The following is a 50,638-nucleotide window of genomic DNA, read 5'->3' on the forward strand; positions in this document are numbered from 1 at the left end:
GTGAACGATATTCCTGTGCGCATGCGCCAGACTCGCATGCGAACGCAACAAAGGGAATCCCGAACCGGACTCTTATGTCAGGCGGAAACCACTAGTGCTTGCGGAGCATCTCCGGGAAGCTCGCGAGACCGTCGAACAGCACCCGGGCGATCAGATTGCACCGCTGGATGTTGCCGTATGAGCGAAACACGGTCTTACAATGCTGATGGGCCGTATTCCTGGAAATTCCGAGGATATCTCCCATTTCCGCGTAGCTCTTGCCTTGGCCCAACAGCAACACGATTTCCCGTTGTCGTGGAGTGATCTCCGGAGGGCAGGCAACGCTCAATCCCGCGGCCATGCGTGCCTGCCGCCGCATTGCCTCGAACGCATGAGAGGCGGCGTAGAAGGCGGCAGGCAGAACCTCGCGGGAGATATCCCCCGACAAGGGCGTGGCGAAGGTGCAGCTCCCTGAATATTCACCGGGAAGATGGACGGGGATCGTATAGCCGGCCCGAAAATTGCGCAGTGCGCCTCGTTCGAGGATATGGCGGTGCCGCTCATTCAAGCGGTTCAACAAATGAGGATCGGGCCAGATAAACCCCGTATTTCGACCGTTGCACAGGAAATGGATGGGGTCATCCATATAGTAACCCTCATGGAAGACTTCGCTGAGCCAGCCAGGGGTATAGTTCGAGATGCCGAAGGACGTGGATGGTGGACTAAGAAGGTCGACATGATGGCCAATCGCGAAATGCCGGAAACCCAGGAAATAGGTAAGATGTTCAAGAACACCCTGTATTTCCTGGTTATCCTTTGCTTCGTAAAATGCCTCAATGATCGACTGATATTCCTGGGAATGTAGCATGACTGGCTCCTTCTGGAGCGGGCTGCGAAAAAGCCTTGTCCGCCGGCCGCCGCTCCAGAGCCGTCGGCCCCGAAACCTATCAAAAATGCTGCAAAGCAAAAATTTAGTTGTTACTTCAACAAGGTAACAACCCTCATTTCACGCGCACATATTGGTCGTCCGTGGGAAGGGGAGAGTGAGGCGAGAGGCGGGCTTACGCCCGGATTTCAACAACATCGCGAGCTTCGCCATGCCTCCCCGGATTCCCGCCAAAATGGTTCAAGCTGTTTCCGCGATGCTTTCGCGCATGCGAAACAGGCACCGATCCGCAAAAGAGTTGCGCGAAGATACACGATGCCTGCGACGCATCATCCGCTCCGAACCGGAACCTGGCCGACGGATACTCGAACTCTATTTCATCGAGAAATGCCCGGTCGACGATATCGCGATTCGGCTTGATCTATCCCCGGAAACGGTGCGCCGACACCTGCTGCGCGCAATACACCGCTTTGGAGAGGAGCGCATGTCTTGAACGGTTTGCGCTCGCAAGCTGGCCGGCATCTCCAGCGCTATCGTCAAATCATAGCCAGGTCTGATCCCCACTCCACTGCACCTCGATTCCCCCGCGAACTTCATCGCCGGCCATTCAGGGATATGATGGCATGAGCAATGTCAAGCCTGACCAACATCGCCGCGACGCCCTATGTGCCGACTCGCTCCGGTTGCAGGTAGTCGAGGCTGCGGGTGCAAATCTAGTCAAACGTCTGGGCGGCAGATGGCGCGGTGGACAGGGGCTTTGTCTCTGCCCCGCCCATGACGATCATGACCCAAGCCTCTCCGTCCGCGTCGGCGACTCTGCCCTGCTGTTCAAATGCTTCGCAGGCTGCGACACGATCGCCGTCTTACGGGCTATCCGCCGCCTTCACCTGGACTTGCCCGAGCGAGGCACCCCGATCTCATCGATCGGGCACCGCCCCTTTCAAATCGGATCGGGGCCGGCGCTGCGGGTCTGGGATGTCTCCAATCCGATAGCCGGCACCCCTGCCGAGGCCTATCTCGCTGGCCGTTTCCTCACGCCGCCCTGGCGCGACCTTCGCTACAACCCGCGCACGCCATTGGGGCGAGGGAGGGCGGCCGTCTTTCGACCTGCGCTCATCGCCGCAGTCCGCGAGGACCATCGGATCGTTGCCATCCATCGAACCTTTCTCGATCCCGTAGCGGCCTTGAAAGCCAATGATCTGACCGACCCGCGGATGATGCTCGGACGCCCCGGCCGCGGCGCCGTGCAACTGGCCCCTGCGACCACTATTCTTGGCCTTGCCGAAGGGATCGAAACGGCGCTCGCGGCGATGCGCCTTCATCGAATCCCGGTCTGGGCAACGCTCGGCGCCGAACGCGCTGCGCATGTCCTGCTGCCAAGCCGACTGGAACGCCTGGTGCTGCTCTTCGACAGGGATGCGGCGGGATGGAAAGCGAACCGCCAGATCCGTCTAGCCCATCAGCATACGGGTCTGGAGGTGTTCAGCCCATGGCCCCCCGTTCCTCATAATGACTGGGCAGATGTGCTCGAGAACATGCCGCGCGCGGCGTGACGATCACTCCAATGCGGAAATCTGTGCGCTGCCACGAGCGCAAGGGCGCTTCCATCGCTGACAATCCATGTCGCCTGCAATCCTGTCTCGTGCCGCCCCGGCCCGGCGCAGCAAGAGGGAAGGGAGAGGGGATGGGCGGTTCGATGAGCGAGCCGCACAATGGAGAAACCCATGTCCCAGACTCCCATTCCCGTACCCGCTGCCAATCTCACCAAGTCACCCGTCAATGTCCGGACCCGCAGCGACGCGGACGCCGACGCGGAACTGGAAGCCAGCATCCTTGCCCACGGTCTCATCCAGAATCTGGTCGGCGTGCCGGTTTCGCGCAAGAAGGGCCACTACCGGATTACCGCCGGCGGTCGCCGCCTCGATGCCGTGCATCGCCTGATCGAAAAGGGCAGCCTGCCGGTCGATCATGCAATCCCTGTCCTGGTCCTCGACAACGCCAAGAATGGCCGCGAGGTCAGTCTCGTTGAAAATTTCGAGCGGCTTCCGATGGGGCCGGGCGACGAATGCCGCGCCTTCAGGGATATCATCGAGGTGGAAGGCAAGACGGCGGCCGACGTCGCCAAGCGGTTCGGGCTCACCGAACGCTTCGTGATGGGCCGCCTGCGTCTCGCCAACCTAGCTGAGCCGATCTTCGAGGCACTCGAGAATGGCGAGATCACGCTCGATGTCGCCAAGGCCTATTGCACGACGGCTGACAGCGCGCGCCAGAAAGCGATCTGGGACATGCTCTCGGATAGCTACTGCGGCCATTCCGTCAGTGAAATCCGCCGCCGCATTAAGGACTATAGCTATCGGGGCAACGATCCCCGCGTGCTGCTGGTCGGTCGCGATGCCTATGCGGCTGCGGGCGGGCGGATCGAGGACGCTGACCTCTATTCGGACGCGGACGACGAACGCTGGATCGACACCCATATCGTCGACGAGCTTGCAATGATGAAACTCGCAGCCGAAGCGGACATGCTGCGCGAACGGGAAGGCTTTGCCGAAGTCCGTCCCGTCGCCAACACCCGCGTCCCCTATATGGACACCTACGCCCTGACGCCGCTGCCTGTCGAGGCGCCTGCGCTCAGCGAGGAGCAGGAACAGCGCAAGCTCGAAATCGAGGAGGAACTGGCCGAACTGGAAGCCGAACTCGAGGATGAAGGCTGCGAGCCGGACGAGGAGGACCAGAACCGCTACACTGCCCTCCAGACCGAGTTGTCGGCTATCGTCGAACGCGAACCCGTCGTCGATGCCGAGCAGAAGGCGAACGCGCTGGCTTATCTCGTGATCGGGCCGGACGGCCAGCCCCATATTCACCAGGAACTATTCATCGCGCCCGTCGCCACCGACGAAGAGGAGGAAGGTGACGAGGATGAAAGCCTCGATGATGGCGAAACCGTCGGCGAAATCCTCGCCGAAGAAGCCGGCGAGGACGAAGCGCGAAACAGCGCCCCGGTGATGAGCCAGCGCCTGCGTGAAATGCTCGCGATGATGAAGACCGAATTGCTCGCGGTCCATGTCGCCAGCAATCCCGCATTCGCGCTGGATCTGGGCACCTTCATCATGGTCGATCGCGAATGTCGTTTCTCGTCCTCCGACATTCCGAGCGATCTGCGCGCCTCGGCTCCCGCCCGCCTCCTCGCAGACTTCAAGCCGGAAACGGCCGCTGTGGCGGAATGGAAGAAGCTCGATGAGGCGCTCGATCGAAGCTGGGTCAATCACCAGGCCATCGCGGATCGCTATGACGCCTTCTCCGCTCTCCCCGATGAGGCGCGCGCAGCCTGGCTCGGCTGGGCCATCGCGCGCACGCTGCAGGCCGTCCCGATCGGCCGCCGCGAGGCAAGCTTCCTCGATCACGTCGGAACGAAACTCGAGATCGATGTCGCGGCCTGGTGGCGGCCGACCGCACTCACCTACTTCGACAAGCTGACCAAACCTGCCATTCTGAGCCTGTTCCAGGAGGTCGGTGGACTGGAGCTGCAATCGCGCTATGCCGGTTCCAAGAAGCACGATCTTTCGGCTTCGGCCGAGCGGCTTTTCGGAGGCGACGTCATCATCGAGCCCGAGATCAAGGAACGGGCGCTTGCATGGCTTCCGGAAGCCATGCGCTTTGGCCCTGCCGAAATCGCTGGTGAACAGGGCGCATCGAGCGATGATCGTGATGCATCACCGAATGAGATCGTCGACGCCGACAACGACGATCAGATCTCCCAGGCTGCCTGATCGGGACCGGGGGATGGGCTACGGCCCGTCCCCCTGGCTTCGAAGTTGAACGTTACGCGGCAAGAAGCCGAAATCGCGCCATTTGGGACCCACCTCCAACGAGAGCAACATGAAACTTGTCCCCTTTTCGCGCGAATTTATGATTATGCCGACGACTATTGCTCCTCGACGATGGAGCCTATACGCCCAACCCTTCGCCGAGCAAATCGACCCGACTGGGCTGCAAATATCGCGTCCCGCAACAGCTTGTTCTTCATTTCCCTTGGCATTTGCGTTATCGAATCAGGAACGAAGGGGGAAAATTGCGTGCGAAAGAAATCGAGTAGATTCAATGTCTAACGCCAAGCAGATATTGGCAATGCTGCGCAGTCGAGCCGAAGGCGACGACGAGCAGTTCTACTCGATCGCTTTGCAGGTGGCCGCCGCCGAGGCGCGGCAGGGTCGCCGGGACACCGCTAACGACTTGCGCGCGGCGGTCGATACCGCACGCGCCGCGCGTGGCGTCAGCCCATCCATTCCGATCGCTTTCGCCCGCCCGCGCGGTGATCTCGAAGGTCTCCTCGACCTTCGTGAATCGACGGTGACGCTAGCCGACGTGATCCTGCCGGCCGCCGTGTCGGAGCGGCTTGGCAATGCTATCCTCCAGCAGCGGCGACGGGATTGGCTGCGCGAACATGGCAAGGCGCCCAACCGGCGTCTCCTTTTCGTCGGCCCGCCGGGATCAGGCAAAACCATGACCGCCGAAGCGCTGGCCGGCGAGTTGAAGCTGCCACTCTTCATCATAAGGCTGGAGGCGCTCATCACCCGCTTCATGGGTGAGACCGCCGCCAAGCTGCGGCTCGTGTTCGACGAAACCCTCCGCCGCCGCGCCGTCTATCTGTTCGACGAGTTCGATGCCGTAGGCGGGCATCGCACCGCCTCCAACGACGTTGCCGAGATGCGCCGCGTCCTCAACAGCTTCCTCCAATTCATGGAGGAAAAGAGCGCCACCGATAGCCCGCTCGTGGCGGCGACCAATCATCCCGAGTTGCTCGATCGCGCTTTGCTGCGCCGCTTCGACGACGTGATAGAGTTCGAGCTGCCCTCCGCCGAACAGGTGCGGGCGGTGGTCAAGGCCAACCTCAAGCCGCTCAAATATCCCCGATTGGCGTGGTCCACCATCGAGAAGGCGGCGCGCGGCCTCAGCCAGGCCGAGATCGCGCGCGCGGCCGACGAAGCCGTCAAGGCCGCGATCCTCGACCAGTGCGACCAGATAACCACGCCCGACATCACCGCTCGCCTCGCCGAGCGCCAGGCGATGCGCACCGCGTTCTCCGCGAAACACTGACCTGTGGCGCAACACGACCGACCGCATCTCGACATTTCGGGACTGGCTCACAGCGTTGCTTTCAAGTCGCCGGGCAGCAATGCCCGGCAGCGCCCGCTCATCCGCATCCGCGAGGACCACGGCCAGCGCTTGATCGCCGAACTCGCTTCGGCTTTTCAGCACGCCGAGCAGGCCCGGCAGATGCGGGATGGGGCGCCGCCCCTTCCACCGCCGGACGGCACTTTCCTTGAAGTGGAGCTGTCGCCGCAAGCCGGCCCGACCACGCTCGAACGCACGCGGGAGAAAACGCGGCAAGGCGCCGTGACGTTCACCGAACAAGGCGCGCGCCGGATCGCCTTGTTCGTGCCCGACGACATGCGCGACGCGCTCGAAGCGGTGTTCCAGGATTACACGTTCGGGCCGCTCAACGAACGCACCGGCTCGCCCAAAGGGAAAACCCGCGTCGAGGCGATCGAGCATATCCGCGAGGCGCGCATCCGCACCTTCTGGCGGGACGATCCCGCCGCATTGCCCGAGGACCCCCAGGCGGAAATGTGGTGGTCGCTGTGGTGCTTCCGCGACCGGGTTGACCGCGTTCTCGAAGCCGCCGCCCAGCTTGGGCTCCATGTCGGCGAGGCCGACACCTTCCTGCGCTTTCCCGAAACCATCGTCGTTCCGGTCTATGGTCGCCGCGCCGCGATCGAGTTGTTACTGTTCGCCACGGGCGGCATCGCCGAGCTGCGGCGTGCCAGCGACAATCCCCATGTTTTCACCCATGACCTGCGCGACGAGGCGCGCGCGTTCATCGAAGACCTTGCCGAACGGACGATCTGGCCCGGCCGCGAGGCGCCGGCCATCTGCCTCCTCGATACCGGCGTCAATCGTGCCCATCCGCTGATCGAACCCGCCCTGGCGGTTGAAGACCTGTTGAGTGTCGATCCCGCCTGGGGCGGCGACGATCATGCGCCCGGCTCCGGCCACGGCACCGGCATGGCGGGATTGGCTCTGCACGGCGACCTCGTGGCGCCCTTGGCCGATCAGGAACAGCGACGCCTGACCCACCGACTGGAATCGGTCAAAATCCTGCCGCCCGCAGGGTTTCCCGCGAACGACCCGCACGCTTACGGTCCGATCACCCAAGGCGCCATCGCACGCGCCGAAATCCAGAACCCCGACCGCGCGCGCCTGTTCTGCATGGCCGTTACCAATGGCGGACGCAGCGGCGCCGAGGCGACCGCATGGAGCGCCGCCATCGACCAGGCTGCGGCCGGCGCCGAATCCGAGGATCAGGAAAACCCGTCGCCCAAGCGGCTCATCGTCCTCGCGGCGGGCAACGTCCCCGACCACGCCGATCCGGCGGAGATCACCGACGCCGACGCCTTTCCGGCGGAAGATCCTTGTCAGGCGTGGAACGCGCTGGCGATCGGCGGCTACACCGAAAAGAGCCAGATCGCGGAGGCCGGCTATGAGGACTGGTCGCCGATGGCGGCGGTCGGCGCCGGAAGCCCCTACAGCCGCACCTCCTATCTCTGGCGCGCCGGTCAATCGCCGTTCAAGCCCGACCTCGTATTCGAGGCGGGCAACCGGGCGATCAGCCCCGCCAAAACCGAAGCGATTGCCGGCCTCGACTCCCTTTCGCTTCTCACCACCGCGCGCGATGTCGGTCAGCGTCCGCTCGACAGCTTTTGGGCTACCAGCGCCGCCACGGCGCAGGCGGCGCGCCTAGCCGCGCAGATCGCGGCGGATCACCCCGACTATTGGCCCGAGACCATCCGCGCGCTGATGGTCCATAGCGCGCGCTGGACGCCGCTGATGACCGATGCCATCACGGCCTGCGCCGCCAAGCGCGACAAGGCGGATTGTCTTCGCCGCTATGGATATGGCCTTCCCGATCTCGCCCGCGCGCGCGCCTCCGCGATCGACGATCTCGCCCTTGTCGCGCAAAGGGAGATTCAGCCCTTCCGCAAGGAGTCGTCAGGCATCCGCTTCAACGAGGCCCATGTCTATCCGCTGCCCTGGCCACGCCAGATTCTCGAAGACCTCGACAATCTGCGCGTGCGGCTGAAGGTGACGCTCTCCTATTTCATCGAGCCCAATCCCAGCTTCGCCACGGCGATCGACCCGGCGCGCTATCAATCCTTCGGCCTGCGGTTCGACTTGAAGCGGTCACGCGAGACCACCGCGAACTTCCTGCGCAGGAACAACGCCGAAGGGCGTGAGGAAAATGACCCGCGGCCGGTCAGCGAGAATAATGATGGTTGGCTGTTCGGCGAGCGCACCATCTCGGCCGGATCGCTGCACGTCGATATTTGGGAAGGCCCGGCCGTCGAACTGGCCGCCCGAAACATGCTCTATATCCACCCGATCACCGGCTGGTGGCGGGAGCGAACCGGCCTCAAGCGCTTCAACGACAGAGCGCGCTACGCCCTCGTCGTCAGTCTTGAGACGCCGGAGGCGGAAGTCGATCTCTACACTCCGATCGAAGCGGCCATTCCGACGCTGATCGACGTCAAGATCGAAGGCTAAAGCGCTGCGCTGGCGACGCGGCAGCGGCGATATAGTCGCAGATGGCATCAACATGGTCACGCGCTTCCGGCGTGACGATGATGGAATGGGCCACCTTCAGTTGCGCTTGGTCACCCGCTTGTGCCGTTCGGCTAGCCCGGCGCGCACGTCGTCGAGCGGAATTCCGCGCGAGGGATCGGCCTGATAGGCATCATAGGCAGGGACGACCTCGTTGCGCAGCCATCGATTCACGGCCCGGTCCCGTGCATCAAGCGCGCGCAGCCCATCGCGAATGACTTCGCTCTCGCTGGCATATTCGCCCGACGCTACCTTGGCGCACACTGGCGCCGCCATGTCGTTCGGCAGCGTCACGCTGAACTGTTGGGTTGTCTGCATGGATAGCACTCCTTGTGGATCTGATTTAATCCCATTTGCACCATCCTTCAAACTTGGCAGCGAGGCAGGCCCGGGGATGGCAGTCAGCGCCTGAAGAACTGCGCGGTTCCCCTTGGACACGGTCCAATCATCCGCGCAGTATCGACCGCCCAAATCCGAGCACCCCAATGGAGGAGAGCGGGAAGGAGACAGCAGGATTGTCCTGTTGTCCCAAGAGGTGCCCATGAACTTGCCCCAACTCGCCCTGTCGCAGACCCATGACAGCACCACATGTCTGTCCGAGGTCGCCCGCTCTCTTTCCCACCGCCTGTGCAATGGCACCGCCGTCAGTCGCCGGGGCCTCAAGCGGTTGATGACCGTGGTTTTCGGCGACGACGATGCCGGCGGGCTCTGGTCGATGCGCGATGCCTATGACGCATTGGAAACCGCCCAGGTCCTCCTCCTCGCCGATCCACAAGGCTCGCTCCTTGGCGGCACGCCCGCCGACATATTCGAACGCCTGCGGCAGTTCGAGCGCGGCTTGCCAACCCAGACCTACCGCTCGGAAAAGCAGGTCGATCTCCAGCAGTTCAGCACGCCGATCACCCTGGCCTGGCTCGTGGCCATGGCGGCGCGCTGCCGACCGGACGATATCCTGCTCGAACCCTCGGCTGGCACCGGCATGCTGGCCGTCCATGGCCTGCGGGCAGGCGCGCACCTGATTCTCAATGAACATGATCCGGCGCGCGCCGACCTCCTGTCCCGAAATCTTGGTCAGCCTGTTACCCGCCATGACGGCGAACATATCCAGGATCTGTTGACCAGCGAGCAGCAGCCGACGCTGGTGCTGATCAACCCGCCCTTCAGCCGCAGCACCGGGCGCGGGATCGACCGTCATGCCGGCGCGCGCCACCTGCGCGCCGCATTGGCGTGCCTCGCCCCCGGCGGGCGATGCGTCGCCATCATGCCCACCAGCTTCTCGCCTGAAGGGGCCGCGGCGCTTGGCTATAATGCCGTCGCCGAACTGGTGCCGCCCCGCGCCGAACTCACCATATCGGGCAGTCCCTACGCCAAGCATGGCACGGGGGTCGATGTGCGGTTGCTGGTCTTCGACAAGGGATGGACCGGCACACCCGAGCGCCACGTCGCCGGTGACATCGAAGCGGCGCTGCGCCTCGTGCTTGCCATGCCCGATCGGCTCGATCCTCTCGAGCCGCCGTCGCTTGCCCCGCTACCGGCCGTCGCTGCACCCCGTTCCCTTGTCCCTGCCGCCCAAGCGCCCGCCATGCTCTTCGCGCGCATGAACGGCCAACGGCTTACGCCACCCTCGCGGATCGCGGCCACGGCGGATGAGGCGCGACCGATTATCTATACCGCGCACCGGGCGCCGCTTGCGCCTGGCGAGACCATCGGCATTTACTCCGCCTGGCGCCTCGCGCGGATCGCCATCGAGGATGCTTCCCGGCATCCCGACGACCTGGTCGAATCCATCGCCATGGCTTCTGTGTCGCTTCCGGCGCCCAGCTATCAGCCAATGCTCCAGGACCGCGCGATCAAGGCGCTGTCGGAGGCGCAGCTCGAAACCATCATCTATGCGGGCGACGCCCATGAGCGGGATCTTGCCGGTCGCTTCTCGGCCAATCTCGCCGGCGATCGCCTGATCGAGGACAGGGACGGTCACCACTATCGCACGGGCTTTTTCATCGCCGACGGCACCGGCGTCGGCAAGGGCCGCGAGGCGGCAGGCATCATTCTCGACCAGTGGAACTGCGGCAATCGCCGCGCGATCTGGATTTCCATGGCAGACCTGATCGAGGACGCGCGCCGCGACTGGACGGCACTGGGCGGCCTCGCCATCGATATCCAGCCGATCGCGAATTTCCCTCTCGGCAAACCGATCACGATGGAAAGCGGCATCGTCTTCCTGACCTATGCCGCCCTGCGGTCCGCCCGCCATGACACGGCATCGCGCCTGCAGCAATTGCTGGACTGGACCGGCGAGCACTTTGCCGGTGTGATCGTCTTCGACGAGTCCCACGCCATGGCCCATGCCGGCGGAACGGAAACCGATTTCGGGAAGGCTCAAGGGTCGGAACAGGGGCTGGCAGGCGTCCGGTTACAAAATGCCCTGCCCCGGGCCCGCATTCTCTATATGTCGGCCACCGGCGCGGCGAAGCCCGAAAACCTCTCCTATGCCGTTCGCCTTGGCCTCTGGGGACCGGGCACGGCCTTTACCACGCGCGACATGTTCATGAAGGCGATGGAGGAGGGTGGCATTGCGGCACTTGAGGTCGTTTGCCGCGACCTCAAGGCGATGGGCCTCTACACCGCCAGGGCACTGAGCTTCGCGGGCGTCGAATATGAGCCGCTCGAACATGTGCTGACGCCCGACCAGATCGCGATCTACGACGCCTATGCGGATAGCTGGAGCATCATTCATCGCGGGCTTCGCGAAGTGCTGGCCGAGATCGGCATCGTCGACCGGATATCGGGCAAGACGCAGAACGCCCGGGCCCGCGGATCGGCGCTCAGTTCCTTCGAGTCGGCCAAGCTAAGGTTCTTTTCGAGCCTTCTCGTGAGCCTGAAAATTCCCTCGCTCATCCGGGCGATCGAACAGGAACTGGCGTCGGACAACGCTGTGCTGGTACAGCTTGCGAGCACGGGTGAAGCCATCATGGACCGGTGGCTCTCCGAACTGACCGCCGAGGAGCGGCCCATGCTGGATGTTCAGGTCTCGCCCAAAGAGACGCTTATCGACTATTTGAAAAATGCCTTTCCCATACGCCAGATGCGGGTCTTCCGGGCAGACGATGGCGCCGTGCGCGCCGAACCGATGACCGATGCCGAAGGCAATCCGGTGCTGTGCAGACAGGCGATTGCGGCTCGAGACGCACTGATCGAGGATCTGTGCGCGCTTCCGGCGATTCCGACTGCACTGGACGCCCTTATCGCGCATTTCGGAACCGATCGCGTCGCCGAGATCACCGGACGCTCGCGGCGCATCGTGACCGATGTCACCGGGAAACAGAAAATCGAGAGGCGCGGCGCCCGCGCCAATGTTCTCGAAGTCCAGGCATTCCAGAACGGAAGCAAGCCGATCGCCGCCTTTTCGCTCGCGGGCAGCACCGGCCGGTCCATGCATTCCGACCGGAACTGCCCGACCGCCCACCGCCGGCGCGCGCATTTCCTTCTCGAGCTGGGCTTCCGCATCCTCTCGGCCGTACAGGGCTTCGGGCGCAGTCATCGCACCAATCAGATGACCGCGCCTGTCTATCGCCCGCTCACCACCGATTGCCGCGGCGAGCGCCGCTTCCTCAGCACCATCATCCGGGGTCTCGAAGCCTTGGGCGCCTTGACCAGGGGGCAGCGCCAGACTGGATCGCAGAACCTCTTCGATCCGTCCGACAATCTGGAATCGGACTATGCTCGCGACGCACTCACGCAGTGGTTCCATCTTCTCTACGAGGGCAAGCTGCGCAGCGTCTCGCTCGACGCCTTTCAGGCGATGACGGGACTTGAGCTGTGCGACGAGGGCGGGGAACTGCTCGAGCGCCTGCCTCCTATCCATCGCTGGCTCAACCGCATCCTGGCGCTGCGGATCGCCACCCAGAACAGCATATTCGAGGAGTTTCTGGGACTGGTCGAGGATCGCGTCGAAGCAGCGCGCACGGCAGGCACACTGGACCTGGGCATCGAGACCATCCGCGCCGACCGCATGGACCTGCTGTCCGATCAACTCTTGCGAACCGATCCCGTGACCGGGGCCGAGACGAGGCTATTGCGCCTGGAACTGCACCGGCGGCCTCCGATCACCAGCTGGGCCATGCTCCAGCTCGAATGCAAGGATGCGGACGATATCGCCTGGCTTCGCAATGCCCGCTCCGGCCGCGTGGCACTGCGCGTGCCGACATGGCCGGGGCAGGATGAAGAGGGCAACTGGATCGAGCGATGCTATCTTCTGCGCCCCACGGGGCAGTCCCGCATGGAAGTCGCAGCCCTGGCGGCCAGCCACTGGAACGAGATCGAGCGCGACACATTCCAGCACCTCTGGGAACAGGAGGCCGCTGAAGCGGGCAAAAATCTTCTGGTCGAGACGATCACCCTCGCCACCGGCCTGCTATTGCCCGTCTGGAACAAGCTGCCCGAGGATGATGTGCGGGTGTGGCGGATCGACGATGGCGCCGGCACATCCATCCTCGGGCGTATCATCCATCCTGCCGCCCTCGAACGGCTCGAAAGGGAGTTCGGGCTCGATGGCGGCATCGCCCTTGGTCCTGACGAAATCATCGCCGGCGCGCGTGTTGGGACCGGCGTTTCGATCCCCGGACTCGGAACTGCAAGGCTCGCACGGGTTCATGTCAACGACAGTCCCCGTCTCGAGATCCGGGACTATCGCCCCGAAGATCGTACCTGGCTGAAAGCATGCGGCGCATTCAGCGAGGTCGTGCAATTCAAGACCAGATTGTTCCTGCCGCCTGAACGGGCGCGGGACATCCTTGCCAGGATTATCGCCGAGCGCCGCTGATCTCGGCTCGGTAACGCACCGGGCAGGCGAAGTGCGGCGCGCTTCCGCCGCACTTCGCCGAAGATCGTCATTCCGCCGGTGCGGGCACCTCCGCCTCGCTCGCATCCTGCTTGGCCGCCGCGGCACGCCGCCGAGGCGCTTTCGGCTTCGCGGCTGGAGCGGCCTTCACGGCTGCGGCTTTCGTTGTGGCCTTCTTTCTGGCCGCCGGCTTTGCAGCTTCCGCCGCTGGCGGCGCGGCCGCAACTTCCTCTGCGGGCGCCGGCGTCGGGGCTTTCGCCGCAACCTTCGTCTTCGCCTTGGCCGGCGCCTTCTTCACAGCGGATTTCTTGGGAGCTGTTTTCTTGCCTGCCGGCTTTGCTGCAGCGGCGCCTTCGGGCTGTGCAGGCGCAGCTACCGGCTCCGGCGTCGGTTCAGATGCAGCGGTCCCGGCCGCATCGCCCAGATCGGCAAGAGCAGCCCTGACACGAACACGCCGGGACTTTTTCTCAGGGACAGGGGCCGCCTCGGTCACCGGTGCAACCTCCGGCACAGTCGCCGAAGCCCCTGCCGCTTCTGTCTCGGCCACAGGCGCTGCTTCGACTGCGGGCGCTTCAGCCGCCGACTGTGCGCCAATACGCCGTCCAAGCCCGAGCTGCTGCGCGACGGCACGTCGATGCTCCGAATAGGCCGGCGCGATCATCGGATAATCCTTGGGAAGATTATAGCGTTCGCGGTATTCCTCCGGTGTCAGCCCGTTGGTCGCAAGATGCCGCTTCAGCGTCTTGTAGGGCTTGCCGTCGAGCATGCTGATGATGTGCTCACGCGAACCCAGGCTTTTGCGGATCGACACAGCCGGAACATATTCGGGCGCTGCCGGCGTCTCCACCGTGGCTTTTCGTTCCAGCGCGTCGCGGGTCGCTTCGATGATCCCGGCAATGTCGGCCGCCGGCACCTGATTGTTCGAGAAATAGGCGCTCAATAACTGCACCGTCATGGCGGTGGAATCGGGCTGTTCGGTGTCGGCCACTTAAAACTCCCTGAATTGGAAGGCCATGAAGATGGCGGTGATTGTGGGGAAGAAGTTGGGGGCAACAGCTAAGCGGGAAAGCGCTGCTCATGCAAGCACCCTGTGCATCGCGCGCATGGGACCGAAAATGAGAAGGGGAGGAAGAGGGGAAGATCAGGACCGATTGAAGGTCTTGTTTCCATGAAAGGCGAACCATGGCCGACCACGTATCCGCCCACATCATGATTGGCGGCGTGCTTGCCCGCTCCACATATCCTCAACTCATCAAGGCTATAGGCAACGATAATCCCGCTATCGATTGGGATGGCACGCCGTTCAGCCCTGAAGATCTACCCTCCGATACGCCACTCGCGCTGATGGATCATGACGTCGCCGATGGTCGTTTCGAAGAGATCGAAGATGTCTGTCGCCGTCATGGCCTCCACTATGTTCGCTGGTCCGGCGGCTATCCCGGCAGTTTTCCGTCTGTTCGGGTTATTTACCTTGGCCATGGCGAGCCACAACTGGTTCTGACAACCGAGGAGGACGAGCAAGTCTTCCCAATTGAACGCATCAGGGAACTGGGAAGTGTCGAGGCGATCGAAGCGGAATACCGGCTTGCGCGCATGAATCCGCCCCCGTTGATCCTTGCCGACGACGATCCGGGCGATCCGGCTATTTCGGAGATTCTCCATGGCTGAGCATCATGTCCAGGGATCCTTCGCTTTCACTTGCACGGCAGCCGAAAGTGCGCTGATCGAGGAGGCGTGGCAGCATGCTGCCGACCTGCTGGGTAACTTCACGCCGGGTGAACCGAGCGCGGAGTTTCTCGCCGCCTTCATGCCGACGGACCTCGGCAATCCGTTCAACGGCCTGCTCGGGCTCTTCGATGATCCCGCCTTTCCCGATTTCGGCGCGGAGATCGAAATTGAGGGCAGCGTCGACTGTGTCGTCTCGATCTACGGCACCACGGACTTCCAGCCAGGCCCGATCGCCGAACTCATCCGCCATTGTTGCCAGGAGAGTTTGAAGGTCAAACCCGTCGGTTTCGACTGGAGCTACAGCTGCTCACGTCCCCTTCGCGACAGCTTCGGGGGAGGGTGGTGCGCGATATTCGCCGATCATGTCGAGTTCGAGACCACGCAGCAGCAGCTGGCGCGACGACTGGCCATATTCGCCATCGCGCCAGTGCGAGACCCGCCCGATCCATGGATCGACGACCCCGACCATCCTTCAGTCGACTGGATTGCCGAGGTCCTGAATGGCGACACGCGCCTTGGTTATCTCGACTGGACACTCGCCCGGATTGAAGCAGGCGATAGCGCCGATGCCCTGACGGTGCCTCCGCCGGCCTGACCGGCTCACACTACAAAATCCTCTCAAACCAGAAGGACAATATCATGACCGACGCCACCGCGCCGTGCGCATCCGCGCGCCTGTATAGCCAGACCGAACATGACGACCGCGGCAACTTCCACTATGAAGGCGACCTCTATCGCGCCGGAGAAGCGTTGCCGTCGCTTGCCTCCCGGATCGAGCGCCATTTGGCACAGCATTTTGCCGAATCCACCTTCGCGATCCGCACGGAGAAATTTTCCGGCGGGCGCAAGGTCATCGCGGAGATTCTCGATGCTCCAACCGACCTGACCGGCCGCGACGCGCAGAACGCTTTCATCGTTGAAGTTCGCGATCAGATGGAACGGTTTGGTTCGACCCGGACCAATCCATTGCAGGATTTCTGGTCGTGCAGCTTCTACTGCGAAGTCCGCATCGCCCAGGCCTATTGGTCTGCGTTGGCAAAGCGCAGCGGTAGCCGTAATCCGGTCGATACGGTGATATCGTTGGCGGCCTTCAAGAAGCGGATCAAAGCCGGCGACCAGTTGAAACTGATCGACGCACCGGCCGGTCATCGCCTGCTCGGCACGACCCGCGAAATCACGAAGGTGCGCTCCGGCGACCTGATCCTTGAAGGACGCTCCTACCTCAGCTTCCCCCGAGCATCGGCCTTCGCCTGTGACGGCCGTCTGATCCGGATCGCCATCGGCTCGGAATATGGTCCGGATGACCACCTGCTGTACGAGTGGATTCGCCTGAACGCCGCCTGAGCAAGGCCTTATCCGCGCCTGCCCTCTTCAGTCCGCGCAAATTCCGGGCGGTCACGAAAAGCGCCTCGCAAGAGATTCTGCTGCGGTTGGGCCATCCGCCCACGCCCACGCGCCCCCCCAATCACCGATCCGGAGGCTCCGATGCATGAGCCCTATCTCAAGGCGATGGCGACGCTGCTCCGCCGCAGCCAGCCGCGCCACGATCTCTACACCGTTTTCGGCCACTGTATGGAGGCCATGGCACTCGCAATGGCCAACAGCGTCGATCTGCGGCAGCGCGAGCCACGCGAGGCGCGCTATCTCGACATTGTCGGGCAGTACCGGCCGGATGTGATCGATCTGTTTCCACGAGTCCTCGCCGAACTGGTGCAAGCTCTCGAGGTCTGCCCGGGCGATGTGCTGGGCGCGCTGTTTCACGACCTTGAACTGCACAACAAGGCGCGCGGCCAGTTCTTCACCCCTTACACCCTCAGTCGCTTCATGGCCCAGGTGACCATCGGCGATTGCGAAAGCGTCAAAGCGATCATCGGCGGCCATGGCTTCGTGACCGCCATGGAACCGGCCTGCGGCGCGGGGGCGATGGTGATCGCGCTTGCTGAGGCCATGCGCGACCTTGGTATAAACTATCAGCGCCATCTTCATGTCACCGCGATCGATATCGACCCGCGCGCGATCCACATGGCTTATGTCCAGCTCTCGCTGCTGCATATCCCGGCGCATCTCATGGTTGGAAACTCCCTATCGGGCGAAACGAGCGAACATTGGTACACACCGGCCCATATTCTGGGCGGATGGAACGCCCGGCTCGCCCATCGACGACGCCAAGAGCCTGCCGGTGAGACGCTCGTCCATGCTGTCGAAGCGCCGCCTGCGCCGGCCCCGATGAATCACGCAGTTTCACCGTCGCGCGAGCCCCGAGCATCGCCGCCGGCCATGCCGCAACAGTTGAGCCTTTTCTGAACCCCACGATTTCACATATCTGGAGACCGGCATGTTCCATCATGTCCATATCACCGCGCTCAGCCGGACGCCGGCCGGGATGACAGTCATAACGCTTGCCATCTGCGGACCACGCGGCGGCATGCGCGCCGTCGAGGATATTTCTATCGAGGAAGCCGAGGAGATGGCGGCGCGGCTTCAGACGGCCATCACCGCTGCGCGCGCCGGGCTCGGCAAGGATCCGGCCGATGTCTTCGTCCAGGATGTGATCGGTCAGCTCGGTGACCCCGCTCTTGCTCTCGATCCATCTTTCCGCAGATGGTGTAGCGCGCATCATGGCCTGCTCCGCGCTCGGCAGGCCGCAGAACGCTGGTGCTGCTGGCACGCGGCCTGAGCCCCATGGCGATCGAGATCATGGTCGGCCTTCCGCACTTGCGCGAGGGGCCGATATTGAACTGCGCCCGTGTCATGCAGGTGCCGACACTCATCTCGGCGAACGCGCTCTCGCGCTGGCATCGCAGCAAGGGCTGGCCTGAATGGCAGGGGTGGCGCCTCGATTTACTGAAAAATGCCGGCGGATTGTCCCGCATTGCATTGGACAGTGCGGGATTCGTGGCTTTGTCGCGATACTCCGCATATCCTTGGGCAACTGAGGACTATCTCGATCTCGCCGCAAGCTATCCGTTCCGCTGGTTCGCCAGCATGGACTATTGCGTCGAACCCGAAATCGCACCCGATCGCGAAGAGGTGGCGACCGGATTTCGAGAACCATCCGGGTCAACCGCGATTGCTGGCGCGGCGCTCATGACCGCGGCATTGCCCATCGCTTCATGCCGGTAATACAAGGCCGGGTCGCAGGCGATTATGAAAATTGCATCGATGCGCTGAGCGATATCATCGACGCGGTACCTCTGATTGGTATCGGCTCCATGTGCCGCAGACCCGTAGGCGGCAGCGATGGGGTGATCGCCATCTTCGAGCATCTCGATCGCATTCTCGGCGCCAAGACGATGATTCACGGGTTCGGCATAAAAGGCACGGCCCTCAGCAAGCTCCGCGGGCTCGAACATCGTGTCGCGTCGACAGACAGCCAGGCATTCGGGCTAGCCAGCAGAATCGAGGCGCGCCAGCGCGGCATCTCCAAGACCGACGCCTTCGTCGCCGATCATGTGGAAAGATGGGCGCGCCGCCAATATGCGCGATCCGCCCGCGCTCCCGCGCCCATACAGGGCGAGCTGCCGCTCGGCCCCGATGACCGACCGCCACGCGATCCATGGGAGAAGGCGATTGCACAGGCGCGCGCCGAAATCCGGACGCTGATCGAAGAGGGGCAACTGTCGCACGACGAAATTTCCGAACCGTGGATCGCGCAATGGGCAGCCGACATCTTCCAGGCCGAACCGCTTGAATCCGCCGGGGACTCTCGATGATCCGCCACGGCGAAAGCATGGAACGCATCGTGCCCGGTCTATATGCGGGGAACGAGGTGAGGGCCGAGCGCCACCGTCGCGGCTGGGCATTTCAGATGAAATGCGGCCAGCTCGGTCGCCAACTCTGGTTTGAATATTCTCCGCACGGACTGTGGACCGCCATCGGCATCTGGCGCAACCTGGACACCGGACTCTGGGTGGCCGCTCGCCTCCGCGCCGGAACGCATTTCTGGGATGAAAGCTGCCAGGCCGCGCGCCTATACGGTGATGACGTCTATTCCATCCTGCGCGATGAAACGTGACACGAATAGGTGAACCAGCGGTCAGTAGAGGATCAGGCCCGTCCCCGGCATGAGTTGATCCAGAAAATCGAAATCGCGCCGGTTTCCCGTCAGCAGATCGCAACCTGTCGCCGCAGCCTGAAGAAACAGTAGGGCATCGTTGAGCAGCGCGATGGAATGCGGCTGACCGGAAAGGCGTGTTGCCATTCCTGCCAGCATGCCTGCCTCGCCGAACACACGCGAAGAGGGCACGCTCAGGCGATGCTCGGGAATATCGTCGATCGTTCGCCCCAGCATCTTGAGAACAGACGCTGTGCGCTTGTCGGCCGGATCGAGCGCACCCATCAGATGGGTCATTTCACCAAGCGCCACGCTTGAATGGTTGACGATCCGGTTTTCCAGCAAGCGGTCTACTTCGAGAGACGTCTTGCCCTGAAGCACGTCGATATAGACGCAGGTGTCAAGCAGGAGCTCCCGGCCGACGACGGCTGCCTTGTGAACGAGCGGCAATTCCTCTTCGGACCGCCGTGTCAGTCTTGCTGCCCGCCGCTGCGGCCTGATCCTGCGTAGCGACGCCTTGCGATCAAATCCCAAGCGCAACATCCGCAGGAATGGAACCCTTCCGGCCTACCAGCCTGGCGCCGAAATCATCCTCGAGCGCCACTTTGGCAAGAGCATATTCGACGAGATCTGTGGTCGAGGCAATCCCGCTGCGCATCTTGGCGCGATTGATGAGTTCACGCGGCACGCGCGCGCCGACGGCGCTGTTCGTGCCTGACAGCAAGCCTGCCGCTTTCGCGGCGGCCACGACCGCTTCATGTCTCAGGGACAAATGATCTTCGTGCTTCGTCGCCATCGGAAACTCCTTGCGTTGAACATATAGGCCATTTTGTAAAACATGCAAGGCGTTGGCGGGAAGCGGCCTGCCAGCATCATTCTTGCGGAGCAAGCCAGAGATCCTGATAGGTCACGCATCGCCTCATCAGCTCCGCATGCGTTCCGCTGCCGACCAGCTCACCGCCATTCATGAAAAGGACCTGGTCGGCACCCTTCGCTGTCGCCAGCCGATGGGTGATCATGATGAGCGTCGTCGCGCTATTGGTCCTGCCCCGCAGCCTCGCGATCACATCGGCCTCGCTGCGCGGATCGAGCGCGGACGTGCTTTCATCCAGGATCAAGACCGGCACGTCCACCCCCGCCAGGCGCGCAAGCTCCAGCTTCTGGATCTGGCCTCCCGACAGGCGTTCGCCCTGTTCCCCCAATTCCATATCGAAGTCGATCGGTCTTCCAGGTTCGTGGAAGCGCCAGACATGAAGAAGTTCCTCGACGTCGCTGATGGGCTGGTTCGCCGGGGGATAGAGGATGTTTTCCCGCAACGACCGGTTGAACAGGCCGATGAACTGCGGGGCGTAAAGAATATAGCGATGACGCTCGCCCCAGGGGATCGTCGCAATATCGACCCCTGCAATTTCAACTCTTCCCGCGGCAGGTGCGAGCACGCCGGCAAGGATTTGGGCAAGCGTGGACTTGCCCGACCCGTTCGGGCCGACAATGGCGACGAATCGGCCTGAGGCGATATGCAGCGAAATCCCGGCGAGGGCGGGCAGGCCATCATCATAGCGGAAGCTGAGATTTTCGGCGGCGAGATCGGCGTTGGCAAAGCGGTCGGGCTGCCAGGAACCCCGCTCATCCTCGGCATTCGTCAATGCCAGAACGTCGCGAATGTTGGCGATCGCGACACCGGCCTGAGCCAGAATATAGCCCAGCGAACTCAGCGGAACCGTCAGTCGGAAGGCATAGGTCTGCAACAGCACGAATTCGCCCGCCGTCATTCGCCCCTTGCCGACATCGAGACCGGCCAGCATGAGCAGCGCCACAAGCCCGGCCCCCACGATGCAGAACTGCAGCGCCGCCATGACAGTCAGCGAATGGTACATGGCCGCGCTGGCCTGCCGCTTCGCGCTTAATGTCCTGCCCACATAGTGGAGTTCGCGGTCGAGAGCGCCGTTGAGGATGACACGGCGGGCATTGCGCACGATGTCGCTGATCGTGCGGGACACATGCGATGCAGCCGCATTGGTCGCGTCGGCATGCACACGGTGGCGTGCCGCGCCCATCCAGGTCGCCCCGAGGAACCCCAAAAGCGTCATGCCGAGGATCAGGACATAGCGAGGCTCGATCAGGCTGGCGATCACCGCAAGACTGGCGAGAGCCTGGAGGAACACGGGCCCCAGCCGCCAGATCAATCCTTCCACGACCAGCGTCAGGCTATAGGGCAATCGCTCCAGCATGCCGGGAACGCGTCCGCTCCGGCTGTCGCGTGCCGCCGTGATTCGAGGCAGGGCGGCGCCAAGCGCATGGGTTTTAAGCTGCCGCGCCAGTGCATCGACCATTTTCGCGGTGCAGGAAAGCCTGGCCGTTTCCAGGATGGCGGCGGCCGCCCAGCATCCCACGAACAGCAGGATGTACAACAACAATTGCATGGGCGGTCCCACTGGTCCGGCCAGCGTGTCGATCAGCAGCTTGAGCGCATAGGGACCGGCGACGCCCATCGCGATCACGAGGGTTTCCAGGGCAAAAGCCTCCGTCAGGCTTCGCCTGGCACCGAGGTCCGCAGACAGCATCAGCCGCCTCAGCCGGACCAATATGCCGAACGTTGTCACTTTAATGGCCTCCTGGCGATCGATGGAAGAGCCAGAAGGAAGATTCGGAACGCGGCCTTTATCCTAGCGGCAAATCAGGCTGTTGCGAAGCCGGGATCGCGAGACGCCGGAAAGGGAAGGGAGGGGCGGGAATGTGACGGGAGACGTGGATCGTCCCGTCGTTCCTCTATCTCAAGGAGATGGTTCCCATGGCGACCCTTGCCCGCATGAACGAAGCGCCCCCCGCATCCGCCCCCTATCGCATCGATGTCTCGCGTGGCCGAATGAGCAGCCGCGTATCGTCGGAATGGTTCTCCCGGCCCGACGATGAGAAATATCTCTCGCTCACCAGCCTCTATGATGCCGTTCGTGGCCGCGCGGACCGGGCGACCACGCGCATCGTCGAAAGCCGCGCGATCCGGGTCGAGGCGAAAAGTGACAATCCCGAACGCCTGATGCTGATGGCGCCCGGCGATGATCGCCCCCTGGCGCCGACCAACTGGTCCTTCGGCCAGGTGGCGAGCCTCGTTGGGGCACCGGCTTCCTATCTGCGCCAGCTTCCAGCGGCCCTTGCGGGCATCAACCTGCAACATGGGCTCATGACCCACCGCGGCGAGCAGGTCAAACTGCTGCAGACGGACAATGGCAGAACCGAACTGCGCGCTGCTACCGGTTCCGAATATGGGCGCATTTTCGACTGGGAACTGGTCCAGGCTGTAATGGCCTTTGCCGGTGATGGTGTCGGCGATACGCGCTGGAAGGTGCCTGGCACAATCCAGTGGGGCAGCATGACCTACAATCCCCACGTGGATATCACCAAGGAGATGACCACACTCTACGCATCGGACAGAGATATTTTCCTGTTCCTCGTCGATGATACGCATCCGATCGAGGCAGGAAAACTGCCAAATGGCGATCCTGACCTGTACTTTCGCGGCTTTTATGCCTGGAACAGCGAGGTCGGCTCGAAAACGCTCGGCATCGCGACATTTTACTTGCGCGGAGTATGCGCGAACAGATGCCTTTGGGGTGTCGAGAATTTCGAGGAAGTCAACATCCGTCACTCGAAATTCGCCGGCGCCCGTTTTGCCCATCAGGCCGCTCCGGCACTCGAGCATTTCGCGAATTCCTCGCCGTCGCATTTCATCTCCGGCATCAAGGCCGCCCGCGAACGGATCGTGGCGCGCAAGGACGAAGATCGCGAGCCTTTCCTGCGCAGGCGCGGCTTCTCGAAGGCCGAAACCACGAAGATCATCCAGACGGTGCTCGCCGAGGAAGGCCGGCCGCCTGAATCCATCTATGATTTCGTGCAGGGCATAACCGCGCTCGCACGGTCGAAGCCCCATCAGGACAGTCGCCTCGAACTGGAAACCAAGGCCCGAAAGCTCCTCGAACAGGCGCTTTGACGCCAGGCCTTCGTCCGCTTGTCGGCTCTTCAGTCCCGCATCCTGGTCCCGCGCCAGGATGCCCTTCGTCATGAAAGGATGCCCGATGCGTCCCCATCAATCCGCCCCCCTTCAGGAATTCACCGTCGATGTCGCCTTTTTCAGCGGCGCAGACCCTTTCGCCACGGAGACATATCGGATACCGGCCGCGACATGGTTCAGCGCGCAGCAGCAGGCGCTGCATATGTCGGTGAACAGCGTCTACGATAATGCGCGCATTCCCGATCTCCGTCGCACCGCCACCGTCCGGTCCGCCTGACGCTCATCTGCGATCAAGTCGGCCATAGCCAGCCTCTCCGGCGCATCGTGCGGCGGAGTGGCCGGTCCCGATCAAGGACATCATCATGCAAGAACCCGACGATTGCATGTGGCGCGCGCTGCTCGATTTCCGCGCGCGTCATGGCCGGCGCTGGAAGGACGCGCTCACTCTTAAATGGATGAACGGCGATGACGAACGGGAGCCAAATAGCGCATCGCTTCGCATGATCCGCAACCAGTTCGGGCCATCCTGGCTCTGGGACTTGCCCAGGCTTCGCCTCGACAACGCGGCGCGGCGTCTCACCAATCTGGAAAAACTTCCAGATATGTGCGCCTGTCCTCATCCGGAGACCGGCGAGACCATCATCATCAAGCGCGGCGAGACCGGCTATTGGCCGATGCCTTCGCTCATCGCCGTCGATACGTTCAATGCCAGTTTCAATGCGAGGCCCGCCGCGATCGCAGCCATGCAAGCCGGCGCCATGTTCGGATGGCATGTCGAGGCAGCCAATCCCGATCGCTATGATGCGGCCGGCCGCCCCCTTGCCGGTTCCGGCAAAGCCGCCGGTTAAGGCATCTTCTCGCCAGTTGCGGCACCTTCTTGCCGACGATGGTCAGCATTGCTATCCCGATACCGAAGGGAATGGTGTCTCCCTCAAAACCGCGCTATTGCTGATGACGCCTGCTTTCGCGCTCCCGGGCGCAGAAGGAGGCGTGCGTGGGTTATCTTCTGGTGTTCGTGGGGTCTGGTATCGGAGGCATGCTGCGCCATGCCGTCGGCCTTCTGGCCCTGCGATGCTTTGGCGCAGCCTTTCCTTTCGGAACGCTCGCCATCAACATCGTCGGCTCCTTCCTCATCGGCCTCGTTGCGGAATATTGGGCACTCAAGACCGGTCTTCCCCCGTCTGTGCGCCTGTTCCTGACAACCGGCGTCATCGGCGGCTTCACAACCTTCTCGACATTCTCCCTCGAAGCCGTGCTGCTGTGGGAACGGGGCCAGCCGCTTCTGGCCGTAACCTATGTGACCGCTTCGATCCTGCTATCGATCGCGGCCCTGTTTGCCGCACACTGGCTGATCCGCTTCCTGCACGCGCCGCCCGCTCTCTGAGGCCATGAGGCGAACGCCTTGTGCCACGCCGACCTCAATTGGTCTTCTACGCGCAGAGGCGGTCTACGCTTCGCCCGGTGTCCAGGACCCTCGATCTTGTCGGCAGACATGCCGATCGGCTTGCAAGCGATCGTTCCGGCTGTAGACTTGTTCGACCATTGTCTGGGAGAAGGGCCACGCAACATGGCGCACAAGTTCGAAATCTATAAGGACAAGGCTGGCGAGTTTCGCGTACGCTTCAGGTACAATGCCGAGATATTGTTCTCGACCGAGGGCTACAGCAGCAAAGCCTCGGCGAAGAATGCGATCGACTCGATCAAGAAAAATGGCCCTGAAGCGCCCATCGAGGACAATAGCTAAAGGCCCGGCGCCAGGGTTCGGCACCAACTTTCCCAAGCGACACCTTGCCCTGGTTGATGCCTATGACCGCTATATCCACAATCAAATGGCAAGGCGGCGTGCCGGCCACGTTCGGCCATGTCCATCCTTTGAGCGCGGGAGGCCTTTAGTGCTTTAGCCTATGACCGATCGTTACAGCTTCGACGGCGCGCCCTTCGAACAGGATATCTTCTCGCATTTCTTCCTCAATGTGGCCCAGGCGAATGTGGCTGCTGCTGAACGCTACGGCGAGGACAGGGCGGCCATTGCGCAGGCGGTCGATCGGGCAATCCTCACCGAACTCCAGGTCATCCTGCCCTCGATGAATCCGGCGGCTTTGCTGGGTTTGCGCGCCGGTTTTCCCGATGCGATCCGCCACCCTGCCTTCGGCAGGGCCTGGCTCCTCATCCGCGAGGCAGCCTCCCATTATAGCGACTTTCTCGCGATCAGTTCTTCGGTCGAACCCGCGATCATCATGGCCGCGCTCGATATTCCCGTCATACCCTTGCGCGGGACCGATATCGACAGCCTCGCCCCGCCAACAAGCGATGTGGACAGGCTTCTCGAGCTATGGGACACGCCGCCGCATCCGATCGTCGGCTTCGAGCCTGCATCCCTCGATCACTATTTTCTCGTTTCCGGATCCGTCCGTTCGTTGCGGCGCTGTCTCGCCGGCGATCCGCGTTTCCAGCCGTTGCGCGCGATCATGGGGCCTTCGGACTTTCCCCTGCCGAAGCGCCCCACCGGCACCTGCGGCATAAGACCCAAGCAGCAGGGCCAACGCATCGGATCCGTCTGGCACAAGGATAATTCCGACGGCCCCCTCATCACTATATTCATTGGCGGATGGATGGAGGACGGCAGGCTCTGCGACGACGGCGCGCCGCTCCATCAACCGATGCCGATGCGTATTCTCGAATATATCATGCGCCACGGCGTGCTGGCGATGTCGATCGTGCAGAAGCCCTCGGGCAAGACCTGATCGCACGCCCGCAATCTTCACGTCGCATCACGGCCTCCATCCGTCGACGGATGAACCCGATGCTCTGGCCTGTCACCGGCTTCCCGCCTATGCGCGCGCCGGGCCGCGGCTTCAAAGCAGCATATGGCCTCCACTCCTGACGGTGACTCCATGCTGCAGCCGCCGTCAGGAGACCAGCCAACATGCTGAAATAGACGTCGATTCGCGTCGTTCCCTATTCTGTAACGTCGATAGCCAGGCCCCTGGATGGCTATCACACGCCCTTGCGCCAAATGGTTCCAGCCCCGCCAAAATAAATTCGTTCAGTCGGGGACCAATCAGCGCGTGAATCGTTCACCCGGCAGAGCAAAGCGAAAAGGCGCATAGGGGGACTGTAGTGGTGATACCATCCGTCGCCGAAGATCTTCGGCAGCTCCACATTCTCGTTGTCGACCATGATCCGTTGCTTCGAGCCTTCCTGGCAGACGATCTCCGCGAGGAAGGCATGACGGTGATCGAAGCATCGAACGCCGACGAAGCGCTGACCTATTGCCAGTCGAACGCACCTGTCGACCTTGTCTTTACAGATGTGCAGATGCCCGGCTCGATGGACGGTATTGGTCTGGCACACAGGATCAGCAAAACGGAACCCAGGATTCCCGTTATTGTCACTTCGGGCGCAATCCCGGTCGACAGCCTCGATCCCGGGATCCCGTTCATCGCGAAACCCTATGCTGTGAAGGACGCCAGAACACTGATATTCTCGACCTTAGGTCTGGAGCCACAGGACACCGAATGACAAGCCTTCTGCTGGTGGAAGCCGATATTCTGGTGCGCACGGCACTCGCGGCTTACCTTCGTGAATGCGGGTTTAGGGTGATCGAAGCCACGAGCATCGCCGAAGCGCGCATGTTCCTTACTGACGTCAACGCCTCCATCGATCTCGTTCTGGCCGAAATTGGGGGAACGGATGAGGATGGCTTTGCCCTTGCGTCCTGGATCAGAAAGGAGCGCCCTGCGATAGATGTCATTCTCGCTGGTACGCTCGAGACGGCCACGAAAAAGGCCGGGGATCTGTGCGAGAGCGAACCGTCGGTGACCAAGCCCTATGATCACCAGCTTGTGCTGGATCGCATCCGCCGCGCTGTCGCGGGCAGAGAACGTGGTCGCACATAGACCGATAAACTGCGCCAGCCACATCATAGCCCGTTGTTCACCTGCCGGCCGGCTTATCGTCGACATAGCCGTCATCTCGACTGAGCAGTCCGACATCGTCAGTCGAGAAGATCACCCTTCTGCATCGCAGCAAAGACTGGAAGGCCGGGCGCAGCGGCAATTGCGGGTGGTCCATCTCCCCGCCATATGGCGCAGACCACAGCGATCACCTGCGCGCCTGCCTCCTCGATCAGCCGGGCGGCGTCCGCGACCGCGCCGCCGGTCGTGATCACATCTTCGACAAGCACCACGCGCTTGCCCGCGATGTCGCCACCTTCGACGGCTTGGCAGGTGCCATAATCCTTTGCCTTCTTTCTTACGAAAGCGGCCGGCAGCCCGGTCTCAAGCGACATGGCGGTTGCGATCGGCACGCCGCCAAGCTCAAGTCCGGCAAGAACCTCACTGCCCTCGGGCAAGAGCGAGACCATCTCGGCCGCCACGTGCCTTAGCAGCGCCGGGTCAGCCTCGAAGCGATACTTGTCGAAATATGTCGATGAGGTCTGGCCCGATCGCAGGCGAAACGCCCCCTGCAACGAAGCAACGGCTTTGACGGCCTCGGAAAGCGACGGATCGATCACGACCGGACAATGACATAACCGCGTCGCGGTCGCCAGCAGGACCACCGTCGCTGCGATCCGTCGTCAGATGGCACGGCGAATCCGTCGCATGCCGATCCCAACCACGCCCGTCATGATCCGATCCCTGGAGAAGAGGGGGAGAGATGGCGTGATCCTCGAGGAGATCGCGCATGCATGACAATCCTCTCAAAAATTCCGTCCAGCATGGTTGCGGGCCGTCGCTGCCTTCCTCCGGTGCCGAGGCCTTCCGCCATGATTGAAGCTTCGACAGCCTTCGATCCCGCCGACGCGCGATGCTGGGTCGCGCGGGGCCGCCCCGAATATCATGCAGAGCAACTCGCTCTCGCATGGGCTGACTTCCCCGATCTTCCGAACGAGGCGCCAGCCCAGGACCGGATGGCCCGCATTCGCGAGCGCGTCGCGGCGCTTCGCCCCCTCAACGACGCCATCCGCAAGGAAGGGGAGCGCGAGCGGAAGCGCAGGAATTTCGCCTTCGTCGAACGCCGCATCGCCGAAGGGAAGGCCGACGCGCGCGATCATTTCATCCTCCAGGCCTCCGTACGCCATGGCTATGACTGGGACGACGCGGTTTACTATGCGGATGGCAGTATCGCAGCAATATCAGGCTGGGAGCCGCGCCGATGCTTCCATACTTCGTCTGGCGCTAGCGCTGATCCCCTCGACAGCGCCTATGCCCAGGGCTTTCGCGATGGCGATGGCTGTTTCGACGATCCGTTCGATGCCGCGCGGCGCGCCTATGCCGCCGCCGCGGCCGCCACGCAGCGTGAACCACGAACCGCCTCTGTCCAGCCGATGTCCCGGCCGCTTCCAAGCAGTTGGCCTTTCCCGACAGATGCGCCGCGTCCCACGCGATGGTCCAGGCGCCTATTGATCATAGGTGCGACTGCCGCCGCGGATGCAGGCCTTGCGCTTCCTGCCATGTTCCAGTCCCGGTCAGGCCATCAGGACATGACAATGATCCTTGCCGTTCCCGGCCAGGGATTTTGCCTTTGGGATAGCGTCGGCAATGCCGAAACGGAATGTGCGCAGAACCCCTTGCCTGTCCTGCTCGCCGATGTCGATCCCGACGATATTCTGGTCGTTGCAGACGGCGATGATCTCGACTGGATCGACCATCACGCCGCTCTCCTTCCCCTCTGCCGCACGATGGAGCGGACGCGAAACTCGGTGATCCAGCAACGCGGCCAGTTTCGCGCCTGGATCGATCGTGGGCTCGATACCGGCGAAATCATGGCCGGCGGGCATATCTGCTGGACGAAGGTCGCCCAGGGGCTCTCCGGCCGCCTTGGCGAATTTATCGCCCGCTATGGCGGTCCCGTCCGCCCGCGCGGCCATCAGATCGTCGTCGAGCTCACAGACGGAACGTCCGCAACCGGCTTCATGACGCCGCAGGGCGACCTGCTCAAGCCGGAAGCGATCATCTCCAACAAGGCGCATTTGCGCAAGCATATGGCGGCGATGCTGCGCCGCTTCGCCTCCGCGATCCCGCGCTATTGACCTCTCTTCGACCACGCGACGCGGGCTCGCATCGCGAGATTGGAAACCCATCATGATCATCCCCACGACCGGCAGGGCCATCATTCAATCCAACATCGACAGGACGGGGCAGCATATCTTCGCAATCTTCCCCGACGCCGACAATGCGGGCTTTGCCTACACGATCGGCAACGCGCGCCCGGGCCTCCCCGAGCTGCTGATTATCGGAAATTTCGCGCCGATCCTGATGGCATCGGTTCTCAACGAAGTGGGCCAGCGAATGCGCCAGACGGACCATGTGCCCGACAAGGATATCGATATCGGCGGCGCTTTCCCGATCCGTCCCCGCCTTGCCGGGGCTGAGGCTCGCACCGCATTCACCATCCAGGTTGGGCGCTTTCTCGGCCATGATGAATATGCCGTCGTTCAGCTCCTCCTGCCCGATCCGATGGGCTTCTATCCCGGCGAGCCAGGATGCGACCCTCGTTACGACGTTCCCCGCCCATGATGCCCTGCCATTGAGGAACGCAGCCATGCGCCCGACCACGAAAATCACATATACCGAACCAGGCCAGCAAAAGCCGGTGTCCCTGATCGTCAGGCAAGCCGGATATCCCAACCTCCTGGTGGAAACGCTTGAGCATGCGTCGCGCGGCTATTGCGAACGCCGCGATCAGACCGGCCTTGGCGCCAGCGCTTTCCCGGAAGCCGAACTCATGCGCGACGGCGTCATCGTCGGCCGCATCAGCTATAACGGCCGCATCTGGCATCCCATCCCATGGCGGCCGGGCGACAGGCCCATCTACGACAACGCAGCTTGCCATGGCGGCGAGGCCGAGAGCTGACATCCGCTTCAGCCCAATCCGGCCCATTTCTGCAGAGTTTCCAGACCGCTCGGCGGACCGCGAAGCGGAGCGGAGGGGGAGGGGGTGTGTGGGAAACCGCGAGCAGCATTGCGCGCCCATGTGAAGGAAACCCACCGATGGATATGATCACCTGCAGGGCCCGCATCGGCGGGCAGGCTCCGCTTTACAGCTACCGCGTCCTTGTCCCGCTGGACCAGCTCACTCCCCTCCGTCGTCATCGTGTGGTCATTCTTCATGCCGTGACACCGGCCGGACGACAGCCCTGTACCCGGCTCGCCGACGTGCTGGCGCCGAACCGCTGGTTCGAGCGCTATCTCGCCATGCATTGCGGCCTGGCGGCGCGGCTCAATCTCGTCTCGCGGCGTGTCGAGGCCATCATCCTGCACGCCATTTTCCCTGAAATGACCGCGCGTCTTGTTCCGCCGATGCTTCAGATCGATCATGGTCCTGGCGAGGCCAGCCATCGCATATCCGGCATCGATCTCAACGCAGCCTTCGATAGCCTCGCACCGCGGATCGAGACGCTGATGGCCGCCGATCTCGGGCTTTGCACCGACAATCAACGCCGCGCAGCCTGAAGCAGGATCCAGCCCATGACCAGCCATGCCTCATTCCGTCTCGAAATCGCCGCCTGCCTTTGGGAAACGGTCCTGAACTTTCGCGACCGGCCTCCCACCGATCCCGATGCCCTCCAGCGTGCCCTCGCCATCCATAGGGCATTCGACAGGATTGGAGCTGATTCCCTACGTCCCATTGTACTCAGCTGGACCCCTAAGATCGAACGCGCATGGCAGGACGTCGATGACGATTGCCCCTTCGGTTGCGACTGGGCCTATATAGGCCGATGGATGGTCGAGAATGTCGACTGGACCCATCCGCACCACCCGGTCCTGCACTCCGATATGACGGGACAGGATGCTGAACAGGCTCCGCCAACCGGCATTGGAGAAGCGGCATCGTCGGCACCGACAGATACAGCCAGCTGCCAGGATCACCTCGCCCTTTTGGCGCGGGCACGCTCCGCCATCGAATATCCCGATGACCTCGCAAACCATGCACGGACCCAGTTGATCGCGGAAATCCGCGGCGCCGAGGATCGAATCGAACGATCGCCCTTGCCTTGGCCGGTCCATCTTCATGCCGCCGCTATCGAGCACCGCTATGGCACCAATATCCATGCCGCCATCGATGCGGCCACGCTGGACGCGGAAATCGCCGCGTGGTGCCGGGATTGGTGGAAAGAAACCGGCGATGAACGCGATCCCGCCACGCTGGATGATGAGACGGTGATCGCCGTTTATTTCGACGGACATCCGTCGGACGGATGCGCAAAGGACCAGCTGCAGGTTGTGCCGCCAGGTCTCAAGGCAACCAGCACTTCGGAACCGGTGGAAATGGGACGCTATTGTGTGCTCTCGACCGCGCATCTCACGGTCCAGACCGCCGGCCTTCTCGATGGCTGGGCATCCTGGCCGCCGACCGAGCGGCCGATCGACATCGCCGCCTCCGTCTACGGCTGGTTCGTGCCCACGCGGTCGCTCGAAGAAGCGCGCCAGGCGCAACTGCCGGCAGACCTGCTGCGCTTGATGGCCTTCGGCAGGAGCCGAGGCTTCCAGTTCCTGCTGCTCGATTGCGACGGTGACCGCTCGGATGATTTGCCGGTCCACGACTGGTGATCCCACACTCTAAAGGAAATCCCGATGATGGGAACGCTTGAGCGCGCCGCGGCACCCAGCTGCTCGGCCAGTGCGCAGACACCGCCGCCACTTCCCGCCCTACCGCTGGAACGAGGCAAGCTTTATCTTCGGCTCTACCATGGCCGCGCCACGCCCGACGAGCAGATGGAGGACTGGGGCAGCGATGGCCCCGTTATCGGACCGCTCGCCTCGATCCATGTGACTTATATGTGTCATCTGAAATTCGCCGCGGCCCCGGATGTCATTGAACGCTTTTTCCCGGAGGTCATGGCGCAGTGGCAAGCCAGCGGCGTCAGTAACGGTCATGGGCCGCTTTGCGACTGGCAGTTCAACGTGATCGACGATCTCATCGAATATGGCGGCATCCTATATGGGGATTGGTCGACTTTCCTCGCCGACGATCATGCTGCCCGCTAGCGCGTCCCACCACATCATGCGCCATCGGCGCTACCCTCCAGCAACGACAGCAGCATCACATGGAGGGCATCTTCCGCGCGCTCCCGCCTTGTCGCATCGCTCGAGGCCAGATCCTTTCGCATCCAGTCGGGCAATCGCCGCACAAGGTCGCGCAGTTTCACATCGTTTGATTGGCTCATCACCCTCCCTTTGCAGGACGGTCATCCCGGCGGCAACCGTCTTGCCCAACTGGCATCCGCAAACCGGGATGAAGGGGGAGGGGGCGGCGCAAGGGAGGCGGACAGACGGTCCGTCGTCGAGACCGGAGATGATCATGCCTCTTCCCGCCACCATCCAGACGGCCGTCAGCCAGGACGCGATCCGCCGCGCATCTCGCCTTTTCTCGGGGGATAGCCGCGACTGTCTCCAGGAGCTGTGCCAGAATGCGCGGCGGGCCGGTGCTACGCGCATCGCCATCGATCTCACCCGGCAGGACGGCCGCTTCTCCCTTCATGTTCGCGACGATGGTTGCGGCATCGACGATCCGGCCGCCCTGCTGCTGCTCGGACATTCCGGTTGGGACCATGACATCGCACGGTCCGAAGACCCCGCCGGCATGGGCATGTTCAGCCTTGCCGGCCGCTCCGTCGAAATCCAGTCCTTTTCGCCATCCGCCGGCACGGCATGGAAAGTGCGCATACCGGCCCAGGCATGGGACAGCGGCGCACCGCTTGCCCTTGAACAAGGCACGATCGGCTGGGGCACGCTGATCTCGATCGAAATGCCCGATGACTGGCATTTCGGTTTACACAGCATTGTCGCGGATATCGCGCTCCACTTTCCCTTGCCGATGACGATGAACGGGGTGTTGCAGCCGCGGGAGGATTTCCTCAAGGATGCGCTGCTGGTCGAAGACGCCTGCGGCTGCCGTATCGGCGTCTACAATCTCGACCCTGACTGGCAAGATGGCCGCCGCATCAACTTTCACGGTTTGCGTGTCAAATGCCCCTTGCCCACCATTCGCGAAGTCAAGGACAGCTTCGACCACTGGGCCGTCCGGATCGATATTGTCGACGCGCCTGAAATCCATCTGGTACTCCCGGCCCGCAAGGACGTTATCGAAAGCACCGCACTGAAGGTTCTTCGCGAAGCCGCGGAACGGGCCCTATACAAATTCATCGCCACCCAGCCCGATCATCGCCTCCCATTCTCCGCCTGGAGACGGGCGCACGAACTTGGCGTTGCACTTCCTGAGGCCCGCTCCGGGCTTTCAATGTGGCGCCCGGAAACGGCCGACGACTGCCATGGACGCGCCAGCGCAATCATGGCTCCTCAAGGCGCAATGCTGATTGTTCCCACGACGGACCCCGACATCGCTCAAGCTCTGGCGCTCGCTCGAGACAAGATGCCGCTTCAAGATTTTCACCTGGTCGAAGCGGAAAGCTCACTACAAGGCTATGCCTGGTACGACGAAGTGCCGATCATAGAGCAGGCCTCCCTTCGCATTCACCGTGATGGTGCTGAATATCATTATGATGACGAGACCTGCCTGCCCGCTGATTTGGCTTCCGGCCTCGTCGACAGAATCGTGGCCGAGCTGATCGTCGCCAATACCAGGCACGAGGGTGCGTTGCGGAGCATCCATTCCGTCGAAATCCCGGCTCTTGTCTGTCGCAATGGAGGTTGGGATCTCGAAGAAGCCATCATTCTCGCAACGCACGAGGGCGGCATGAAACCGGACCGCCTGGGGCGCTTGATCTACGCGACGTTATTCTGTTCGATCGACGATGGCGACAGCGATAGTTGGGAAACCCAGTCATATACGTTCGAGCGCGATGCCCGGCAGGAAGCGACACGGATTCTTCTCGGAGAAGACGCAGCCGTCCTTGAGGCCATCAGTATAAACGCACGGGAGCATCTGACCTGGCTGATCCCGCAGAATCGCAAGATCGTCATCCACGCTGAGCGCGACGCTTTCACCGTGGATTTCCTCTCGAACTGAACCGCCGGCGGGAGTGTCTGGCGCTCCCGCTACTCCTATCCGCCGCCCCAATGAAGGAGACCGGCCATGCGCCGCTTCCCCGTTTGCGCCTGCTCGACGGCGCATCTTCCCCTTGCCGAGCGCGACACTATTGACGGTCTGATCCGGAACGCACGCCGAAGCGGCGGCCGCCTCATTGTCGATCATCCGCTATTGTCGATCGAGCCACACCAATATGGCTTCTGGATCCATCTTGGCCTGCTCGATGACTGGCCGGAGCGCCCCGACGACCTTTCCCCTGAGATCTGGGCTCTGCTGACCCACGCCCGCACGACCGGCGCCAACTGGATCAGCTTCGACCGCGACGAACCGCCCTGCGATCGATTTCCGGTCTTTCCCGCAACTACGGAAATAGCGGCAACGCAATCCGGCGACCTTGCCGAACCGGTGGCCACCGCGAGGCCTGTGGCCGGGACGACCGTGCGCTGCGCCTCTTGCGGCAGCGCGGATGTGATGCGCGACGCCTGGGCCTGCTGGGACGATCACACCCAGGACTGGGTGCTGGGCTCGGTGTTCGACGCAGCCTTTTGCGAAGCCTGCGAGAACGACACGACACTGGTCGTGGAGATCCTTGAAACCACGGAGATTGCAGCATGACCATGCCATCGGCCTCCATCGACCACCCTGTCACCCATGTCGCGCTCAGCAGCCTCGAGCGCTCGGCCTTGCAGGTCGCTCTTTTCGATCCCGCATCCATTGCGTCGATCCGCAGTGGCGCGCGCCTCAACCTGATCGACGCGGACGACAGTGGCACGCTCAAACATGTCGTCGCCCTGGCCGATTATCCCGATGCGCTCTGGCACGCGGTCGCGTCCGCCCTTGTCGAAGCTCCAGCTCCCGTCCCTTCACCAGTCTCGCTGGCCGAACTTTATGCGTCCCGCGCCGTTCCCGATCCGCAGCTGAGTGCCTGCTTCATAGCGCTGATACCCGCCGAACTGGAAGCGGCGCTCGAGGCCGAGCATCCCGATGCGCTGGACCGACGCGACGCTATCGGCGCGCGGATCCATTGCATGCACCAAATGCGCTGGTTCAACGATGTCTTCGCCTTCCTGCCGCCCGAAGCGCTGTCGCAAACCGGCTGGCAGGCTGCCGCACGGCAAATCGACCAGCCCGATGGGCCTCGCTGGGAACCGGAACTTCTGCTGCGCCGCCGCTCGCTGTTCCACGATCCGATGCTCGACCGCGCGGCTGCGCTGATCCGCGAGATCGAGGCGTCGCTCTGGATCACCTGCGAAGAACCGTTCGGGGCCGGGCAGGATTTCGACGCCTATCGAGCTGATCTGCTCAGCCAGGTGATGGCCGACCCCTGCGCGCTCGGTATCCTCCACGATGACCGCGATCACCAGTTCACTCTTGTGGCCGACGCGCTCGAAGCGGCCGGTCATGACTGGCGCAATGCTGGACCCATCATTCTTCCGGCTGCGATCGCCGCCTGAATTCCCCCTCCACATTCAACGCGAACGACCGCCTTCTGGCGGTCGGTCAAGGAGTATGTCCGATGAACATTCCCATCAGCAATTTCACCCGCGATGCCCGCGTCCCGCTCGGCCATTGCTCGACCGGTCCCCTCGAACTGGATCTCGGCAAGCTGATGTCGGGTCGCTGCCTGATCCAGGGATCATCGGGCGCGGGCAAGAGCCAGACGCTGCGCCGGATCATCGAGGAAGCCTTCGACTATCTCACGACCATCATCGTGGACCCGGAGGGAGAGTTCGCCAATCTCGCCGCGCATATCGGCGCCACCACCGTGGTCGCGCGCGACTATGCCAATGACGGGCTCACCGCACTCGCGCTGCGCACGCGCCAGCACCGGATCGCGTTGCACCTCGATCTCACCGATCTCGAACCCGATCACCGCATCGAGAAGGCGGCCGCCTTTTTCGCCGGGCTTCTGTCAGCCCAACGCGAACATTGGGCGCACACGGTGCTGGTATGCATCGACGAAGCGCATCTGCTGGCACCGCATATGGCAGCGTCCGCCCGTGATGCGGAAACCCGCCGCCTGGGCGTTGCCACGCTGACCGACATGTGCGCCCGGGGGCGCAAACGCGGCATCGGCACAATCATCGCTACGCAGCGCCTCGCCAAACTCGCCAGTTCGGTGGTCTCGGAACTGCATAATCATCTGATCGGCCTCAACGTCTTCGACCGCGATGTGGCGCGCGCCGCGGACCTGCTCGGGTTCGGCAGCGATCAGGCAGCGCTATTGCGCCTGCTTCCACCCGGCGAGTTCTTCGCCTTCGGTCCCGCGCTGTCCGCCACGCCCGTGCTCGCGAAGATCGATCCGACGATCACGCCGCATATCGGCCGCACGCCTGACCTTGTGGCCGCTGCCGACCTCGGCCCGGACGAAAGCCGCACTTTGCTCGACCTTGAAAATCTGCGCGAGGTTGCGCCGGTCAGGACCACCCATACTGCCATGCGGGGGCAGCGCGCGCTCGATGCCTTTCTGCTCGACCCTGCCGCTCCCGCCGCCGCACGCATTGTCGGTGCCCTGGGAAACATTGCACCTAATGCCACTACGTCCGACGATCTTGCCCGCCATCTTGCGCTTGCCGCCAATGATGTCGACGCCGGACTGGATCTGCTCGCTACCATCGGCGCGTCCGACACGATGCCGCGCGGGGATACGCGTATTGCGCGTCTGTCGGCCCGGTTGCGCCTGCGCGTCGTCGATACGCCCGTCGTCGGTCTGGTCTGAAGGAAGCGCATCATGACCCATAAAAGCTTCGATCTCGACGCCGATATCGTCGAACTGATCCCCTTCGTCCCCGAGGCGGAAGCACTTCCGACCGCGCCGCTTGCAGAATTGGCCTTCCGCGCGGATGCATGGCTCCCTGATGAGACGGCGCGTCTGCGCGCCGCTTTCGCCGACGATCGCACGATCGATGAGATAGCGGCCATGCTTGGCAGGCCTCGGGCGGGCGTCGCCACGCGTATCCATGATCTTGGCCTGCGCCGTAACTCGCGGCGGTCCTGGGCCGAATGGGACGACGAGGAGATGGCACGATGCTATGCGTACGAACCGACGGCAACGCTGGCCGCCCGGCTCGGCCGCGGTGTAAGTGCGCTCTATGCTCGCGCACGGCTCCTGGACCTGTCCGAGCCCGGATCGCCCCCCTACAGTGGATGGGAAGATGCGCAACTTCGCGCCGGCTACGAGAAGGGCGTTCCCGTCGCCCAGATCGCGAGCCTGATCGGCCGTCCGTTCACTGGCATCATTGCCCGCGCATCGACATTGGGCCTGCGCCATGCCTGTCAGCCCGACGACTGGAGCGACGCGGAAATGACCCGTGCGCTCGAACTGGCATCGACCGGCGCACGCTATGTCGCCATTGCGCAGGTTCTGACGGCCGAAGGCTATCCGGCCCGCAACGGTCGCAGCCTCGGGCAACGCCTGCGAAAACTGGGCTATGGTCGGGGCTGGGGACGTCCATGGATTGCTGAGGAAGACGATCTTCTGCGCCATGCCTACACGACCGGCGCGAGCCTGACGCCGCTGCGCGAACGTCTTGGGCGTACGCCGCACTCGATCCGATGGCGGGTCGAAGCGCTGGGCTTGCGCGGCACCCATGTCCATCGCGACGGCTTTCGGCAGGGGCCCGTCTGGACAGCCGAGGAAGAAGCCCGGTTGCGGGAGGACTATGGCAAGATTCCGACACGGCAGATCGCCGACCAGATTGGCCGCGGGGTGCGCGCCGTTCTCTACCATGCCAACCGGATGGGCCTTACCCACGGGTTCATGCGCGCGTTCAGCGCCGACGAGGACAGGGCGATCCGCAATGCCTGGACATATGGCGTCTCGATGGTCGATGTCGCCCAGGCGCTGGGCCGCGATCCCGCCGTCATCGGCAAGCATGCCGCGCGTATCGGCTGTCGGTTCAACGATCCTGCAAGGCCTGTCCGAGGCCCGAAGACCCGGCGGGCAAATCGCACGCCTGTCACGCTTCAGAGCCTGCTCGCGCTCGATCCTGCGGACGCGGTCGATGTCGACCTTCCGCTCGCTGCCTGATCCTGTTCCAGCACGGAGGTCACCATGTCATCGTCTGACCATCGCGGCCCTTCCGCGTCACTATCCGCACGACCCGAATTTACCTATTCCCGCTGGAGACATGGCGGCTGGTATGTTCACGGCGTCCGCTACCCAAATGGTGCGATCGGTTGTGTCTCCCGAAACTATCCCGACGGCAAATGGCGCATCGTTTGCGATCCGCGCCCCTTCGAGAAACGCCCCACCTTCCAGAAGCGCGAAGACGCCGCCATGGCCGAATGGCGACTGGCGCAAGCGGAAGTTCTGGAAAGCAATGGCGGCACTCTGCGCTGCTGCTCACAACCCTGATCCTCGACACCCACCGTCAAACCGGATGGAGGACATCATGCCATCTGCCTGGAAAACCTGTTGCTGTTGCGGTCAATATGCCGGCCATTTCGAGCAGCACTGGAATCGCGATACCGGCTATGGCCTTTGCGAGGATTGCATCGACTATTGTGCCCGTGGCGAAACGGCCGAGAGTTTCGAGCGGACCTTCGGGGTAGCGGGCGTCCATTATGCCCGAAGCCCGTCCCCCGGCATCCTGCGGAATTCGGACTGAACGACGAAGCCCACACGATCCCCAAGAGATCGCGTTTTAGGCTCTCCGAGCCGATCAGGCTGATGATCTACGCGAGCACGTTACCAATCCCCATCGGCGTACCACTCGAAATACTGGTGCCGCTGCCGACGATCTGTCGATCGCGGCCTGATTTTTCGCCTATTCTACTGGAGGCTCCATGTCCCCGCCAGACCAAAGCAACGGCTTCTCGCCCTTGAGGAAGAAACTTTCCTCCTTCGATCATGCCCTCAGAACCGCACAGCAACTGCGAGGTCAAACCGGGGTTCCGCATTATGTCGTGCACGGCGTCGCACCCCTGCAATCCTACAAGGTTACGATGCGGCCGCCGGCCTGGCCGGACCGCTGGCTGGCGATGGTCGCATGAGCGCGGGCAGTCGTGCGCCCGTCGTCGCGGCATGGGGTGCGGGCACCAATTCGACTGCGATGATCATCGAACTGGTCCGCCGCGGCGAAATCCCGGACATGACGTTGCTGGCAGCCATGCCCGAGCAGCCACACACGAGGCGGCTTATCCCTGTCTTCCACCAGTGGATGGACGATCATGGCGTTCCCAACGAGGTCGTCGAATATCAGGCCCGGTTCTTCAAGCATTGGCCACCCTACACCTCGCTGCTCGATGCGTGCCTGACGAACGGCACATTGCCGTCGATTGCCTTCGGGCAGCACAGCTGTTCGGCCCGGCATAAAATTTCGCCGCAGGATAAGTGGGTCAAGGCATGGCCTCCGGCGCAGCATGCCTGGGCGAATGGGCGCAAGGTTATCCGCCTGATCGGCTACGACTGCTCCGCCCGGGACAACCAGCGTTATGCTCATCGCGAAGGGCATGTTTCAGATCTTTTTGAGTACAGGTACCCCCTTCGGGAATGGGGTCTCACGCGCGAGGATTGTGAACACATCATCGCAGATGCTGGCTTGCCAAGATTTTGTAAAAGTTCATGTTTCTTCTGCACGGCAATGCAGATTTCGGAGGTCCGCGCACTGCCTCGCGAGGAATTGCGGCTCATCGTCCTGCTTGAAGCGCGCGCCGCGCCGAGGCTTCGAACCGTTGAAGGGCTATGGCGCAAATCGACGAAAAAACGTCCCGGTTCGATGACCGCGTTCATCCGTGCCGAAGGGTTACTCGATCCCGGCGAGATCGACGAGATCATCGCCAACGCGCCTCTCGATCTTCTTGAATTCCAGCGTGCGGCCGCTGCTGTTCCGATCGAGCAACGATCCCATATCCGCACATGGATCGAGCGTTTCAATGCCGGTCGAGCCTGTGCTCCCCCGCCCGCCAATGATCCGGATGACCTCCCCCGGACGGCTTGATCCCTGGCTCCAGCGCGGCATGGGACATATCTGGTGCCGGCGGCCTTGGCACCCATCACGGACGTTGGCTGAAACGATCAGTGCAGTCAGCACAAAGGCGTCGTCCGCCGCTTCGTAGTCCATCGCGATCCATGCGCTTTGCTGTGCGTGCCATAAGCTATCCCCGATAGGGACGAAGTGTTCGGCGATCCCGCCGTGCGGCCCGCCACCACCCCCTGATGGTTCCCGCTACCGGAAACGCACCGGCCGGTGCCGCCCGGCATGGACCCGTTCGGTCTGCCTGCAGGAACCGCCTGATCATGCCGCCCCCGCCGCTACCGCTACTCCCGCCGGCGTAGCGCCAGCGCGGCTACCGCCGCGCCTCCAGCCTCGCTCCCCAACCCCTCTTCGGCCCCGCATCTTCCACCCCGGCTCCGCGCCATGCCGCGGTGGTCGCGCAGAGTTGTGGGCGGGCCGCGGTGTTGCGCGTGGGGCAGGCGGGGAGGCGTCGCGCGGGAGGCATGCGGAGCGCTGTCCCACGGGCGGGCGGCGCGCGGGGAGAGGGCAGGACAGAGAGGAGAGAAGGACCGGGGAGGGTGTCGCCGGAGAATGGTCTTCGAGCGACATTCGAAAGGTCAAGACGATGAACATCGGTGAAATCTTCAATGTGAACAACCGCCTGACGGGCTCGATCGCCACCCGCACGATCGACCTGCCCCGCATCGGGCTGCGCAAGGTGATGAGCGAGAACGAGAAGGCTCCGGTCTACGAGATCCTCGCCCTGAACGTCGCACGCCGCTGGGTCCAGATCGGCGCGCTGTGGGAAGCCGTCTCGAAGCGCACCGGCGAAGTGTTCCTCGCCGGGAACATCGACGATCCCAGCCTGCCCGAACCGATGCCGATCGCGCTCTTCCCGGCCGATCACGGGGGCTACATGGTCGCGTGGCGGCGCGACACCATGCGTTCCGACTTCGGCGGTGGCATGGGCGTCAGCCGCACGAACTATGACGATCGCGGACCGCGCGATCAGGATGGCTTCGGCGGCAGCACTGCCGGTGCCAATGGCGAACTGACCGGCGCGGGTGCGCCGTTCGGCGAGGAGGATCCGTTCTGATCGCCGGTTGATCGGAACAGGTTCCGGGCCGGGGAGGCGTCAGGCTTCCCCGGCCCTTTTCTTTTCTCTTGTCTGAGGAGGCAGCCCATGCCGCTCCCTTCGTTGCACGACCTCGCCCCCTTCGCCGATCTCTCCGCGCTCTGCGCAGCGATCATGGCCAGTCCCGCCATCCGGGATATGCTTTCGCCGCCGTTTCCTGCGGCCCATGTTCCGGAAATCCCGGCCGGGATCACCTGCGGCGAGATCATCGCTGCCATTTACGACCTGCTCGAGGGCACGCCCTTTGCCCCGCATGCCGCTGAAATCGTCGGGGCCGGCCTGACGCGCTCCGCTGCCTTCGCCGGCATCCGGGCGAGCATGCACTGATCCGACACCATGGGGGCGGGACGCCATCGCGTCTCGCCCCTTTTCTTTTCCATCATGCAGGAGAAGTCCCATGACCCAAGACCGTTCGCGCAGCATAAGCCGCTTCGCAGACCTGCCGGCATTGTTCGCCGAGATGACGGCAACGCCGGAATTCCAGCGCGCCTTTGGCGATCCTATCCCGCTTTCGATCATCCAGCCGGGCGACGAACCGGGCGAGCATGACATGCCCGATCCGTTGCACGCGCAGGCGGATTGCGCGGGGATCATCGCCACGATCTTCGACCTGCTGACCGATACAAGGCTCGATGCGCTCGCGCCCGAAATCGCGTGGGGCACCGTCAACAGCTTCCATTTCGTCGCTGGCAAGCTGGAAAAGCAGGAGGACGCAGTAGTCGACGAGCTGCGCGACATGATGCGCCGTTCCGAGCCTTCCGAAGTGTTCAACACCGAACTGGAGGAGAAGCAGCTCCTGTGCCAGTCACTGTCCGAACAGCGCGAGGCGGTCGAGTGCATGCGCGACTATGCCGCCGAAACCTTCCGCGTGCTCTCGGGCCGTCCCTGGTCGCCCGCGCGCGGCTCGCGTGTCTCGAAGGCCGCCACCGCCACGCAGGTGTCCATACAGGACTTCCTGCGCGCCCGGGAACTGGCCGACCGCGAGCGTTACCGCCCGCGTGGTCCGATCGTCGTCGCCTCGGGTCATGCCGAATGGCATGACTGGCAACTGCTCTGGGACCGGCTCGATTCCATCCTCGAGCGTATCCCGCACATGACGCTGGTGACGACCGCGCAGCGCAAGGGGTTCGATGCGATCGTGGCTTCATGGGCGGGGAACCGCGAGGTCCAGTTCGTGACCTACTCGTTGACAGGCTCGGGACGCGGTGCGCCCTTCGCGCGCAACCGCAAGCTGGTCGATCTCAAACCCGTCGAAGCCTTGCTGGGGGAGGGGTCAGGCATTCAGGCCAACCTTTATCAGGCCCTGCGCAAGGCAGGTGTCCCTATCCATGCCTTCCGCAAGGCGGATCAGGCTCCGGCCGAGAAGGTCGCTCCGCCGGAGCGGGGTCGGCTGCGTCGGGCGGCGTAACGTCGGCGAACTTCCTTCATCCTGTCGGGGGCGGCGCTACGCGCTGTCCCCGTTTTTTATGGGAGCGCATGATGGCGATACCCGATCATCACCGAGCCAATTTTCAAACTTTGCTGGATGCCGCCATGGACGGCAATCTCGCGTTGATGGAATGCGTCGATGCGGTTTCCGGCGAACCCCGCTTTGTGGTCTGCGCCGTCGGCCGGAGCGGGGAGGAATATCTGTTCACGCCGTTCGGGCACTTGCATGACGGCGATCCCTTTGCCGCCTATGTTCCGCCAGCGCCCTGAGGAGGACGCGCGCCCGATCAGGTGGAAGGACGTGCGGGCATCCCATTCCCATGATCGCCATGGAGGTGTCGGTTGGCGTCAAGGACGGCGGGGCCCCACCATTTTGCTTTGCAAAATCGTTGCCCCCGCCGCCGCTTCGCGACCGCATTTGCGGTCCTTGACCCCGGCCCTCACCGTCCATGGACATTGAGGGCAGCGCTCGCAGGCACCCATTTGCGAATCAGGGGCATCGAGCCCCAGATTCGCAAAGCCTCTTCTCTCTCTCAAGAATTCCTATGTTGGCACGGGACCGCGTCGGCCTCAAGGACGACGGGGCCCCACCATTTTTTTGGGCGGGTCGGGCGTCGCGCCGGGCCTGCAATGTAGGTGGCCGCCCAAAAAAATCGTGACCCCCATCGCCGGCTGCGCCGGTCGCTTCGCGATCCTTGACCCCGCCGCTCGGAGCCCGTGCCCAAGGGGGAACCTCTTTCGTTTCAGCAGGAGGTTCCAATGACGAATATCAACCGCAGCGTCCGCCCGTTCTCCGACATCGCCGAATTCATCGCGCAGGAGACAGCCGCCACCACCGACGATTTCCACGCCGCCTTCGCCTCCAATCTCGAGGGGATCCGCATCGGGCGCGGTGAGGAAGAAATGGCGACCGACATGCCCGATCCGCGGGAAGCCCAACTTGCCGTCGAACTCATTGTCACGACACTCTTCGACGTGCTTCGGGACACCCGGTTGCAGCCAGCCGCGGAGCGCCTCGCATGGGGCATCGTCAACAGTTTCCATCACGTCGCCGACCAGTGGGCGGGCCAAGCCGACAAGGCGACGCGCGATGTTCAGGAGCTGCTGCGGTGCGCCGACGGCAGTGAAATCCACGGCGTCGAACTTGAGCAAGCGCGCGATAATCTCGAATTCCTCGATGAAGCCACCGACGCCCTGCGGTGCATGCGCGACTACGCCGCCGACGTCTTCCACACCGAAACCGGCCGCCCGTGGTCCGCTCCGAAGGGGTCGCTGATATCGAGCAAGCGCACCGCCTCGGTGATCGCCGCCACCGATTTCCTCGCCGCCCGCCGCCTCCGCAAGAACGAAGCGCACTACCCGGAAGGGTCCGTCGTGATCTTCTCCGGCGGCGCGGACTGCTGGTTCGACGAGCGCCTTATCTGGGGAAAGCTCGACGAAACGAAAGCGCGAAACCCGATGATGCTGCTGGCGACCACCGCACAGGACAAGGGCTGCGACGCCATGGCCGCAGCGTGGGCCGCCTCGCGTAAGGTGAAGCTCATCACGTTCCGCCTCAGCGCCAAGCTGGGGAAGAGGGCAGGGTTCGTGCGCAACGAACAGATGGTCGGACTGCGGCCTGTCGAGGCGCTGGTCTGCGAAGGGTCGGGACTGCAGTCTCACCTCGCGCGCCTCGTTAAGGAAAAGCGGATCCCGGCGCGGTTCGTCAGGCTCAGCGATCAGGGATGGGAGGCGCAGTGAGGTTCCGGCTGAGGATCGGTCCGGTTCGCCGGGCCGGTCCTCATCTTTTTTTATCCAGCGTCACATTCGTCCCCGCTCAGGGACCCGCAAGCGGGTCCGTCGCGGGCGCGATGCGGAACCGCCAGGGCGGTCCCGGCCGTCTGCGCGCGGCTCCGCCGTGCTCGCCGCAGGGACACCCTTCGGGTGCGGTCTGGGCGGGGTTGGCTGAGGTGGCAAGGCCCGCGTCCTGCCACCAGAGGAGAGGAGGGGAGAGAGGGGTGGCTCACTCAAGGAGATTAAAGCCATGTCCGAGCATACCCCATCACACCTCTCCGGTTCGGCCGTCTTCATTTCCGGATCGCTGTCCATTACCACGCTTCCCGAACCTGTCATCGAACGCATCGGCGGCATTATCGAGCGCGCGCTTCCCATCCTGATCGGGGACGCGCGGGGCGTGGATCGGTTGGTCCAGCGCCATCTTGCCGACCGGGATATCGCTGCCGTCACGGTCTACTGCTCCGGCGAGGGACCACGTAATAATCTGGGCGATTGGCCTGTCCGGAACATTCCTTCTTCCGGGCGAAAGGGCACCGCCGCCTTCCATGTCCCGAAGGATGCGGCGATGGCGCGCGATGCCTTCAGCGGTCTCGTGATCTGGGACGGTCGCAGCCGGGGGAGCCTTGCGAATATCCACCGGTTGGCGGCGCAGCGGCGCTTCATCATGATCTGGTTCGGGCCCGAAGCGCGGTTCATCACCCTGAGGTCGGATTCCGACAGGGACAGCTTTCTCGAGGCGCATCCCTGCCGGAACCTGTGAATGATCAGCGGCGTGATCAGATCGCCGCTGGCAGCCCTTTAACCGCCGTCAGCGCCGCACTGCCACCAACCCGGATCGCCTGTGTGAGAAGCTCGCGGAACTCCCTTTCCGTGAGTTTCTCCACCGGCATCTCCGCGATCATTGCGGCATATTTGCCGCGCAGGGCACGGCGCGCGCCTTCCAGTTCATCATTCATCTTGCGCTGACGCGCTTCCAGATCGGCGAGCCGATCCCTTTCCGTCATCTTTGGCATGTCCATCGTCCTTCCCCGATGGCCTGCCCGTCACGGTGCATTCTGCCATAGCCACTCGTGGAGGCAAGGGCCGAACGCCGCTTATACCGGCACCGGCGGCTCAGATACGCAACTCCATGCCCTCCCGAGATCTCATCTTCCCATCATTCCTCCCCTGCGCAGGCAAGGGAGACAAGGAGACTGCCATGTCAATCACCGATCCCCATCTCGATCGCTTTGTCGGACCCAATGACCCCGATTACCGGGCAGCGCAAATCAGAGGATTCGCGCTCATTGCCCAGATCGAGGAACAGGTCAGACGGGCGGACCACTATGCCGGTGGCTACACTGGCTACACCGACCCGGTAACCCACGACCTTGTCATCACCGGCGAATGCGACGCTGAATATGATGAGGCAACGACCAAGGCCCATAACCTCGGCTGGATCGCGGCGACCTCAAACGCCTATCTGATCCTCAAGGCACAGGGACGGACCGACGAAACCGCACAGATCGTCTACAACGCCCATTACAATATTTTCCACAGCGATCCGGAGCCTCCGTGCCCCGGCGAATGATAGCGGATGACTTTCGGGGTCGGGCTCTTGCCGGGCCCCTTTTTTTGCTTGCGGGGAGGCCCCACCCATGCACTTCGTCCCTCATGCCGCTGCAGCGGTGAACAACAATCCTCTGAAGCAAGGTTGCCCCGCGCCTTCCGGCACGAGGCTGCGCAGCGCGAGCGCGCTGCGTAAGGCTGGACGCACGGCGCGAGGCCGTTTGTAATGGACCCTACGCACGGGTGCAGCGGGCGTATTAGCCTGTAGAAACAAGGTCATATTGCCGTAAGACCCGTATGACCCGGTTCCAGGAGAGCGTCGTACGCGGACCACGACGCCGACGAGGTCGGCCCTATCCCGTTGAGTTACCTTGAAATAATTTGTGGTACGCGTCAGACGCGGTTTCAGGATCTGTTCGACCGCCACCTTCATCAAAAGGGCTGGACTCGCTGGTGCATCGGACTGCGGGCCGGCGACGTGGCGCAGCTCCGCCTCACCGATATCGAGTGGCAGGCGGGTTCGCTGCGGATTACGGGCAAGTCGCGCCATGAAGTTCGCTTGCCGCTGCCCCAGGACGTCGGGGATGCGGTCGCGGCCTATCTCGAATGCCGACCGTCTTTCTGCCGAAGTGATCGCGTGTTCCTGAGCACGATCGCGCCCAGTCGCCCGTTCCTAAACGGTGACGCCGTCTCTTCGGTGGTCAGGCGCATCATGAAGCGGGCTGGCCTCGTGACACCGTTCAAGGGTGCGCACGTCCTGCGGCACACCGCGGCGACCGAGATGCTGCGCCACGGGGTGCCGCTCGACAAGATCGGTCTGGTCCTCCGGCATAGTGGCATCGACACTACGTCCCACTACGCCAAAGCCGATGTCACTCTTCTGAAGCAGGTGGCGCAGCCATGGCCGGAGGCGCTCTGATGTTGAAGACCTTCGAAACCTATCTCGCACTGCGTCGTGCCACGGGCTTTGCGATGTCGAATGCCGAGTATTTGCTCAAAAGCTTCGCCGGCTTCGCGACTGAGCGCGGACAGGCGTATGTTCAAACGCAAACAGCCATCGATTGGGCCGCACTGGGACCGTCGATTGCGCAACGCGACGCGCGACTGAAAGCTGTCTGCCGCTTCGCACGCCATATCCGCGTCGAAGACGTGCGGCACGAGTTGCCCCCGGGCAATCACTTCGGTGCCCAAAAAAGGCGCCGGCCACCGCACATTTACTCGGGCACGGAGATCGCTCGCCTGATCGAAGCCGCTAGCCAGCTTCGACCTCAAGGAGGCCTGCGCCCGCTGACTTATGCGACCTTGATAGCCCTACTCGCGGTCACGGGGTTGCGCATCGGCACAGCTCGACCGCCGACATGACGCGGCGTTCGACGCGACCGAGATGGCCGTCATGGGCCAGGCGAAAAGCAGCACCGTGGCGGCGGAAAATATCCGCCACCTCCAGATCGGACCGCACGGGGTCGGCTCAGGCGGGCGGCACCACCTCGATGGTCAAACGATCGAGTGGGCTCTGCGTGCTTGCGATCGTCGTCGTCGCCACATGCGTGTAGCGCGCCGTCGTCGACAGGCTGTTGTGCCCGAGCAAGACCTGGATGATCCGGATGTCGACGCCGCTCTCGAGCAGATGGGTAGCGAAGCTGTGCCGCAGCGTGTGCACGCTGACCTTCTTGGTCAATCCCGCCGCCTTGGTCGCGGACCGGCAGGCCGAATGGAGCACGGAAACGTTGATCGGCTTGTCGCCGCGACCCGGAAACAGCCAGTCGCTCGGCCGCGCCAGGCGCCAGTAGGTCCGCAAGATACCGAGCAGTTGTGGAGAGAGCATGACCGTCCGGTCCTTGCCGCCCTTGCCGTGACGGACCTGGATAACCATGCGCGCGCTGTCGATATCAGCAACCTTCAGGTTCACCGCTTCCGAAACGCGCAAACCCGCGGCATAGGCCGTGGTCAGCGCCGTGCGTGCCTTCAGGGACGGCACCGCCTCAAGCAGGCGCACGATCTCGTCGGCGCTCAAGATCACAGGCAGCTTGCGGGGCGTGCGCGCATAGGCGATCCGCTCGGGAATCTCCGCCCGGTTCAGCGTCACGCCTTAGAAGAAGCGCAGCGCGCAGACAGTCGGGTTCAGCGCCGGCCAGGAAATGCCCTGCGACACCAGATACACTTGAAACGCGCGGACATCCTCCAGCCCCAGGCGGTCCGGCGAACGGCCGAAATAACGGCTGAACTTCGTCACGGCATGGAGGTAGGATCGCTGCGTGGCTGGCGACAGGTTGCGAAGCATCATGTCGTCGATCATGCGACGGCGCAGCGGGCTCACCGCTGCCAAGGTGTCGGTCATGGATGGTCTCCTGATCAGGGGTTGGTCTTCAGCAACCAAACCTTCCCATCAGGATGCCATTCCAGCCAGCGAACAACCCAGTGCCGCGTCAGCGGGTTCGTTCAATCAATCATAACCGACTCATCCGATTCAACAATTTTCGACAACTACTTGATAAGTGATTCAAAAACTTATGGGTAATCGCAAGCCTCACCGGATGCGTACGCTTCGCCCCCGGTCAGCGCCACCGCTATGGGCAGGCCCAACGCATTGATGCGGAGATGGATCTTGGTCGTAAAGCCACCTTTTGAGCGGCCAAGACCCTGACGCGGAGTCCCCCTCATATGATGAGTTGCAGGTCAAGGGGATATCTCGTCGTTTCGTATCTCCCGGTCGGCATCGGCATCCAGCTGAGCCCGTTCACGAGTACCGGCGGGTGTGCCTCGCCTGTACCACCTCATATCCGGTCGCCGCTCGGGACGGCTGCACCATAATCCCGCATTCGGGGACGGGGCTCAGGAGAACGGAACCCTTCTTTTGAGCGGCTTGGAAGCCATGGGGGGCTTCGGTCCGTTCGCCTGGATCCGTCAGGACCGATCAGGTCCTGAGGATTGGAGTGTATCGCGAGCAGCCCTTCGCTACGCTGCGGTCATGGCGACTCCCTCGATCACGACCCCTGCGGTCACGTACTTCCACAAGGCAACGAGCAGCTTGCGCGCCAGCGCGACGATCGCGACCTTTCGACCTCGCCCGCCGCTGTGGCTTGCCCGTTCATGGAACCAGCGTGTGAGAGCCGCGTCCGGCTGATAGCGCAGCCATAGCCATGCCAGCTGGATCATCGTCGTGCGCAGTCGTGGATTGCCCGCCTTCGAGACGCCCTGTTCGCGATCGATCGAGCCGCTTCGCCAAGGCGAGGGCGCAAGCCCGGCATAGGCCGCGACCTGGCGCCGATTGTCGAACTGTCGGAACAATCCCTCGCTCGCAAGGATGTTGGCGGATTCCGCGCCGATGCCTCTGATTCCCGCCAGCATCGCTTGAGCCGAGGCCTCGTCGCCTTGCGAGCACATGACATCGCGTTCAGCTTCAACGGCCTTGATCTGACTGTCCAGCAGTTCGAGCCGATCCAGTTCCCGGCAAATCTGGGCCTTGAGATGGTTGGGTAAGGGCCGGCCATCGCCGGTCCGCAGTTCTTCCAGGCGCTCGCGACGGTCGCGCCGAACAGGCTCGTAATGCCGGATGCCGACGCCGAAGAGCAGCCCCTTGATCCGATTGACGTGCCGCTTGCGCTCCTCGATCAGTACCTTGCGCTCCCGGCCAATCCTGCGGCGATCCTCGTCCTCGACTGCGGGCACACGAACCATCGAGTAAACGCGAGGCTCACCGCGCATCCATGCCATCAGCGTGCGGACCAGCGTCTCTCCATCGATGCGGTCGGTCTTCGCCCGCCGGTGCCGGCGTGACACCGCGATCGAGGCGGCGTCCACCACATGGCTCGCGATCCAACCTTCCGCCTCAAGCGCGCGATGGATCCAGAAACCATCGAGCCCCGCTTCCTGGATGACCACCACACGATAGAGCCTGCCCTCCCGGACCCGCGCTTTCTCACGCAACGTGCCTAAGCAGTCCAGCAATCCGGGCAGATCGCCGCCCGGCACCGAGTGACGTGACATCCGTTCGCTGCCAGGGGACAGCGACGTTACCAGCCACGTCGATTTCGACAGTTCCAGCGAAACGAAAATTGCGCCAAGATCGACCCGGATGGCGGCAGGCGGCGAGATTGATTCTGCTGACATGGCAAATCCTTTCAGAGAGGTTGGTAGCAAACCGACTCTGATCTCCCTCAGGCCGCTGTCCACCTCTCATCATGGGATCTTTTGCGCGGGCTGAACAGTGGTGCGCCCGGATTATTGTGCTGTCGATCATCTGTAGGCTGGGGTTGCCGCCCCCGCTTTCGTTGAAGGCTTCGAGCAGCAACTCCCACAAGCCTGACAGCGTCCAGCGCCAGAACTGGCGGTAAACCGATGACCATTTGCCAAAATGCTCGTGCAGGTCGCGCCGGGCCACGCCCGTCCGTGCGATCCAGAAAATCCCATCGAGGACGAGGCGGTGATCTCGCGGGCGCCGCCCGCTGCGCGCCCTGCGCTCGATCACAAACGGCTCAAGACACGTCCATTCCTCGTCGCTCATCAAACCCCGGATCAAGACAGCCTCCCACTTGGCTACCTTCGAGACGCCGGCCCATTACGGCATCTAGCTAGTGGATGGAATCTAACGCTTGGTGCCCGCGCTTGACGGCGGCGATGATTTTGTCGGGATCGGCGGCCCAGGTGAAGGGCTTGGGCTGCTGG

The 50,638-nt window shown here is 63.0% G+C and carries 58 protein-coding genes, 3 pseudogenes and 1 riboswitch; of the genes and pseudogenes, 46 read left to right on the plus strand and 15 right to left on the minus strand.

Annotated features, from left to right (window positions below; translation table 11 throughout):
- Positions 1 to 91: 91 nt before the first annotated feature.
- Positions 92 to 847, minus strand: a complete 756-nt coding sequence (locus GGQ90_RS24165; RefSeq protein WP_021228342.1) for a helix-turn-helix transcriptional regulator — start codon at positions 845 to 847, stop codon at positions 92 to 94.
- A gap of 253 nt (positions 848 to 1,100) precedes the next feature.
- Here GGQ90_RS24165 and GGQ90_RS24170 point away from each other — a divergent pair, with 253 nt between their 5' ends.
- The 5 genes from GGQ90_RS24170 to GGQ90_RS24190 all read left to right on the plus strand — a co-directional run bounded on the left by GGQ90_RS24170 (position 1,101) and on the right by GGQ90_RS24190 (position 8,464).
- Positions 1,101 to 1,358, plus strand: a complete 258-nt coding sequence (locus GGQ90_RS24170; RefSeq protein WP_223178428.1) for a sigma factor-like helix-turn-helix DNA-binding protein — start codon at positions 1,101 to 1,103, stop codon at positions 1,356 to 1,358.
- 400 nt (positions 1,359 to 1,758) lie between these two features.
- Entirely contained in the window at positions 1,759 to 2,418 is a 660-nt protein-coding gene (locus GGQ90_RS24175; RefSeq protein WP_246428423.1) for a DUF7146 domain-containing protein, read from the plus strand.
- A 171-nt stretch (positions 2,419 to 2,589) separates the two neighbouring features.
- Positions 2,590 to 4,632 (plus strand): ParB/RepB/Spo0J family partition protein, encoded by a 2,043-nt coding sequence (locus tag GGQ90_RS24180; protein WP_021228344.1) that lies wholly within the window; start codon positions 2,590 to 2,592, stop codon positions 4,630 to 4,632.
- A 331-nt stretch (positions 4,633 to 4,963) separates the two neighbouring features.
- Positions 4,964 to 5,959, plus strand: coding sequence for an AAA family ATPase (locus tag GGQ90_RS24185; RefSeq protein ID WP_021228345.1), 996 nt, complete (start codon positions 4,964 to 4,966; stop codon positions 5,957 to 5,959).
- Positions 5,960 to 5,962: 3 nt separating this feature from the next.
- Positions 5,963 to 8,464 (plus strand): S8 family peptidase, encoded by a 2,502-nt coding sequence (locus GGQ90_RS24190; protein WP_021228346.1) that lies wholly within the window; start codon positions 5,963 to 5,965, stop codon positions 8,462 to 8,464.
- A 96-nt stretch (positions 8,465 to 8,560) separates the two neighbouring features.
- Here the strand turns inward: GGQ90_RS24190 and GGQ90_RS24195 are convergent, their stop codons facing one another.
- Entirely contained in the window at positions 8,561 to 8,839 is a 279-nt protein-coding gene (locus GGQ90_RS24195; protein ID WP_021228347.1) for a ribbon-helix-helix domain-containing protein, read from the minus strand.
- Between the two features lie 223 nt (positions 8,840 to 9,062).
- Here GGQ90_RS24195 and GGQ90_RS24200 point away from each other — a divergent pair, with 223 nt between their 5' ends.
- Complete coding sequence (locus GGQ90_RS24200; RefSeq protein WP_188084216.1) at positions 9,063 to 13,343, plus strand: strawberry notch-like NTP hydrolase domain-containing protein; 4,281 nt, start codon at positions 9,063 to 9,065, stop codon at positions 13,341 to 13,343.
- Between the two features lie 67 nt (positions 13,344 to 13,410).
- On the opposite strand, the gene GGQ90_RS24205 is transcribed toward GGQ90_RS24200, so the two are convergent.
- On the minus strand, positions 13,411 to 14,349 hold the full coding sequence (locus tag GGQ90_RS24205; protein WP_021228349.1) for a Ros/MucR family transcriptional regulator: 939 nt from the start codon (positions 14,347 to 14,349) through the stop codon (positions 13,411 to 13,413).
- Between the two features lie 194 nt (positions 14,350 to 14,543).
- On the opposite strand from GGQ90_RS24205, the gene GGQ90_RS24210 reads away from it, so the two are divergent.
- The 8 genes from GGQ90_RS24210 (at position 14,544) to GGQ90_RS24240 (ending at position 19,104) form a co-directional block, all read left to right on the plus strand.
- Entirely contained in the window at positions 14,544 to 15,029 is a 486-nt protein-coding gene (locus GGQ90_RS24210) for a hypothetical protein (protein ID WP_021228350.1), read from the plus strand.
- Entirely contained in the window at positions 14,977 to 15,684 is a 708-nt protein-coding gene (locus tag GGQ90_RS24215) for a hypothetical protein (RefSeq protein ID WP_246428424.1), read from the plus strand. Before GGQ90_RS24210 ends, GGQ90_RS24215 begins: the two co-directional genes overlap by 53 nt.
- A gap of 44 nt (positions 15,685 to 15,728) precedes the next feature.
- Complete coding sequence (locus GGQ90_RS24220; RefSeq protein WP_021228352.1) at positions 15,729 to 16,433, plus strand: hypothetical protein; 705 nt, start codon at positions 15,729 to 15,731, stop codon at positions 16,431 to 16,433.
- A 165-nt stretch (positions 16,434 to 16,598) separates the two neighbouring features.
- Complete coding sequence (locus GGQ90_RS24225; protein WP_040603955.1) at positions 16,599 to 17,393, plus strand: N-6 DNA methylase; 795 nt, start codon at positions 16,599 to 16,601, stop codon at positions 17,391 to 17,393.
- Positions 17,394 to 17,424: 31 nt separating this feature from the next.
- Positions 17,425 to 17,766, plus strand: coding sequence for a hypothetical protein (locus tag GGQ90_RS24230; protein ID WP_021228354.1), 342 nt, complete (start codon positions 17,425 to 17,427; stop codon positions 17,764 to 17,766).
- Positions 17,745 to 18,212, plus strand: a complete 468-nt coding sequence (locus GGQ90_RS29900) for a hypothetical protein (RefSeq protein ID WP_343054073.1) — start codon at positions 17,745 to 17,747, stop codon at positions 18,210 to 18,212. The genes GGQ90_RS24230 and GGQ90_RS29900 overlap by 22 nt, the downstream gene beginning before the upstream one ends.
- Positions 18,203 to 18,802, plus strand: coding sequence for a deazapurine DNA modification protein DpdA family protein (locus tag GGQ90_RS29905; protein WP_425506123.1), 600 nt, complete (start codon positions 18,203 to 18,205; stop codon positions 18,800 to 18,802). Before GGQ90_RS29900 ends, GGQ90_RS29905 begins: the two co-directional genes overlap by 10 nt.
- Complete coding sequence (locus tag GGQ90_RS24240) at positions 18,799 to 19,104, plus strand: hypothetical protein (RefSeq protein WP_021228356.1); 306 nt, start codon at positions 18,799 to 18,801, stop codon at positions 19,102 to 19,104. Before GGQ90_RS29905 ends, GGQ90_RS24240 begins: the two co-directional genes overlap by 4 nt.
- A 21-nt stretch (positions 19,105 to 19,125) precedes the next feature.
- Here GGQ90_RS24240 and GGQ90_RS24245 read toward each other — a convergent pair whose 3' ends face one another.
- The 3 genes from GGQ90_RS24245 to GGQ90_RS24255 are packed head-to-tail and all read right to left on the minus strand — an operon-like array spanning position 19,126 to position 21,746.
- Positions 19,126 to 19,686 (minus strand): type II toxin-antitoxin system VapC family toxin, encoded by a 561-nt coding sequence (locus tag GGQ90_RS24245; RefSeq protein WP_246428425.1) that lies wholly within the window; start codon positions 19,684 to 19,686, stop codon positions 19,126 to 19,128.
- Positions 19,667 to 20,032 carry a hypothetical protein gene (locus GGQ90_RS24250; protein WP_236616934.1) on the minus strand — a complete coding sequence of 122 codons (366 nt, stop codon included), beginning with the start codon at positions 20,030 to 20,032 and terminating at the stop codon, positions 19,667 to 19,669. The genes GGQ90_RS24245 and GGQ90_RS24250 overlap by 20 nt, the downstream gene beginning before the upstream one ends.
- The gene (locus tag GGQ90_RS24255; protein ID WP_021228359.1) at positions 20,016 to 21,746 is read right to left on the minus strand and encodes an ABC transporter ATP-binding protein; all 1,731 of its coding nucleotides are present in this window, start codon (positions 21,744 to 21,746) and stop codon (positions 20,016 to 20,018) included. The genes GGQ90_RS24250 and GGQ90_RS24255 overlap by 17 nt, the downstream gene beginning before the upstream one ends.
- Positions 21,747 to 21,934: 188 nt before the next feature.
- Between GGQ90_RS24255 and GGQ90_RS24260 the strand changes: the two genes are divergently transcribed.
- The 8 genes from GGQ90_RS24260 (at position 21,935) to GGQ90_RS24295 (ending at position 27,051) form a co-directional block, all read left to right on the plus strand.
- Positions 21,935 to 23,131 (plus strand): DUF932 domain-containing protein, encoded by a 1,197-nt coding sequence (locus GGQ90_RS24260; RefSeq protein ID WP_223178429.1) that lies wholly within the window; start codon positions 21,935 to 21,937, stop codon positions 23,129 to 23,131.
- Positions 23,132 to 23,216: 85 nt separating this feature from the next.
- The gene (locus GGQ90_RS24265; protein WP_125999077.1) at positions 23,217 to 23,429 is read left to right on the plus strand and encodes a hypothetical protein; all 213 of its coding nucleotides are present in this window, start codon (positions 23,217 to 23,219) and stop codon (positions 23,427 to 23,429) included.
- 85 nt (positions 23,430 to 23,514) lie between these two features.
- The gene (locus GGQ90_RS24270; RefSeq protein WP_021228361.1) at positions 23,515 to 24,000 is read left to right on the plus strand and encodes a hypothetical protein; all 486 of its coding nucleotides are present in this window, start codon (positions 23,515 to 23,517) and stop codon (positions 23,998 to 24,000) included.
- Between the two features lie 58 nt (positions 24,001 to 24,058).
- Positions 24,059 to 24,120, plus strand: a riboswitch (Fluoride riboswitch).
- A 26-nt stretch (positions 24,121 to 24,146) separates the two neighbouring features.
- Positions 24,147 to 24,536, plus strand: a complete 390-nt coding sequence (gene crcB / locus GGQ90_RS24275; protein WP_021228362.1) for a fluoride efflux transporter CrcB — start codon at positions 24,147 to 24,149, stop codon at positions 24,534 to 24,536.
- Between the two features lie 183 nt (positions 24,537 to 24,719).
- Positions 24,720 to 24,896, plus strand: a complete 177-nt coding sequence (locus tag GGQ90_RS24280; protein ID WP_084515015.1) for a YegP family protein — start codon at positions 24,720 to 24,722, stop codon at positions 24,894 to 24,896.
- 160 nt (positions 24,897 to 25,056) lie between these two features.
- Positions 25,057 to 25,896, plus strand: coding sequence for a hypothetical protein (locus tag GGQ90_RS24285; RefSeq protein ID WP_021228364.1), 840 nt, complete (start codon positions 25,057 to 25,059; stop codon positions 25,894 to 25,896).
- Between the two features lie 376 nt (positions 25,897 to 26,272).
- On the plus strand, positions 26,273 to 26,674 hold the full coding sequence (locus tag GGQ90_RS24290) for a response regulator (protein WP_021228365.1): 402 nt from the start codon (positions 26,273 to 26,275) through the stop codon (positions 26,672 to 26,674).
- The gene (locus GGQ90_RS24295) at positions 26,671 to 27,051 is read left to right on the plus strand and encodes a response regulator (protein ID WP_021228366.1); all 381 of its coding nucleotides are present in this window, start codon (positions 26,671 to 26,673) and stop codon (positions 27,049 to 27,051) included. Before GGQ90_RS24290 ends, GGQ90_RS24295 begins: the two co-directional genes overlap by 4 nt.
- A 98-nt stretch (positions 27,052 to 27,149) precedes the next feature.
- Here GGQ90_RS24295 and pyrE read toward each other — a convergent pair whose 3' ends face one another.
- Positions 27,150 to 27,713, minus strand: coding sequence for an orotate phosphoribosyltransferase (pyrE, locus tag GGQ90_RS24300; protein ID WP_021228367.1), 564 nt, complete (start codon positions 27,711 to 27,713; stop codon positions 27,150 to 27,152).
- Positions 27,714 to 27,920: 207 nt separating this feature from the next.
- Between pyrE and GGQ90_RS24305 the strand changes: the two genes are divergently transcribed.
- The 6 genes from GGQ90_RS24305 to GGQ90_RS24330 all read left to right on the plus strand — a co-directional run bounded on the left by GGQ90_RS24305 (position 27,921) and on the right by GGQ90_RS24330 (position 32,145).
- Positions 27,921 to 29,186: a hypothetical protein gene (locus tag GGQ90_RS24305; protein ID WP_021228369.1), complete on the plus strand. Its 1,266-nt coding sequence runs from the start codon at positions 27,921 to 27,923 to the stop codon at positions 29,184 to 29,186.
- Between the two features lie 52 nt (positions 29,187 to 29,238).
- Entirely contained in the window at positions 29,239 to 29,673 is a 435-nt protein-coding gene (locus tag GGQ90_RS24310) for a DUF4262 domain-containing protein (protein WP_021228370.1), read from the plus strand.
- 25 nt (positions 29,674 to 29,698) lie between these two features.
- Positions 29,699 to 30,010: a hypothetical protein gene (locus GGQ90_RS24315; RefSeq protein WP_021228371.1), complete on the plus strand. Its 312-nt coding sequence runs from the start codon at positions 29,699 to 29,701 to the stop codon at positions 30,008 to 30,010.
- 137 nt (positions 30,011 to 30,147) lie between these two features.
- Positions 30,148 to 30,609, plus strand: coding sequence for a hypothetical protein (locus tag GGQ90_RS24320; protein WP_188084218.1), 462 nt, complete (start codon positions 30,148 to 30,150; stop codon positions 30,607 to 30,609).
- A gap of 15 nt (positions 30,610 to 30,624) precedes the next feature.
- Positions 30,625 to 31,707, plus strand: a complete 1,083-nt coding sequence (locus GGQ90_RS24325) for a DUF5983 family protein (protein ID WP_021228374.1) — start codon at positions 30,625 to 30,627, stop codon at positions 31,705 to 31,707.
- A 24-nt stretch (positions 31,708 to 31,731) separates the two neighbouring features.
- A complete protein-coding gene (locus tag GGQ90_RS24330; RefSeq protein WP_021228375.1) occupies positions 31,732 to 32,145 on the plus strand; it encodes a hypothetical protein in 414 nt (137 codons plus the stop codon).
- A 14-nt stretch (positions 32,146 to 32,159) separates the two neighbouring features.
- Here the strand turns inward: GGQ90_RS24330 and GGQ90_RS24335 are convergent, their stop codons facing one another.
- On the minus strand, positions 32,160 to 32,324 hold the full coding sequence (locus GGQ90_RS24335; RefSeq protein WP_021228376.1) for a hypothetical protein: 165 nt from the start codon (positions 32,322 to 32,324) through the stop codon (positions 32,160 to 32,162).
- Positions 32,325 to 32,452: 128 nt separating this feature from the next.
- Here GGQ90_RS24335 and GGQ90_RS24340 point away from each other — a divergent pair, with 128 nt between their 5' ends.
- The 15 genes from GGQ90_RS24340 (at position 32,453) to GGQ90_RS24410 (ending at position 45,185) form a co-directional block, all read left to right on the plus strand.
- On the plus strand, positions 32,453 to 34,126 hold the full coding sequence (locus GGQ90_RS24340; protein WP_188084219.1) for a sensor histidine kinase: 1,674 nt from the start codon (positions 32,453 to 32,455) through the stop codon (positions 34,124 to 34,126).
- Between the two features lie 66 nt (positions 34,127 to 34,192).
- Positions 34,193 to 34,762 carry a DUF5983 family protein gene (locus tag GGQ90_RS24345; RefSeq protein WP_021228378.1) on the plus strand — a complete coding sequence of 190 codons (570 nt, stop codon included), beginning with the start codon at positions 34,193 to 34,195 and terminating at the stop codon, positions 34,760 to 34,762.
- Complete coding sequence (locus GGQ90_RS24350) at positions 34,759 to 35,601, plus strand: hypothetical protein (RefSeq protein ID WP_021228379.1); 843 nt, start codon at positions 34,759 to 34,761, stop codon at positions 35,599 to 35,601. Before GGQ90_RS24345 ends, GGQ90_RS24350 begins: the two co-directional genes overlap by 4 nt.
- A gap of 62 nt (positions 35,602 to 35,663) precedes the next feature.
- Positions 35,664 to 36,866 (plus strand): ATP-binding protein, encoded by a 1,203-nt coding sequence (locus GGQ90_RS24355; protein ID WP_021228380.1) that lies wholly within the window; start codon positions 35,664 to 35,666, stop codon positions 36,864 to 36,866.
- Positions 36,867 to 36,878: 12 nt separating this feature from the next.
- Positions 36,879 to 38,177 carry a hypothetical protein gene (locus tag GGQ90_RS24360; protein ID WP_021228381.1) on the plus strand — a complete coding sequence of 433 codons (1,299 nt, stop codon included), beginning with the start codon at positions 36,879 to 36,881 and terminating at the stop codon, positions 38,175 to 38,177.
- Between the two features lie 24 nt (positions 38,178 to 38,201).
- Positions 38,202 to 38,504, plus strand: a complete 303-nt coding sequence (locus GGQ90_RS24365; protein ID WP_084515001.1) for a hypothetical protein — start codon at positions 38,202 to 38,204, stop codon at positions 38,502 to 38,504.
- A gap of 37 nt (positions 38,505 to 38,541) precedes the next feature.
- Complete coding sequence (locus tag GGQ90_RS24370; RefSeq protein WP_152528141.1) at positions 38,542 to 38,757, plus strand: hypothetical protein; 216 nt, start codon at positions 38,542 to 38,544, stop codon at positions 38,755 to 38,757.
- A 178-nt stretch (positions 38,758 to 38,935) separates the two neighbouring features.
- Positions 38,936 to 39,142: a hypothetical protein gene (locus GGQ90_RS24375; protein ID WP_021228383.1), complete on the plus strand. Its 207-nt coding sequence runs from the start codon at positions 38,936 to 38,938 to the stop codon at positions 39,140 to 39,142.
- Complete coding sequence (locus GGQ90_RS24380) at positions 39,139 to 40,089, plus strand: hypothetical protein (protein WP_188084220.1); 951 nt, start codon at positions 39,139 to 39,141, stop codon at positions 40,087 to 40,089. Before GGQ90_RS24375 ends, GGQ90_RS24380 begins: the two co-directional genes overlap by 4 nt.
- 622 nt (positions 40,090 to 40,711) lie before the next feature.
- Positions 40,712 to 41,182, plus strand: coding sequence for a DUF736 domain-containing protein (locus tag GGQ90_RS24385; protein WP_014076245.1), 471 nt, complete (start codon positions 40,712 to 40,714; stop codon positions 41,180 to 41,182).
- 87 nt (positions 41,183 to 41,269) lie between these two features.
- Entirely contained in the window at positions 41,270 to 41,548 is a 279-nt protein-coding gene (locus GGQ90_RS24390) for a hypothetical protein (RefSeq protein ID WP_021228385.1), read from the plus strand.
- Between the two features lie 70 nt (positions 41,549 to 41,618).
- Positions 41,619 to 42,629, plus strand: a complete 1,011-nt coding sequence (locus tag GGQ90_RS24395) for a DUF2493 domain-containing protein (protein WP_188084221.1) — start codon at positions 41,619 to 41,621, stop codon at positions 42,627 to 42,629.
- Between the two features lie 71 nt (positions 42,630 to 42,700).
- On the plus strand, positions 42,701 to 42,919 hold the full coding sequence (locus GGQ90_RS24400) for a DUF6117 family protein (protein ID WP_031299094.1): 219 nt from the start codon (positions 42,701 to 42,703) through the stop codon (positions 42,917 to 42,919).
- Between the two features lie 489 nt (positions 42,920 to 43,408).
- A complete protein-coding gene (locus GGQ90_RS24405; RefSeq protein WP_021228388.1) occupies positions 43,409 to 44,389 on the plus strand; it encodes an SLOG family protein in 981 nt (326 codons plus the stop codon).
- A gap of 283 nt (positions 44,390 to 44,672) precedes the next feature.
- Positions 44,673 to 45,185, plus strand: coding sequence for a hypothetical protein (locus GGQ90_RS24410; RefSeq protein ID WP_021228389.1), 513 nt, complete (start codon positions 44,673 to 44,675; stop codon positions 45,183 to 45,185).
- Positions 45,186 to 45,201: 16 nt separating this feature from the next.
- Here GGQ90_RS24410 and GGQ90_RS24415 read toward each other — a convergent pair whose 3' ends face one another.
- The gene (locus tag GGQ90_RS24415; protein ID WP_031299098.1) at positions 45,202 to 45,438 is read right to left on the minus strand and encodes a hypothetical protein; all 237 of its coding nucleotides are present in this window, start codon (positions 45,436 to 45,438) and stop codon (positions 45,202 to 45,204) included.
- 185 nt (positions 45,439 to 45,623) lie between these two features.
- Between GGQ90_RS24415 and GGQ90_RS24420 the strand changes: the two genes are divergently transcribed.
- The 3 genes from GGQ90_RS24420 (at position 45,624) to GGQ90_RS24430 (ending at position 47,335) form a co-directional block, all read left to right on the plus strand.
- Positions 45,624 to 45,995, plus strand: coding sequence for a hypothetical protein (locus GGQ90_RS24420; protein WP_021228391.1), 372 nt, complete (start codon positions 45,624 to 45,626; stop codon positions 45,993 to 45,995).
- Between the two features lie 339 nt (positions 45,996 to 46,334).
- The gene (locus GGQ90_RS24425) at positions 46,335 to 46,892 is read left to right on the plus strand and encodes a tyrosine-type recombinase/integrase (protein ID WP_246428426.1); all 558 of its coding nucleotides are present in this window, start codon (positions 46,335 to 46,337) and stop codon (positions 46,890 to 46,892) included.
- Complete coding sequence (locus GGQ90_RS24430; RefSeq protein WP_223178430.1) at positions 46,892 to 47,335, plus strand: site-specific integrase; 444 nt, start codon at positions 46,892 to 46,894, stop codon at positions 47,333 to 47,335. The genes GGQ90_RS24425 and GGQ90_RS24430 overlap by 1 nt, the downstream gene beginning before the upstream one ends.
- Here GGQ90_RS24430 and GGQ90_RS30025 read toward each other — a convergent pair.
- The 6 genes and pseudogenes from GGQ90_RS30025 to GGQ90_RS29475 all read right to left on the minus strand — a co-directional run.
- A pseudogene (locus GGQ90_RS30025) lies at positions 47,310 to 47,432 on the minus strand (IS91 family transposase); the annotation flags it as partial. The gene GGQ90_RS24430 and the pseudogene GGQ90_RS30025 sit on opposite strands and share 26 nt — an antisense overlap.
- 9 nt (positions 47,433 to 47,441) lie before the next feature.
- The gene (locus GGQ90_RS24435) at positions 47,442 to 48,059 is read right to left on the minus strand and encodes a tyrosine-type recombinase/integrase (protein ID WP_230588604.1); all 618 of its coding nucleotides are present in this window, start codon (positions 48,057 to 48,059) and stop codon (positions 47,442 to 47,444) included.
- Between the two features lie 3 nt (positions 48,060 to 48,062).
- The gene (locus tag GGQ90_RS29910; RefSeq protein WP_343054083.1) at positions 48,063 to 48,311 is read right to left on the minus strand and encodes a phage integrase N-terminal SAM-like domain-containing protein; all 249 of its coding nucleotides are present in this window, start codon (positions 48,309 to 48,311) and stop codon (positions 48,063 to 48,065) included.
- A 206-nt stretch (positions 48,312 to 48,517) separates the two neighbouring features.
- Positions 48,518 to 48,631 (minus strand): annotated as a pseudogene (locus GGQ90_RS29470) (IS5/IS1182 family transposase); the annotation flags it as partial.
- 297 nt (positions 48,632 to 48,928) lie between these two features.
- Positions 48,929 to 50,083 carry an IS110 family RNA-guided transposase gene (locus GGQ90_RS24440; RefSeq protein WP_188084222.1) on the minus strand — a complete coding sequence of 385 codons (1,155 nt, stop codon included), beginning with the start codon at positions 50,081 to 50,083 and terminating at the stop codon, positions 48,929 to 48,931.
- A 79-nt stretch (positions 50,084 to 50,162) separates the two neighbouring features.
- Positions 50,163 to 50,477: pseudogene (locus GGQ90_RS29475) on the minus strand (transposase); the annotation flags it as partial.
- Between the last annotated feature and the right edge of the window lie 161 nt (positions 50,478 to 50,638).

Origin of the sequence: Sphingobium scionense (genome assembly GCF_014197035.1) — a bacterium.
Taxonomy (GTDB): Bacteria; Pseudomonadota; Alphaproteobacteria; order Sphingomonadales; family Sphingomonadaceae; genus Sphingobium; species Sphingobium scionense.

Bases quoted from the DNA above. Each gene is read 5' to 3' on its own strand.
- GGQ90_RS29910 (WP_343054083.1), bottom strand. From the start codon at position 48,311: ATGACCGACACCTTGGCAGCGGTGAGCCCGCTGCGCCGTCGCATGATC.
- GGQ90_RS24230 (WP_021228354.1), top strand. From the start codon at position 17,425: ATGTTCCATCATGTCCATATCACCGCGCTCAGCCGGACGCCGGCCGGG.
- GGQ90_RS24260 (WP_223178429.1), top strand. From the start codon at position 21,935: ATGGCGACCCTTGCCCGCATGAACGAAGCGCCCCCCGCATCCGCCCCC.
- GGQ90_RS24420 (WP_021228391.1), top strand. From the start codon at position 45,624: ATGTCAATCACCGATCCCCATCTCGATCGCTTTGTCGGACCCAATGAC.
- GGQ90_RS24355 (WP_021228380.1), top strand. From the start codon at position 35,664: ATGAACATTCCCATCAGCAATTTCACCCGCGATGCCCGCGTCCCGCTC.
- GGQ90_RS24185 (WP_021228345.1), top strand. From the start codon at position 4,964: ATGTCTAACGCCAAGCAGATATTGGCAATGCTGCGCAGTCGAGCCGAA.
- GGQ90_RS24340 (WP_188084219.1), top strand. From the start codon at position 32,453: ATGATCATGCCTCTTCCCGCCACCATCCAGACGGCCGTCAGCCAGGAC.
- GGQ90_RS24170 (WP_223178428.1), top strand. From the start codon at position 1,101: ATGGTTCAAGCTGTTTCCGCGATGCTTTCGCGCATGCGAAACAGGCAC.
- GGQ90_RS24375 (WP_021228383.1), top strand. From the start codon at position 38,936: ATGTCCCCGCCAGACCAAAGCAACGGCTTCTCGCCCTTGAGGAAGAAA.
- GGQ90_RS24240 (WP_021228356.1), top strand. From the start codon at position 18,799: ATGATCCGCCACGGCGAAAGCATGGAACGCATCGTGCCCGGTCTATAT.
- GGQ90_RS24280 (WP_084515015.1), top strand. From the start codon at position 24,720: ATGGCGCACAAGTTCGAAATCTATAAGGACAAGGCTGGCGAGTTTCGC.
- GGQ90_RS24395 (WP_188084221.1), top strand. From the start codon at position 41,619: ATGACCCAAGACCGTTCGCGCAGCATAAGCCGCTTCGCAGACCTGCCG.
- GGQ90_RS24270 (WP_021228361.1), top strand. From the start codon at position 23,515: ATGCAAGAACCCGACGATTGCATGTGGCGCGCGCTGCTCGATTTCCGC.
- GGQ90_RS24195 (WP_021228347.1), bottom strand. From the start codon at position 8,839: ATGCAGACAACCCAACAGTTCAGCGTGACGCTGCCGAACGACATGGCG.
- GGQ90_RS24165 (WP_021228342.1), bottom strand. From the start codon at position 847: ATGCTACATTCCCAGGAATATCAGTCGATCATTGAGGCATTTTACGAA.
- GGQ90_RS24345 (WP_021228378.1), top strand. From the start codon at position 34,193: ATGCGCCGCTTCCCCGTTTGCGCCTGCTCGACGGCGCATCTTCCCCTT.
- GGQ90_RS24315 (WP_021228371.1), top strand. From the start codon at position 29,699: ATGCGCCCGACCACGAAAATCACATATACCGAACCAGGCCAGCAAAAG.
- GGQ90_RS24265 (WP_125999077.1), top strand. From the start codon at position 23,217: ATGCGTCCCCATCAATCCGCCCCCCTTCAGGAATTCACCGTCGATGTC.
- GGQ90_RS24220 (WP_021228352.1), top strand. From the start codon at position 15,729: ATGACCGACGCCACCGCGCCGTGCGCATCCGCGCGCCTGTATAGCCAG.
- GGQ90_RS24225 (WP_040603955.1), top strand. From the start codon at position 16,599: ATGGCGACGCTGCTCCGCCGCAGCCAGCCGCGCCACGATCTCTACACC.
- GGQ90_RS24320 (WP_188084218.1), top strand. From the start codon at position 30,148: ATGGATATGATCACCTGCAGGGCCCGCATCGGCGGGCAGGCTCCGCTT.
- GGQ90_RS24365 (WP_084515001.1), top strand. From the start codon at position 38,202: ATGTCATCGTCTGACCATCGCGGCCCTTCCGCGTCACTATCCGCACGA.
- GGQ90_RS24360 (WP_021228381.1), top strand. From the start codon at position 36,879: ATGACCCATAAAAGCTTCGATCTCGACGCCGATATCGTCGAACTGATC.
- GGQ90_RS24295 (WP_021228366.1), top strand. From the start codon at position 26,671: ATGACAAGCCTTCTGCTGGTGGAAGCCGATATTCTGGTGCGCACGGCA.
- GGQ90_RS24410 (WP_021228389.1), top strand. From the start codon at position 44,673: ATGTCCGAGCATACCCCATCACACCTCTCCGGTTCGGCCGTCTTCATT.
- GGQ90_RS24430 (WP_223178430.1), top strand. From the start codon at position 46,892: ATGTTGAAGACCTTCGAAACCTATCTCGCACTGCGTCGTGCCACGGGC.
- GGQ90_RS24180 (WP_021228344.1), top strand. From the start codon at position 2,590: ATGTCCCAGACTCCCATTCCCGTACCCGCTGCCAATCTCACCAAGTCA.
- GGQ90_RS24200 (WP_188084216.1), top strand. From the start codon at position 9,063: ATGAACTTGCCCCAACTCGCCCTGTCGCAGACCCATGACAGCACCACA.
- GGQ90_RS29905 (WP_425506123.1), top strand. From the start codon at position 18,203: ATGCCGGTAATACAAGGCCGGGTCGCAGGCGATTATGAAAATTGCATC.
- GGQ90_RS24330 (WP_021228375.1), top strand. From the start codon at position 31,732: ATGATGGGAACGCTTGAGCGCGCCGCGGCACCCAGCTGCTCGGCCAGT.
- GGQ90_RS24370 (WP_152528141.1), top strand. From the start codon at position 38,542: ATGCCATCTGCCTGGAAAACCTGTTGCTGTTGCGGTCAATATGCCGGC.
- GGQ90_RS24440 (WP_188084222.1), bottom strand. From the start codon at position 50,083: ATGTCAGCAGAATCAATCTCGCCGCCTGCCGCCATCCGGGTCGATCTT.
- GGQ90_RS24415 (WP_031299098.1), bottom strand. From the start codon at position 45,438: ATGCCAAAGATGACGGAAAGGGATCGGCTCGCCGATCTGGAAGCGCGT.
- GGQ90_RS24405 (WP_021228388.1), top strand. From the start codon at position 43,409: ATGACGAATATCAACCGCAGCGTCCGCCCGTTCTCCGACATCGCCGAA.
- GGQ90_RS24400 (WP_031299094.1), top strand. From the start codon at position 42,701: ATGGCGATACCCGATCATCACCGAGCCAATTTTCAAACTTTGCTGGAT.
- GGQ90_RS24335 (WP_021228376.1), bottom strand. From the start codon at position 32,324: ATGAGCCAATCAAACGATGTGAAACTGCGCGACCTTGTGCGGCGATTG.
- GGQ90_RS24310 (WP_021228370.1), top strand. From the start codon at position 29,239: ATGATCATCCCCACGACCGGCAGGGCCATCATTCAATCCAACATCGAC.
- GGQ90_RS24285 (WP_021228364.1), top strand. From the start codon at position 25,057: ATGACCGATCGTTACAGCTTCGACGGCGCGCCCTTCGAACAGGATATC.
- GGQ90_RS24380 (WP_188084220.1), top strand. From the start codon at position 39,139: ATGAGCGCGGGCAGTCGTGCGCCCGTCGTCGCGGCATGGGGTGCGGGC.
- GGQ90_RS24390 (WP_021228385.1), top strand. From the start codon at position 41,270: ATGCCGCTCCCTTCGTTGCACGACCTCGCCCCCTTCGCCGATCTCTCC.
- GGQ90_RS24350 (WP_021228379.1), top strand. From the start codon at position 34,759: ATGACCATGCCATCGGCCTCCATCGACCACCCTGTCACCCATGTCGCG.
- GGQ90_RS24245 (WP_246428425.1), bottom strand. From the start codon at position 19,686: ATGTTGCGCTTGGGATTTGATCGCAAGGCGTCGCTACGCAGGATCAGG.
- GGQ90_RS24305 (WP_021228369.1), top strand. From the start codon at position 27,921: ATGATTGAAGCTTCGACAGCCTTCGATCCCGCCGACGCGCGATGCTGG.
- GGQ90_RS24210 (WP_021228350.1), top strand. From the start codon at position 14,544: ATGGCCGACCACGTATCCGCCCACATCATGATTGGCGGCGTGCTTGCC.
- GGQ90_RS24325 (WP_021228374.1), top strand. From the start codon at position 30,625: ATGACCAGCCATGCCTCATTCCGTCTCGAAATCGCCGCCTGCCTTTGG.
- GGQ90_RS24385 (WP_014076245.1), top strand. From the start codon at position 40,712: ATGAACATCGGTGAAATCTTCAATGTGAACAACCGCCTGACGGGCTCG.